The following is a 57,671-nucleotide window of genomic DNA, read 5'->3' as shown; positions in this document are numbered from 1 at the left end:
CCAAGCCTTTGCGGATACCGTGTAAAATTCATCAAACAAATTAGGTTTACTCATCTGTTTGTGGTTTTAAGCTGTCTTCATATTCAATAATATAAATATCTTCATTTTCCCGCTTTAAATAATAGGTTTCTCTTGCAAACTTTTCGATACCTTCTTCTGTATTTAATTTTTTATACGCTTTACGATCTTTAGTGATTTCGTTTATATAATACTCTTTTTGCTCGTTAAGATCGTCGATGTCGTTATTCAATTCATTATGAATTAAAAAAGAATTACTATCAAAAAATAACATCCAAATAGCAAAGCCAATCCCCGGAATTACAAAGGCATTTTTAAAAGGTTTGACATATTTGTGATTGAAAAAATTCAATTTCATAATAGTTTTTCATTAATAATTGTACGCACAATATCAATTGCAACGGTGTTGAATTTATTGTTAGGAATGATGATGTCTGCATATTCCTTCATCGGTTCAATAAATTGCTGATGCATAGGTTTTAAAGTGGTTAAGTAGCGGTTTAAAACTTCGTCTAAATCACGACCACGTTCAGCAATATCACGTTTTAATCGTCTAATTAATCGTTCATCACTATCTGCATGAACAAATATTTTAATATCGAATAAATCACGAATATCAGGATGTGTAAAAATCAAAATACCTTCAACAATCATAACTTTTCTAGGATGCGTTAAAATGGTATCGCTAGTTCTATTGTGTTTTACAAAAGAATACACCGGTTGCTGGATAGGCTCCCCAGATTTAAGTTGTTTTAAGTGCTTGACAAGTAAATCAAAATCAATGGACTTTGGATGATCGAAATTAATTAATTTACGCTCGTCGTAAGATAGGTGGGAGGTGTCGTTATAATAGGAATCTTGAGATATTATACCAACTTCTGCCTCTGGAAGTTCATTTAAAATTTGATTAACAACTGTTGTTTTCCCACAACCTGTACCACCAGTAAGTCCTATAATTAGCATTGATTTTTTTGTTTTATGAATTGACAAATTTAAGGTTAATTCTTCGGAATAATTTTAACTATTCCAACATTTTCTACCCCTACGTAAATATATCCATCTGGGCCTTGCACAATAGAGCGCACACGCCCGATATCTTGTAATAATTTTTCTTCTTTAATAACTTTATTCCCTTTTAGGATACAACGGTCTACGTATTGAAATTTTAAAGAACCAACCAATATATTTCCTTTCCATCCTGCGTAAATATCGCTTGTGACATAACACATGCCGGAGGGCGCAATTGAAGGCGTCCAATGATGAATAGGTGATTCCATTCCTTCCATTTCGGTATAGTCTGAAATAGATGTTCCCCAGTAATTTATACCATAAGTTACAAGTGGCCACCCATAATTTTTTCCAGCTGAAATGATATTTATTTCATCGCCTCCTTTTGGACCATGCTCGTGTGCCCAAATTTTATTTGTTTCTGGATTCATAATCATACCCTGCGGATTTCTATGTCCGTAAGAATATATTGCCTTTTTAGCATTGGGACTGTTTACAAACGGATTGTCTGTTGGTATAGTACCGTCATCATTTAATCGGTAGATTTTACCGCCATCTCTTGTAATATCTTGCGGATTTTCATCTCTTTCTCCACGTTCACCAATACTAAAAAACAGGTAGTTGTTTTCATCGAAAAGGATACGTGAACCAAAATGATTTCCACCATTTGTATTTGGAGTGGCTTTATATAAAAGTTCTTTATTGGTTAACACGTTATTACTTATTTTGGCACGCATTAGAGCCGTGTTTGCTCCCGAACCTTCGCCTTCGGAAGAAGCGTAAGTAAAATAAATCCATCCGTTATTTATATAATCAGGATGTAATGCAACATCCAACAAACCACCCTGACCTAGTTGTTCTATTATAGGTAATCCTGAAACTGTGGTTTTCTTACCACCCTTAAAATGGATTAAATTTCCGGATTTTTCTGTAATTATTATAGACTGATCAGGTAGAAATACAAAACCCCAAGGGATATTAATATCGGAAACTACAGTTTCGTATGAATATTCAGCTTCATTAGATTTTTCTTCTTGAGCACAAGCAAAAAAATGTAGTAATAAAAGTGTTGACAATAAGTGCTTTATGTAGTGCATAATGTGTATTTTAAAATGATAGTTACAATTTACTGAAAAAAGCACTTGTTTTTAAAGAAAAGTTATATATTTGCACCTCAATAATAACCTCGGGGTGTAGCGTAGCCCGGTTATCGCGCCACGTTTGGGACGTGGAGGCCGCAGGTTCGAATCCTGCCACCCCGACGAAAAAAAAGCTTTGCAATTACTGCAAAGCTTTTTTCGTTTTATTTATATCCAATTCTTCTAGATTATGTGAAAGTGGTGTGCAGTTTTGTGAACTGTAATATTATAATTTTGTAAAAATTTTAGAGCACTTAATTTAGGGTCAAGCAGAACGGTCTCGGCTATGAGCATTTGCGTGGTTAAGTACTTAACTCTGCATGTACACACCGAGTTGGAAATTCCGCAGGAATTTCCAAAGTAGGCGAAAACAAGCAATTACTTATAGCCATTGTTGTGTGCAGTTTTTTATTCCGCTATTCTATTCTTTAAGTCTATTCTTTCGTGCAATATTCTTGTTATTTCAACATAATGCTCGCTTAAAGTTCTGTAGAATATTATATGTCGATTTGATTTCATTCCCAAAAGTAGTTTTGAAATTCCCTCGTAGTTTTTTCCTAAATCTGGATTATCAGCAATTTCTTGACAGCTATAAATCAGTTCGTCATAATATTTATCCGCTTGGTTTTCCGACCAGACTTCAAAGGTGTAATCCCAAATCTTTGATAAATCCTCAACAGCTTTGTTTGTCAACTTATATTCAGCCATTCGAGAGCTTTTTTACCTTTAGGGATTCAAGATGTTTTTTTTGGTCAAAGTCGTGAGCTATTCCGCTGTCAATCCCTTCTTCAATTGCTTTTTTCAATGCAATGACTTTACTCTCTTCTTCTTCTAAAAGTCTTAATCCTGCACGAATAACTTCGCTAACATTTTTAAATCTTCCTTCACTTATGCTACTTTGCACGAATTGGTCAAAATAATTTCCGAGTGATATTGATGTGTTTTTGTTCATTTGAGTACTTATTTATTTAAATATACCAAAATTTGGTATAAATGCAAAATTTTTCTCTAATTGCACACAACTTGGGGATAAACTCTATATTTAATAAAAAACAGATTAGATTTTGGATATAGAATTAGTTCAGTATTTGTTACCGGAAAGCCTATTAGAATATTTTGATCTTGTATCTGATAATAGTAAATCATCAGATATGCAATTCTATCTAGAAGAGAAAAATATACTTCCTCAAGAATATCAGTCAGAACTAGCCCAATCAAAAGAATTCTTGACAGAAATCACTATTGAAGATTTTCCGCTTCGAGGAAAACCTGTACTTCTGCATATAAAGTGAAGATGTTGGAAACTCCTTTATACTGTTAAGATCATAAAAAGAGATTGGAATTTAATAGCTAAAGGCACTCGAACAACTAGCTAGTTTGCCTTTTTTTTTTAAAGTATCTCTTGATTCTCACGCTGTAAGTGCAAAACGGTTTGGTGACTACTACAAAAACCATTTTAGAGACTTCAAGGATTGGTCACAAAAGGAACATGCTCAAGACTGGTTGCTTTTTGGTAAGAATTTAGAGCACAATTTAGAGGTGTAAGTGATTTGAAATTCTTCATGTATAGACTAACTAAATTATATGCCTAAAATTTAAAGCTCCCCAAGAATATTACTTGATACGTAACAGGTTTATATCTTAATTTCCCAAAGTTTGCTCTTTGTTATGATTTGAGCAACAAAATGTATGATATGAGAAATTTAAATTAAGGCAGCTAAATTATATTTGTTTTTTATAATGATGCTACTGAATTACAAGCATTGTTGTTTTTTAACAATATGGAATCAAAACATTTTCTACTCATAGCTAATAGGATTATCAAATAAATAGTAAGATTTAAAAAAGTGAATATGAAATTAAAAGTTACCCTTATTAATATTATAATATTAAGTATTATGTGTTCTTGTAATACCAAGGATAAAAAAAATGAAATAACAACAGTCATTGAAGAAAAACAGCAACCTAATATTATTTTTATTTTTGCTGATGATTGGGGCTATGGAGATTTAGGAAGTCATGGCAGTACTTTTTGTAAAACGCCAAACCTAGATAAAATGGCAGCAGAAGGTATCGATTTCCAAAATGTTTCAGTAGTTAATCCTGTATGCTCACCTAGTAGAGTAGGTGTAATGACAGGACAATACCCTGCTAGACACTCGGTTCATGGGCATTTTGCTAGTGTACAGTCACATATAAAACGTAATATGCCTGATTGGTTAAACCCCAAAGCGCCTATGTTGCCTAGGATGTTACAAGATGCAGGCTATGTCACGGCTCATTATGGTAAGTGGCATTTATCTAATGATCATGTAAAAGATGGTCCATCGCCTTTGGATTATGGTTATGATGATTATGGCGCATTTAATTTGCCGGGAGAACTTCATCAGATGGATGTAGACTCTACGATATATAAAACAATCGATTTTATAAAACATAATAAAGAAAAGCCATTTTTTATTAATGCTTGGATTCATGCAACACATACGCCTCATTATCCAAAAGAGAAATATATGGAGCAATTTTCGCATCTAGATGAGCAGCAACAAGTTTATGCTGCAGTGGTGGCAGAATATGATGACCGAATTGGTGAGCTGTTTTCAACGCTAAAAGAATTAGGTATAGATAAAAATACTTTAGTTATTTTCTCTTCAGATAATGGTCCAGAAATAACAGGTAAAGGAAAAACCATTGATGATGCCTCTACAGGACCTGGTTTAGGCACCTATTATTCAGTGGGTGAAACAGCAGGGTTAAAAGGACAAAAACGTTCTTTGTTTGCTGGGGGTATTAGAATTCCATTTATAGTGAGATGGCCTGGAACAGTTCCAGAAGGCATTATAGATAAGACTACAGAGTTAACTACAGTAGATTTATTGCCCACTTTTTTGGAAGTAGCAGGAGTAAGTATTATAGCAGACTATGAATCTGATGGCGAAAGTATTGTGTCGGCATTAGAGGGCGAGTCATATCATCGAGTTAAGCCCATTTATTGGGATTGGAGATTTCCTAGTAATCAAACAGATTTTTGGCCAAGCGCTGGAATACAAGAAGCAAATTGGAAACTTTTAACCAACGAGAAACTTAATAGAACCGAGCTTTACAATATTAGTAATGATTGGGCGGAACAGAATGATGTTTCTGCTGAAAATCCAGAACGGGTTGTTGCTATGATGGAAAAACTACACACTTTTGAAGTCACATTGCCAACAAGCGCTCCGGATAATTGTTTTTCTGAAAAAAGAGCGACTCTTAAATAATCAATTAGGATTTTTAAGTAATAATTGAATGCTAAAGAGTGTAAGAAATACGATGGAAAATTATTCTTTTTTTCTACTTAAAAACTTAATGAAACCACCTTTTTTAATAGACGAAGACTTTGGGGCTACTTCTGGAATAACCGAAATGGTGTTCCAGCTACATGTACATTATGATAAAGGTGGTTTTATTAAGATATTCTTATCGTACTTCCTCCAACACGGGCTTCTGATAAAATAGAGGGCATAAAAAGGTAAAGAAGGGTAGATATTTCTATCGTAAGGAGAAACTGCTAACTCGTATTTTTAGGGATTAAATCGGTTCTAGAAAATAATTTCAATCTAGGTATTTGTTATGGGTGCTGGAAAATAGTCACTAATAAAGAACCTCTTAGAACTGAATTATAAGATATGGAGTGATTGGGATATAACGGTTGATGTATTATCAGAGTATAGAGAAATGGTATGTTAATTATTAAAAAAAGTAAATACAAGGAAAGAAACATGACCTCTTAATCCAGATGATACATGTGTTTCTTTAGAAATAACAATCATAAAAAACAAATGAATAATGAAGAGTTTATTCGTCAATTTATTACTGTTAGTTTTATTGGTGTCATGCAAAAACAAAGAACAGGTAAATAGTGAAAATGTTAATAAGTCAAGTCAGCCCAATATTATTTATATCCTTGCCGATGATTTGGGATATGGTGATGTAAATTGTTTTAATCCCGAGGGTAAAATAGCCACACCCAATCTGGACAATATGGCTGCCAATGGAGTTATGTTTACCGATGCACATACTTCATCTGCCGTATGTACGCCAACTCGGTATAGTATTTTAACAGGCAGATATAATTGGAGGACCCCTTTAAAGAGTTTTGTCTTGGGGGGGTATTCAAAATCTTTAATTAAACCTGAACGCACCACTATTGCTGACATGTTAAGAGAACAGGGATATACCACTGCGTATATTGGAAAGTGGCATTTAGGTTGGGATTGGGCAATTCTACAAGAAGATGCTAAATTAAATAGAGATAACTTAAACTCGAAACCCAAAGTTGATTTTAGCGCTCCTGTAAATAATGGACCTACAACGCATGGTTTTGATTATTCTTTTGGTTTTAGTGGGTCATTGGATATGGCACCTTATGTATATGTAGAAAATGATAAGGCAACCATGGTACCCACAAAAATGACAGTATCAGTAGATGATAAAGGGTTTTGGAGAAATGGACTTACATCGGATGATTTCGACCATACTAACGTACTACAGGATTTAACCGATAAAGCTGTTGGTTTTATCAATGAAAAAGCGAATTCAAAGCAACCTTTCTTTCTGTATTTTCCATTGCCAGCTCCACACACACCTGTTTTGCCTACAACTAAATTTTTAGGAAAAAGCAATACGAATATGTATGGTGATTTTGTTATGCAGGTCGATGATGTGGTACGTCAAATTAGAGAGGTGCTTGAAAAACAGGGTATTTCGGATAACACTTTACTAGTTTTTACCAGTGATAATGGATGTTCCCCAAGAGCTAATTTTGAAGAACTTGCCAAAGTAAACCATAATCCTAGTTACTTATTTCGTGGGACCAAAGCGGATATTTATGAAGGTGGACACCGTGTACCCTTTATTGTAGAGTGGCCAAATCAAGCACTAAAAAATGCCAGTTCCGACCGAACGATTTGTACTACTGATTTTTTTGCTACCTGCGCTGAACTGACAGGCTATAAAATTAAAGATACAGAAGCAGAAGACAGTTTTAGTATGCTGCCACTTATCACAGGAAAAATAGATGAGGACATTCGGGAATATACCATACATCATTCTGTGGATGGTTCTTTTGCTATTCGAAATGGGGATTGGAAATTAAATATGTGTCCTGGTTCAGGCGGATGGAGCTATCCAACTACTCAGGATATTATAAATGAGAAACTGGATTTACCTGCAATGCAGTTGTATAATTTAACAGAAGATATTGGAGAAAGCAAAAATTTGATAGCTGATTATCCTGATAAAGTTGCGGAGTTAAAAATGGCTCTAAAAAAAATCATCCTTGATGGCCGAAGTACTTCTGGAGCAAATCAAAAAAATGACGCTATGGAAAACTGGAAGCAGATAGAGTCAATCATAAATTAAAACCAATTCATAAACTTTTAGAATTTAAAAGGGCAAAATTAATTTGATATGAAACAAAATTTAATCGCAATTATTTTAGCATTCGTTGCTACTAGTATGAATGCTCAAACGACTACTGAGTCAAACTGGTTATCAGGTTCATGGGGCGTTCGTCTCATTGTTGAAGGAGGCGTCGAATTAGATAAAACGAGCGAAAGTAGGGATTGGGTAAAAGGAGCCCAAGAAATTGTAGACAACCTTCCAACAGTGAGTTATGTGTTTACCAATTTTAATCATCGAGCTCATGGTTACTGGTTTACTCTAAGGGATAACCCTTATGTAGACATCGCTAAGGATATTCATCCTGAGTTTGTACCTTCTATTGAAAACGAACAAATTATCCTTGATGTTATTGATGTCTTAAAAAAAGGAGGTAAGAAAGTTGTTCTATACATAGCTACAGACGGGCCATCGGCTAGGTCGGGTACAGCAGATAATGCAGAATACAAAGCGGCTTGGGAAAAGTACTATAATACAGAATTTAATGGAGATGAAGGTTTGGCTTATCGTACATTATGTAAAGGTTTTGTCGAAAGATTTAAAGGTCTCGTAGACGGGTATTGGTTAGATCATATACATGGAATTGCTGGAGAATTAACTGATTTTGTTGATATGATAAGAGATGTAGATCCTAATGTTTTGATAGCTTCTAATGGTATTGTGAATAATGAAATTACTAGTGCTAAGAATTTTTTTGAAGATACAAACGGAAATTTTTTATTAGTGGAATCTGATGGAATAGATGACCGGGACAATAGACACTATAAAATAAAGTCCTATAATACAGATGATCCCTATACTGATTTTACTTCCGGTCACCCTACACCTTTAGCTTGGGGAGCACCACCTAATTCATGGGTTTATGAAGAATTTACATTTCCAGAAATAGTAAATGCAATGGCAAGCTATAATCCTGAGAAACACAATATAAAGCATGCTTGGATGCCCATGCGGATGAAATGGACGAGCCCAAGTGCTGATTTGATGTTTGATAAAGAGCAAGCATATCGTTTTGTAAGGACTTTAACAGATTCAGGTTGCGCAATTACATGGGGCAATACAAACACAAATGGATTTATTACAAAAGATGAAATGGATATTATGAAGGACATAGATAGAAGGTTACAAATGAAACCGATGCCTGATTATATCCCCTATAAAAGACCAGTTGGAGCAAAATTGGTAGGGGAGTAAAATAATGAAATTCTATATTTCCAGAGGAAAATAGAGCTACTGCTGATGCGCTAGCTGCATTTAATAGGGTGAGGCTAGAGCAAATATGCCCCCTGTTGATGTCACCGTTTTACAGGATAATTTTAGGATAGTTATTAGAAAGAAACGAGTATTGAACTTAGCGGGAAGAAAATAGATGGATGGATTAAAAAAAAACGGGGAATATTGGAAGAAAGGTTTAACGACTCATCCGTATTGAGTGGTAGTTTATTCGATATCTCTAGGCATGAATATTACCCTATTCCTGCTATAGAAATATTGGTTAATCCAATTTTGGAGCAATATGCTGATTATTAAAGTTGCTATGATAAGAAGGCGGTAATGAAAACCATCAAACAAACAAACATAGTACCTTTGCTTTATGTAAACATTTAAGAAAATTATAATTCAAAATAACAAGAGCCATACCACGAAATTTGTCGTGAAGCCTTTGGAGATGAACGTTATCAAGAGGAAATAGCGGCAAATTTACCTGAAAAGGTGGAAAACCTGACTAAAAATACAAATAAGAATAAACAGAAATTTGAATCAAACTTAGCTGTTTAAATATAAATTATACGTATGAAAAAATCAATTATCTCTGGAATATCTAGTTTACTGATGATTCTAACAGTTTGTGGAGCATCGGAAGTGTCAGCACAGGCTTTACCCAATTCCCAGCAAAGAGTTATTCACCCTAACTGGGCTCCCAAAACTTGGCAACTTAGGTCAAATGATATTACAACCATAATGGGGTATCGGGCTGAGCTTGACGGAAATCTTACCCATGCAGAACGTTCCACACCCAAGCTAGTAAAAGATGCCGCAGTTTACGGTTTTATTAACGATAATGATATAATGACATGGGAAGTGGAATCTCCATCTGAAGGCCAATACGCTATAGCCCTTCTTTATTGTGGAAGTAGTGAAGTCCTTTCGGAATGTACTGTAGAAATTACATCAGGGACCACTACAATTAAGGAAGAAACCCACCCACCCACATGGGACTGGAAACCCTTTTTTCAAAGACATCATCTGAAGAAAAACTTAGTCTTAAAGGCTGGCATAAATAAAATTACGCTGCGTTTGGTCGATGTACCCGAGTTACAGATTTCAGCAGCTAAAAAAGCCCTTAAGGGTGAAAAGAGAAATCCTAATTTTGATAATAGTTTTGGACTTTGGTCTATTGAGCTCGTACGTACGGAGGCACTCCCGGAAATTGAAGCCCGAGTTAAATCTACGAAGGCAGATATCAGTTGGATGAAAGAGGGTAAATATGGGTTATTTGTGCATTTTTCATCGTTGGGATATGCTTTTAACGGCAATACACGATTAGGAAGCCAGTATCATGAAATGGTGGATGCGTTTGATGTGGATGCGTTTGTTAAAGCTGTTGTAGAAACAGGGGCGTCCTGGGTGATCTTTACGTGCGGACATGGGGACCAGCACTGGCCGGGTCCCAACAATACAATTGACCAATTAAAGCCCGGATTTACATGTGAACGTGATTTGATTAGGGAGCTGATTGATGGCCTTAAGAAACATGACATTCGCTTTATGCTATACTACAATCCAAACAGTGGCATGGATGACTTATATGGCAATGTTTATGGTGATGGCGATACCCCTGATCCATCAGGATATTTTAAGTTTTTAGAATCTCTTTTTCGTGAGGTGAGCCTCAGGTATGGCGAAGATTTGGCTTCAACAGCTGGCTATGTCGATGATAGTGGTTTTTTTCTATACCAGTATGATGCACCATGGGAGGCTTTATCCAAAGCTGTTAAGGCGGGAAATCCAAATGCACCTGTTGGTTGGAGTCAGAATATTTTACCAAGATTGAGCCCTTTTTGTGATTTTACGGTTACGGATGGGAATTATAGTGAAACTACGATTTACCCCGACTCTTTTTTCGAAAAAAATGGCCAGTACGAAGGGCTTAATCCTGTTATCTGGATTTATATGGATGGTTGGATAAACAACAGACCCTATAATGGAACCTTCAAGAAAGATCCTCATTATTCTGCCGAGGAGTACATTGAGATCTTTAAGAAATTTGATAAAGCGAACATACCTATCACCATAAATCTTACAAGCACTTCGGATATAACCGCGGAACATCCCTTTTTTAATCCCGTTTGTATGGATATCATGAAGCAGGTGCGTAAAGCAATAAAAGGATATTAATTTCAGATTCGGGGAATGGGAGAAAATCCATCGTCTTTAGGCTTGTATCTTTAGCCACGTTAAGGCGAACCTAAATCTGTCGATCCACCAGCCGGTAATAGTATAGTTTAAAGCTAATTAATAACTGAGTACTATAATTTAGTTGTTAATTAATGTGGTTATTAATTGTGATTACCACAGCTCACTCGGGAGATGAAAAGAGAAATTAAGGAACTAATTGAAAATAATATTAAATGCTTTGCGAGTGGAAAGATTGTGACGTTTAATGTCCACGTAGATTATGTTCATTGCGGGTTCTTATTCCTCCCGAGGTTTCTATATCAAAGTTCAGGGGTGCTCTCAGAGCACAAGGTAACCATTAAGTTTTCAAGAGTTATATGTAATTAAAGCAAATACCATATTGGAGAAATCTAAAGCCACCTTCTAAGAAGATGTGATTTTTGCTTTCCTGAGCGACATTATGTATATCCGAATTGATAAACGATTCGAAGCATGATACATGTTTTACTAGGAAGTAACAGGTTAAAAAAAATAGCTTCCCAGTAACAATACATAAGAGTAACTTGTTCTGGTCCTTTAAAAAAATAATAATTTTTTAAGTTGCTACAATTGCATCAAATTCAATGTCTTTTACAAGTTCGATTAAGTCAAATAAAAACAGCTTCAATATTAGTTGGTCATAGAAGTACAGTGTCAAGGGAGTTAAGGCGAAACCTACCTAAACGAGGTATAAACGCAAACACTTATATTGCAGAACAGGCTTAATTAAAAACAACAAGAAACATCAATTAAAACGTAAATGAGTGTTGTTAACAGATAATCTTTAAAAAAGAATAGAAAAAATCTCTGTTGAAACATGAAATGGGTGAAGCAAAAATAACATGGAAATAATAATTGGTGTAAAATAAATTTAAGAGTATAAAAAAAACGTGCTGAAAAAAATAATTTATACGTATGATTAAATATTCAGAAACAATAAAGAAGTATCATATTTTAATACTACTAACTACGGTTTTGTCTGTTCCTTTTAGCTATAGTCAACAAAATCAAAACACAAAAAAGCCAATGTTTTTATCATACTTATTGATGATGAAGGCTATGGTGATGTAGGGAGCTATGGAGCAACAGGTTTCCAAACTCCTAACCTAGACCATATGGCAAGCAAAGGCATGAGGTTTACAAACTTTTATGCTGCTCAACCAGTTTGTACCGCTTCTCGTGCTATTGATACCAAATACTTATCTACAACTAATCAAAACGGCATAAAAACAGAAGGGCTATTAGGTCAATACTTCAAAAATAAGTAGTTAGAAGGTCAGCCCGCTTTAGATTTAGAAATTCCCTAAGAAAACACTTCTTTTAAAGTGGCATATGCAGTCATTTTTTTCCATGTTTCTGCCCCACATGTCAATGAAATTAAACCGATAAGAAGGAGTCAACTAAGTCCTGTAATTGGTTTATATGGCTTCCAGGGTCTTCTACAATACCTGAAATATTTATTATTTTACTATCGCTATTCATAAGGCTAACTTATTTATTGTTAATGAAACATAGAGTCTTTATTTAAATTAAATATTTAAAAATCAGTGATTTGTATTTGTTATTTTAGTAAAAAAGGGAGTGTTTACCCTGATGAAAAGAGCAACAAAATGATTGATATGAGTAATTGAAATTAGGGTTACTAAATTATATTTGCTTTTTTAGTATGATTTTGAATTACAGATGTTGTTATTTTTTTTATCAATATGGAATCAAAACATTTTCTACTCAGAAATAATAGGATTATAAAATAAAGAATAAGATTTAAAAAAGTGAATATGAAATTAAAAGTTACCCTTGTTAATATTATAATATTAAGTATTATGTGTTCTTGTAATACCAAGGATAAAAAAATTGAAATAACAACAGTCATTGAAGAAAAACAGCAGCCTAATATTATTTTTATTTTTGCTGATGATTGGGGCTATGGCGATTTAGGAAGTCATGGCAGTACTTTTTGTAAAACGCCAAACCTAGATAAAATGGCTTCTGAGGGTATCGATTTCCAAAATGTTTCAGTAGTTAATCCTGTATGTTCACCAAGTAGAGTAGGTGTAATGACAGGTCAATTTCCAGCAAGACACTCAGTTCATGGGCATTTTGCTAGTGTACAGTCACATATAAAACGTAATATGCCCGATTGGTTAAATCCCAAAGCGCCTATGTTGCCTAGGATGTTACAAGATGCAGGCTATGTCACGGCTCATTATGGTAAGTGGCATTTATCTAATGATCATGTAAAAGATGGTCCATCGCCTTTGGATTATGGTTATGATGATTATGGTGCATTTAATTTACCAGGAGAACGCCATCAGATGGATGCAGATTCTACCATATACAAAACAATCGATTTTATAAAACAAAATAAAGAAAAGCCATTTTTTGTTAATGCTTGGATTCATGCAACACATACGCCTCATTATCCAAAAGAGAAATATATGGAGCAATTTTCGCATCTAGATGAGCAGCAACAAGTTTATGCTGCAGTGGTGGCAGAATATGATGACCGAATTGGTGAGCTGTTTTCAACGCTAAAAGAATTAGGTATAGATAAAAATACTTTAGTTATTTTCTCTTCAGATAATGGTCCAGAAATAACAGGTAAAGGAAAAACCATTGATGATGCCTCTACAGGACCTGGTTTAGGCACCTATTATTCAGTGGGTGAAACAGCAGGGTTAAAAGGGCAAAAACGCTCTTTGTTTGCTGGGGGTATAAGAATTCCATTTATAGTGAGATGGCCTGGAACAGTTCCAGAAGGCATTATAGATAAGACTACAGAGTTAACTACAGTAGATTTATTGCCCACTTTTTTGGAAGTAGCAGGAGTAAGTATTATAGCAGACTATGAATCTGATGGCGAAAGTATTGTGTCGGCACTAGAGGGAAAGTCATATCATCGAGTTAAGCCTATTTATTGGGATTGGAGATTTCCTAGTAATCAAACAGATTTTTGGCCAAGCGCTGGAATACAAGAAGCAAATTGGAAACTTTTAACCAACGAGAAACTTAATAGAACCGAGCTTTACAATATTAGTAATGATTGGGCGGAACAGAACGATGTTTCTGCTGAAAACCCAGAGCGGGTTGTTGCTATGATGGAAAAACTACACACTTTTGAAGCCACATTGCCAACAAGCGCTCCGGATAATTGTTTTTCTGAAAAAAGAGCGACTCTTAAATAATCAATTCAGATTTTTAAGTAATAATTGAATGTTAAACTTTGTAATAAGATGAAAAATGTCACGCCACTATTACTAATACTATTGACCGTTCAGCAGTTGAGTAACGCTCAAAACCCGATTCTTAGGGATACCGATACCAATTTTACTTATACGGCGTTTCCAGCAGCAAAGGTCTACAACGATAAGGTTTATGTGTACTGCTCGCGCAATCAGTCAGATGCAACGACTTACGGAAGCATGGAGGATTATGTGGTATTGGAAACAGAAGATATGATACATTGGATTAACCATGGCGTTGTATTAAAACCAAGAGAATACGCTTGGGCAGACGGACAAATGAATGCTGCCGATGTGGCTTACAAAGATGGTTGGTATTATTTCTATTTTCCTTATGATAAAACCCATATTGGTGTGGCTAAAAGTCGTAACCCTGAAGGTCCTTGGGAAGAAGCCGTTACAGACAAAATAACTAGCATATTCGATCCTAGTGTAATGGTGGATGACGATGGTCAGGCGTATATTTATGGTAACGATCATAAAGTAGATATTGGAGAACCTGGAACCTATATAATGGGAGCAAAACTCAAGGATAATATGACTGAGTTAGATGGAGACTGGGTTAGATTGAGTAATAAAGAAGTAAAAGAAGGAACTCAAGTTTTTAAACGAAATGGCACCTATTATTTTCATGCAAGCGTAGGCCCAAATACAGAGTATTGGATGTCAGATAACCCATTACCAGAATATGCATCATTTAAAGGGGTGCTAGCAGAAAATTCACCAGACTCACCAAATCATGCCTCTGTAATAGAATTTAAAGGAGAATGGTATTTTTTCTATCACCGTGGAGATGTAAACAACGGTACTTTTTTCCGTCAATCAGTATGTTTTGAAAAAATGACCTTTAACCCAGATGGGACAATTAAACCAATTATTTATACGGTTGACCCTAATTACAAAGCAAAAGTTGTAAGTACGAAAGGTGAATAAAAATATTGGTTTTACTATGATAAAATTAAATAGAATCTATACTAATTAATAAAACTACTAATAAAATGACTAATACTAAAATCGCATTCCTGTTTTCAGCATTGCTGATATTATTTTCATCTTGTAAGAATACTGAGAAAAAACAAGAAGAAATAGTACAAGATTTAAATATAGAATTCGTAGCTAATCCAGTAAAAATTGAAAAACAAGATGTCGTTACGCTCGAAATAGGTGCAGATGCTCCAGATTTCAACTTACCGGATTTGAAAGGCGAATTTAAGAGTTTGAAAGACTATGAAGACGCTGAAATAATTGTGATGATTTTTACAAGCAATCACTGCCCAACCTCTCAGGCTTATGAGACTAGAATAATAGAATTTACTAAAGCATACAAAGATAAAGGCGTTACTGTTATTGCCATTAATTCTGCCAGCTCATTGGGTCTAATGTATGCAGAACATTCGTGGTCTGATGTTGGTGATTCTTATGAAGACATGAAAATAAGGGCTAAGCATAGAGCATATAATTTCCCATACCTGTATGATGGCGATTTGCAAGAAGCTTCTTTAGCGTACGGTGCCATGGCTACTCCGCATATTTTTATATTGGATAAAGAAAGAAAGCTACGATATGAAGGAAGGATAGATGCCGATCAAACACAAGGTATTGGACAATCTGAAGATATGATTCAAGCTGTTGAAGAATTATTGGCAGGAAAAGTCGTAAGTAATCCGAGCACCAAATCAATCGGTTGTTCTACTAAATGGTCGTGGAAAGCAGAGAATTCTAAAGAAATTGATGAGGAATGGGCACAACGTGAAGTTGTTTTAAATGAGATTAATAATGAAGGTGTCAAAGAATTATTAGCAAATAACACTGAAAAATTACAGTTGATTAATGTTTGGGCAACATGGTGTGGACCTTGTGTTAGAGAGTTTCCGGATTTGGTGAAATTACAAAGAATGTATGGTAAGAAAGATTTTCAATTGGTTTCAGTTTCTACCGATAAAATGGAGATAAAAGATAAGGTTTCTAAGTTCTTAAAAGAAGAGCAAGCTTCTGTACAAAATTACATTTATTCAGAAGATGATTTATATGAACTTATAGAATTGATAGATCCCGATTGGAGTGGTGCATTACCATATACCTTGTTAGTTGAACCGGGAGGTAAAAAAGTTTATACACATCAGGGAGAAGTGGATATGCTTGAGTTAAGAAGGGCTATTGTAGACCATGATTTGATTCGTAGATATAGATAATTTGTTTTCTAACGGAACATCAAGATACCCCGATGGCTCTGCCTCGGGGTAGTTTATTTAGAAAACAAACAATAAAAAATCAAGTATTCATGAAGAATTTATTCATCAGTTTATTAATGATAGCCTTTACGGTGTCATGCAAAAAGAGCCAGGAAAAGAAACAAAATGTTGAAGATTCCAAACGTCCTAATATTATCTTCATTTTCGCAGATGATTGGGGATATGGTGACTTGGGTATTCATGGGAGTACGTTTGTTGAAACGCCTAATCTTGATAAAATGGCAAGTGAAGGTATTGATTTTGAGAATTTTACAGTAAACAATCCCGTATGTTCTCCTAGTAGGGTGGCGGTTATGACAGGACATTACCCAGCCAGATATTCTATTCATAGACATTTTGCTAGGGCAGACCACCAAATTGAAAATGATATGCCGGATTGGTTAGACCCTAATGCACCTATGCTACCTAGATTATTAAAAAAAGCAGGGTATAAAACAGGTCATTTTGGTAAATGGCATTTAGCAGATAATAGAGCTAGTGATGCTCCTCTGCTTACAAGCTATGGTATTGATGAATATGCAGCTTTTAATGCACCAGGAAAAGAAAATATTAGTTATGAACAAAGTGTTCCGCGTGCATTAGATTTTATCAAAAAAAATAAGGACACTACTTTTTTTATGAATGTGTGGATACATGAAACACATACACCATTTTATCCGATCGAAGAGTATATGGAAAAATATAAGGATTTAGATGAGCGTAAACAGGTTTATGCCTCTATTATAGCAGAAGGGGATGCTGGTGTCGGATCCATTCTAAATTTATTAAAGGATTTAAATATTGATGACAATACGCTGGTTATATTTTCTTCTGATAATGGTCCGGAATATGCGCATAGCGATTCTGATAAATCCCTAAAGGGTGGATATGGAGAATATTATTCAGTAGGAGAGACTGGAGGCTTAAAAGGAGAAAAAAGGTCATTGTATGCTGGCGGGATTCGTGTGCCTTTTATTGTTCGATGGCCAGGTGTAGCTACCAAGGGTAAACGGGATTCAACTTCTGTAGTAACTGCTGTAGATTTATTGCCCACTTTTCTGGAGATTGCTGGATTAGAATTACCCAATGGTTATAAACCTGATGGAGAAAGTGCATTAGCGGCAATTAAAGGAGAAGATTTTAAAAGAACGAAACCTATTTATTGGGAATGGGAAGGTCCAAAATTACGCGAATCTATTTGGCCGAAGCATGGCATTCAAGATGGTAGATGGAAATTAATTACCAATACAGATTTGGCGAAGACTGAATTGTACGATTTGGAAAGTGATTGGGCTGAAAATATTGATGTATCATCAGAGTACCCAGACATAGTAGAGCAATTGTTAGAGAAAGTATATGCATGGGAAAAAACATTGCCCCTTGAGCCAAATGAGAATAGCATCTCAGTAGATAGGAGGAATCTTAGGCAGGTAGAGTAAAAACTAATTTTTAGAATTCAGTAAATAATATATTATGAAAAATTTAATCCTTCTAACCCTTTTATTCTTTACAAAAATAATTTTTGCAACCGATTATTATGTCGATGCTAGTACTGTCGATTCAGGGAATGGTACCAAGAGTTCCCCTTTTAAAACGATTCAGGAAGCAGCAGATATCATGAAGCCTGGTGATGTGTGTTTTATAAAAGGAGGGATCTATTCTGAAACAATAGTACCTGCAAATTCTGGAACAAAGTCAAACCCTATTGTTTTTAGACCTCTAAGTAAAAATGATAAAGTTATCATTACTGGGCTTGACGAAGTGTCTTCAACGCTATGGAAAAAAGATTCTAAAAATCTTTTCAAAGCCAAAATAGAAATGAATCTTGGTCATGAGAATCAGGTTTTTATGAATGAAAAAGCCATGATAGAAGCACGTTGGCCTAATACAGGAGAGGATTTGCTAAAACCAACATTAGATTTAATGGATGCTAATACAACACCCGAAAAAATTGTCGATTCCCGATTGCCAGATTTCGATTACACTGGCGCTCATGTTTGGATACATGCTGGTGCCCACTGGAGTAATTGGACAACGAAAGTTATGGCTTACGGGAAGGGGTTCTTGGAAATTGAAAATTTAGCTCCAGGTAAAGGAACTACCAGTTGGCATATTACAAAGGAGGGTGAGGAGTTCTTTGTTTTCGGGTGTAAGGATGCATTGGATACAGATAATGAATGGTTTTACGATACAAAAGAACAATCCCTTTATATTTATAGATCCAATGGCACTACTCCTAGTAACAATATTTATATTAAGAAACGTATGAATGCTTTTGACCTTAAAGACAAAGCGTTCATTCAGGTTAAAAACATGGAAATTCGTGGTGCAACAATTGATATGAATGCTGAATCTTCTCATATTGAAATGGACGGTCTGAGAGTTTACAATGCCTATCATTCATCTCAAGCCAATGTATATTTTGGGAATCAAAGCGATAAAGGTATTCCAATGTTGGGGAAAAACTGTATTCTTAGGAATAGCGAGGTTGCTTATACTTCGGGTTGCGGTGTAGGACTCTATGGTGAGTACAATCAGATTATCAACTGCTACATTCACGACACAGATTATATTGGTACAAATGCGAGTAGTGTTTCGTTACAGGGAAAGGGTAATATTATAAGTCATTGTACATTGAGGCGCAGTGGACGTACTGTCATCCATTATGGAGGGATGTACAAAGCGCTTATACAGTATTGCGATATGAGCGAATCGGGGTTATTATCAAGCGATTTAGGATTGACCTACGGGAATGTGATTGAAGGAGGGAATTCTGAGGTACGATACAATTGGTTACATGATAATCTCGATGAACATTTAGCCATGGGTCTTTATTATGACCATGGTACGCAGAATATTATTTCACACCACAATGTTGTTTGGGGTGTAGGATTTGGAGCTCTTCATATCAATCATTATGCATATTATCATCTAATTTACAACAATACTTTTTCAGCAGAACAGCATGGGTTTGAATCTGCTTGGGGAAATAAATATGCTCCAGATATGCATGGCTGTAGGTTCTTTAATAATATTTTTTCAGCTTCTGCGAGTATAACTGCAGATAATTATGAATGGGGTAACAGTCTAGTTAATTATAAGGATATAGTTGATAACAAATACCTCCCAGAAAATTCACCTGCCATTGACAATGGTATTGTTTTAACAGGTATAAATGAGGATTTTAAAGGTGAAGCGCCAGACATGGGTGCTTATGAGTTTAACGGTCCCAAATGGAAGGTTGGTCATGACTTTGATAACCCACCCATAGTTGATACAACACGCTCAAAACCCTTGCACAGAAACCGTCTTGAAAACACGGCATTTGAATATGACGATCATCTTTCTCCTTGGTTTTTGGTTAAAGGTGAAGCTACTCCAGAATTGGGAAATAAAAGACAAATAACCCCTGATACTGCAAACCTACGTATGGGAGTAAGTAGTATGCAACTCGGGCCAGATGCAGAAATTGCACAAGTTGTTACGGGGCTTACGCCAAACACATGGTATGAATTTGCCGGATTTCTAAAAACAGAAAATAATGAGCGAGCAGAATTAGGTGTGCGTGATTACGGTGATATCGAGACCGTCAGTCCATCTTTTGGTAAACACCGTGGTATCGAACAAAATTGGGCTCGTTCTATCTTGCATTTCAAAACGGGTCCATCCAGTACAAGTGCAACCGTATTTATTAGAAGAACAACAAATGGAGAAGGTCGTGTGTTTACCGATGATACTGGACTTGTATTTCTTAGATATGATTAAAATTATTAGCAGTAAAGAAGTTCAAGATCATAAAGCGCCTATTTGGTTTAAAAACAACAGATGAAATATAGACTAAAAAGCAGTATTTACTTTCTATTAGCATTTATGATATTGGGATGTACAAACCTTAAAAAAAAGATTGTAAAAAAAGAAACCCAAAGTCCAGATTCGTATGTTTTAGTAGAAGATTGGCCAAAAATACCAAATAACCTCATTTTAGGAAGTCCAACTGGACTCGGGATTGATTCTGAAAATAATATTTTGGTTTTTCATAGAGCAAGCAGAGTTCGGAAAGACATAATGCCAGAAGATAATATTAAAGAAAATACTATTCTTACGCTTCATAAAAAAACCGGCAAAGTCTTAAAAAATTGGGGTGCAGATTTATTTATTATGCCACATGGTTTGGAGGTTGATAAAGAAAATAATGTTTGGGTTACAGATGTAGCCCTGCATCAAGTTTTTAAATTTAGTGCAAATGGAAATTTACTTTTAACTTTAGGTGAAGCCAAAGTTCCAGGAAATGATTCTAAACACTTTAATCTTCCAACAGACATAGCTGTTTCAGACGATGGTTCATTTTATGTAAGTGATGGCTATGCAAACAGCAGAGTTGTTAAATTTTCAAAAGATGGAACATATTTATTAGAATGGGGAAAATTTGGCAATAAACAAGGAGAATTTAATGTTCCACATGGAATTGATTTAGACAAAAACGGAAATGTGTATGTTGCAGACCGTGATAATAATAGAATTCAAAAGTTTGATAGTCAAGGTAAGTTTATTGCCGTTTGGCAGAATAAAATAGCAGAAGAATTATATTCTGTTACTATTGATAATCAAAATAACCATTTGTTTGGAATAGATTATTTGACTTTAAACGATACAATTGTTAAAGGTTCTGATATTTTTCGATTTGATTTAAACATGAACCCTCAAGTGCAATTTGGTAGAACAGGATTTTATGAGGGGCCGATTTCAAGATATCACGATATTCAAATTGACGATGAAGGGAGTATTTACGTTGGGGATATTTTAGGCAACAAAGTTCAAAAATTTCGATTGGAGAAAAGTGAATAAGATAAAAACGAAGGCATAACATCATACTTGATTTATACTTTTTAAATATGCAAAAAATCATATCTCAAATAGTGTATTTGTTTTGTTGTATAGATTAAAATTAATAAAAAATGATGACGAAAAGTTAAAAATAATAAAAGATGGTATTGATAGAAAACATTTAATAACGTGAATTATACTCTATAAAAATAAGTTAGCTATGAAAGTATATATTTATCAGCACTTACAAAGAACAATGTTTTTATTGGCAGCTTTTCTACTGCAATTACCTGGATATGCTCAATATAAAAATGTGCTTAACTATCCTGGTGGTAGAATAGCCATCTCGCACGATGGAAATAATTATGACGAAGATGATTATGTTGCAGCAGCCATGAATTTGGCTTTGCTAGAAGGAACAGGTTTAAAATCAAAATTAGTTCATTTTGATTATTCTAGTCATCTTAAAAACAAGAACGGGCAATATATGGAGATGCTCGAGAGTGTTACGGAAGGCGCAAGATATTTTAATATAGATTCCACTAAAATATTTGATGTACAAACACAATTAGATGAGGCTATTGCAAATTTTAAAATGGAGGCTGAAAAATCAACTAAAACAGATCCGCTTTGGTTTTGTATTGGTGGACCTATGGAAGTGCCATGGCGCTATATTAATGCTGTAACTCCAAAAAAACGAAAATTTATTACGTGTATATCACATTCCTCTTGGTTTAATGAAGACCATGTTTCTCCTCCTGAAATGACACACACCTGGAAAGATATTGGAGCTTTGGGAGTCGACACCATTCGTATAAAAAATCAGAACAAAACGGAATGGAACACTAAAAAAGAAAACGTATTCTGGATGCGAGATTCTAAGAATCCTAAACTTCAATGGCTGTATAATAGAAATGCAAAAGAGACATATGATTCTTCTGATTCAGGTATGTTATGGTGGGTGATTACAGGCGCGGAAAAAAGCGGTAAAGAAAATGCGGGATGGGAAGATTATAAGCCTGTTTTGGAATCCATATCTTATCAAGACAAAAATGAAATTTCAGATACTAGTGATGAAGGATTCAAAACAATTTTCAATGGTAAAAATTTGGATGGTTGGTACCTGAAAATCCGGAGTGGAGATGAAGCGCTAGCTAAAAAAGTGTTCGCCATTGAAGACGGTATGATTCATGTGTTTGGAGATTCGTTTCCAAAAGAATACAACTTAAATACAGGAGCGAATGATACGCATGGGCAAATCTATTATGAAAATTCATGCAGTAAATATATTCTTAGGTTTGAATATAAGTGGGGAACTAATATTGCTAATAACTTCAATAAGTGGCAATATGATGCTGGTGTATATTATCATGTTATAAACGATAAAATTTGGCCTGTAGGTATTGAGTATCAAATCCGTTACGATCATACCACATCTCGAAATCATACAGGCGATTTAATAAGACCTCAAGGGGCCAATTATGATTGGTTTTACAATGAAGAAAATGGCACCTATTTACATCCAAAAGATGGTGGTTCACTGTATGCCAAAGCACATTGGCTACACTTTGCATCGCCAACTGAAAATTTCAACGCACTAAATAATGAATGGAATCAATGCGAAATTATTGTGATGGGAGACCAATATGCTATTCATAAATTAAATGGAGAAATTGTTAATATGGCTTTCAATTTAGAGCCTGGAGCTGGAATTTTCGGATTTCAGGCAGAAACTGCTGAAATATTTTATAGAAATATTCAAATTAAAGAGTTTGACGAAATTATACCTGCCGATGTTTTTCTGGGAAAAAAGTGAAGCATTAAATATTAAATATAGAAGACAATGAGATTTAGATTTAACCATCCGATTAATTTTTTAATACTAATTATTTTCTTTTTTGTATCGTGTAAAAATGAGATGCCAAATATTCAAATAATTGGTTTTTCAAATGAGAAAAACACACCAGCTTTTCATGGAATGCATAAAATTCAAAAGGCATTAGATTCCATGAACGTGCATATTGAAAAAGACACCACATTAAGTGTTTCGAAAAGCGATTATTACATTTTTGCAGGTTTATCTAGTGAAGATAATCAAGCAACAAAAATGCTTAAAAAAATGGGGGTAGACTTGCCAAAAGAAAAAGAAGCATTACTTATAAAAAAGACAACATATAACGATAAACCAGCGCTTATTTTTTGTGGAGGAGATGAGGTTGGATTAATGTATGCCGCTCTAGATGTTGCACAGCGAATATCTTGGAGTAAGAACCCACAAAACCTTTTTGAATACGTGAATGATGTTTCGGAAGCGCCAGATGTTAAGGAACGTGCCGTATCTGCGGGTACATTTCATAGAGGTTATTTTGAAAAAAAACTTCATGATATAAAGTATTGGGAAACCTATTTTGATATGATGGCTGAGAATAGATTGAATCAATTCTTGTTGATTTTTGGCTATAAGAATAACCAGATGAAAGAGCCTAATTTTATGGCACCTGCTTATCCTAATTTTTTTAATGTTGAAGGGTATCCTTTTGTTAAAATAAAAAACGTCACAGAGGAGCAACAAAAACAAAATACGGCATCATTAAAAAGAATAATTGCCTTAGCACATTCAAGAGGTATTGAGTTTGGTGTAGGGCTTTGGGATCAGATTGAACGCGATGCCCGATATAAAGCAATGGTTAAAGCAGATGGTGATATTCCTGCTGATTTACCAGACAATATTATTTGGGGATTGACCGAGGAAAACTTGATACCATACACCAAAAAAGCCATGCAGAAATTTTTTAAAAATTTCCCGGAAATTGATTTGGTTCAATTTAGGATGCATTGGGAAGCTGGAATTTCGGGAGATATAGCCTTGGAATTTTGGAAGGAAATATTCAATATGCTTAAAAAAGAGCACCCTAATATGAAAATTGAAGCGCGGGCAAAAGACGTTCCAGATGAAACGTTATATGATGGAGTAGATACGGGTGCCGATTTTCGTGTGGCAACCAAACACTGGATGGAACAAATGGGCATGCCTTTTCATCCTACACATATCAATACAGATAATCAATTTGATAGACGTCATGGGTATGCAGATATGCTACGTTACCCGAAAAAATACGGATTTAAATGGCGCGTGTGGTCTGGCGGTACCACAAGGTTATTCCTTTGGGGAGACCCAGATTGGGTAAAAACATTTAGTAAAGGGTCTCATTTATATGATGCCGTTGGTTTTGAATTTAATGAACCTTTGTATTTTAAAATGAACGGAAGCAAGCACGATGCAGAAGTTACCGATTTATTGAATCTAGACAACCGCTATTATAACTATGAATTGGAACGGTATTGGCATTATTATCAGGTTATGGGAAGAGTTGCCTATAATCCAAATACGCCGAGTGATATTTGGGAAATGGAGTTTAGCAAACGTTTTGGCAATGAAGCTGGACTGTCTATAATGAACGGTTTACATAAAGCCAGTAAAATACTTCCAAGAATTGTAACGGCAAGTTATCTTTATGAGCCATTTTTTGCAAGTCCACAGGGTTGGGCTGAAATGCAGCGAATGGAAGATTTAAAACATTTTGCCTTAAACTCCGAGCCATCAGATATTCAGCAATTTGCCTCTCCAAAAGAAGAAGCAGAATTTATAATAAACAATGAACCTTCTTTTAGAGTTTTACCAAGTGAAACAAGCGAGTGGTTTTCAAACATTTCTAAAGACATTTTAACTGATGTTGAAAATGCTGAAAAAACCATAGGCACACATCAGAATAAGGAATTTATTTCAACTATTACAGATTTAAAAATGCTCGCATATTTAGCTCAATATCATTCGCAACGCTTGTTGGCAGCAGTTAGCTATAATCTTTACCATAAAACAGGAGATTTGGTGTCTTTTGATCAAGCACTTTCTTTTGAGTCTAAAGCTGTTGAAGCCTATGGAAACCTAGTTGAATCCGCTGGGAATATTTACAATCAGCAATTGGATTTTGGTTCAAATAAAGCCCTTTTTCCTGGGCATTGGAGTAAAGAACATAAACGTCTTGAAAATGAATTGGAAAGTTTAAAGCAAACAAGAACAAAAATCAATGATTCCATTTTTGAGAGAGATTTAATGGCACACATTCCAGTTTCTAAAATAGCTACAAATAGTCCTTTAACGATTAATACCACATTAAAATTAAAAGACGGGGTAAGTGATGTTCAAATAATGTACGCAGTAAATGAGGAGGATTACAAGGCTATTACAATGGAACAGGTAGAAAACAGTATGTACACAGGAGTTATTCCATTCGCTGAAAATAATTCTCAAATCACCTATTATTTTAAAATTACTGACAAGTCAAACAACACCATAAGTTATCCAAAAACGGGCAGTAAAGATTCTTTTAAAGTTTTAATTACTGATGATAATGAGCCTCCTACAGTTGAATTGCAACGCATAAAAAGTGCGCCAACACATAAGGCTCTAAAAGTTGAAGCTTCAGTTTTAGATGCATCGGGAGTAAAAAATGTAAGGCTTAGATATCGACGGGTGAATCAATTTGAAGATTACCAGTCATTAGAAATGACAAAAATAGGTACGTCAGATAGATATGAAGCGACCATACCAAGTGATTTTTTTGATGGAAAATATGACGTTATGTATTTTGTAGAAGTTATGGATACCAAAGGAAACGGTAAAATATATCCCGATTTGGAAAAGGAGGCACCTTATGTTATTGTTAAACTGGATAGATAAATAAAATAGTTGCAAATAAATCAATCATATTTAAGACGTATCCTAGTATCGAGTATTTGTTTACTTTTTTCAGGGGTGATATTTGGTAATACCATAACCATATTTTCAGATTCAGATGTTCCTGCTATACAATTTGGCGTTAATGATCTTAAGCAATCTATTGAAAATAAAGGTAGTTCATGTATCTTAATGCCAATTTCAAAATTTCAAACTAGGCAGACACAAATACGATTTATAATAGGGCTTGCTCAAGATCATTTACTTCTGAAACGATTAAGAGAAGCAGGGGGTAGAAGTCCAGAATCATTGGTTGATGAAGGATATGCTATTCGAATGACCCATAAAAACAACCTATTAACCGTTTGGGCAATTGGTGCCGATGCCTCAGGCGCGATGTATGCAGGACTAGATTTAGCTGAAACCATTTTATATGATGGTTTAGATGGTATTAAGGAAACCGATAACAAGCCATATATTAAAAAGCGAGGCTTGAAAATTAATGTGCCACTCGATGCGCGCACACCAGCGTATGCCGATTGTGGCGATGCAGCACAACAAAATATGTTGGTCATGTGGGATGTTGACTTTTGGAAGATGCACCTAGATGCCATGGCAAGGGATAGATATAACGCCATTACTATGTGGAGTGGGCATCCTTTTCCATCTATGGTAAAAGTGCCAGATTACCCAGATATTGCCCTAGAAGATGTAAAAATTAGCGATATCGATTGGCTTGAATGGTTTCCGAAAAACGCAGGGCATGGAGGCGGTAAAGGGGTAACCGATGATATATTGGCAAACCTAAAGACCATAAAAAAAATGACCATGAATGATAAGATTGCTTTTTGGCAAGAAATCATGCAGTATGCTCATAACCGTGGCATTGAATTTCACATCATTACTTGGAATATATTTGTTTGGGGAGCTGATGGTAAATACGGCATTACTCATGATGTTAAAAATGAAGTGACCATTGATTATATGCGTAAAAGTGTCCGTGCTCTTTTCGAAACGTATCCATTACTTGCGGGCATTGGTACTACTGCCGGAGAGCGCATGCCTAGTTTAACGCCCGATGAGAAAGAAAAATGGCTTTGGAAAACCTACGGACTTGGCGTTATGGATGCTAAAAAGGCGTTTCCAAATCGAAAAATCCGATTTATTCATCGCTATTGGATGTCTGATATTCCTGAAATCACTAAACATTTTGAAGGGTTTGATGAGGATATTACCTTTGACTTTAGTTACAAATATGTAAAGGCACGATTATACGCTAGCACAAATCCTGGATTTGTTGACCCCATTCTTAAAGAAGCTCCAATAGGTACAAAGTGGTGGTGGAATTTGCGAAATGATGATATTTTCTATTTCCGTTGGGGCGATGCCGATTATGTGCGTGAATTTATAAATAATATGCCTCCTGAGAATCAAACGGAAGGTTTTCACATGGGTTCAGATGGTTATGTTTGGGGACGTGAATTTGTTAGTATAGAACCTGAATCTCCGCGTCAAATGGAGATTGATAAACACTGGTACAGGTTTATGCTATGGGGACGATTGGGGTATAATCCAAACCTAACCAATGCGTTTTTTGAAAAAGCTATGCAGCAAGAATTTCCTGAAAAACCAACCGAATTACTTCAGGAAGTTTGGGCAACGGCTTCCAAAATCATTCCAGCTGTAAATCGAGAACATTGGCACGATTGGGATTTTCAGTGGGCCGTTGAGGCTTGCCAAGGACGTAATGGTTATCATGCTATTACAAATGATTGTTGGAAACCTGGAAGTACTGAAGTAGCAGATGAAATTCAGAATTATTCCAATTTTGTATTAAATAATATAGTTAAGTTACAGAAAATTGAAGGCGACAAAACATGGCACTGCACTTTGGGAGACATTGAAGCCATGGCACATCTTGGAAACTACTATGCCGAAAAATTTTGTGCTGCTGATGAAAAAGATAAAAACAAAGAGAAAGCTATGGCACATTTAGAAAAAGCAGCAGCACATTGGAAAAAATATGCTGAAGTTGCTAAAAAACAATACAAATCGCAGTTACTAAGTAAAGGTGGATGGGCCGATTGGGATAATGGTTATGAAAATGCGCTTAAGGATATCACTCTTTTACAAGAAAAATGGGAAAAACATTAAATTATGAATGACACTATAAAAATAGTATTAAAGCAAACTAAAATGGAAATAAATATAAAAACATTCTTGTCTCTAATTTTTCTGACTTTTAGTATAATAGGTTGGGGACAAAACCCTATTCTTAAAGATACGGATCCGAGTTTTTTATATGCCGCAGACCCTGCAGCTGAGGTGTTTAATGGAAAAGTATATGTGTATTGTTCACGAGATCAACCAGATGCTGTAAGTTTTTCTACTATGCAAGATTATATGGTATTGGAATCAGACGATATGGTGAATTGGACGAATCATGGTGTTGTATTAGAACCTCGTAAATATTTTTGGGCAGATGGACAAATGAATGCGCCTGATGTGGCTTATAAAGATGGGTGGTATTATTTTTATTTCCCTTATAATAAAACACATATTGGAGTCGCTAAAAGCCGCACACCTATAGGTCCTTGGGAAGAGGCAGTAAGTGATAAAATTACAACCATATTCGATCCTACGGTTATTGTTGATGATGACGGTCAAGCATATATTTATGGTAACGACCATAAGGTAAATATTGGCGAAACTGGAACGCATATTATGGGTGCCAAACTTAAAGACAATATGATTGAGTTAGATGGAGATTGGCAACGTTTATCTCAAGAAGAAGTTTCTGAAGCGGTACACGTATTTAAACGTAATGGAACGTATTATTTCCACGCAAGGGTTGGTCCTATAACAGAATATTGGATGTCTAATAGTCCTTTACCAAAATACGCTACTTTTAAAGGGGAATTGGCACCTGATGCACCAAATGCACCTAATCATGCTTCAGTTATCGAATTTAATAATCAATGGTATTATTTCTATCATCGAGCAGATGTAAATGAAGGTTCTTTTTTTCGTCGTTCTGCGTGTTATGAAAAAATGTATTTTAATGAAGATGGAACTATTCAACCCATTATTTATACATTGGATTAGCTCGTATATTTTGATAACTGTTATTGTGAAAAAATGTCTTTTAAAAACGATAGATTTTAATTAATTTAGCTAAATGATATACTACTGGCTTGAGAGTTTTAGCTTTGTTAGATTACTTAATAAAATAGGTTTTGTAATACTATTAACAAATTTTTTGAACCTATCTTATGCTCAAAATTTTGAACAATTTTCGAATAATCAAGGGTTAAATCATAATACTATAAACGTTATTGAACAAGACCATTATGGGTTTTTATGGTATGGAACTCCAAATGGAATAGTACGCTATGACGGCTATGAGTTTAAAACCTATACTTCACAATCTAAAATTAATGGTAGTTTAAATGGCAATTATATTTATTCCCTTTGTAACGATGACAAGGGGGTGATGTGGATAGGAACAAACTTAGGTCTTAATGTATATATACCTTGGTTGGAAAAGTTTTATATAGTTCCATTGTCAAATAAAATTTCAATTAGTCATATTGATGTTGATTCTACAGGGCGTGTTTGGTTTTCTGGTGAAAATCAATTGTATGTCTGTGAGTTAGTTGATATAGAAAAAGGGACTTTTAAAGTGTCAGATAATATTTTAGAATCATATTCTCGACTGTCATCTATTAATTCATTTATTTTTAAAGATGATAGCACACTTATTTTAGGAACCTCACTGGGTCTTAAGCAGCTATCTTTAAAGGCGAAAGAATCTTATATTTTATCTGATTTCGACGTTCTAAACGATAAAGAAATTAACTCATTAACTATAATTAAAAATATACTCTGGATTGGTACCACTGAGGGATTGTATAAAGCAACTTTAGAAGACAGATTACACATTATAGATGCTTTTAATGATTCAAAAAAACAACCTTTTCCAGTAGTTGTAAATACTATTTTAGAAGACCATTCTGGAATGGTTTGGGTGGGGACCCAAGATAATGGTCTTTATAAATATGATCAAAAAGAAGACACTTTTGAGCATTTTGCGCATAATAAAAAAAACAAGTGGGGTATAAGTAGTAAACATATTAATACCATATACGAAGATGATTTTAATATTTTATGGATTGGTACGGCTCAAGGAGGTCTTAATAAATTGGATCTTACCCAAAAATCATTTATAACTTATGAGCATGACCCATATGATTTTAATTCGATTTCAGATAATTTATTAACTTCCATTTTAGAGGATAATAAGGGGCGGCTTTGGTTGTCTGGTTATCATTCTACTTTATTTAGAAGTACAAATTCAGTAAATGATAAGACTGTTAGCAAATTAGAATTTGAAGATTTACATGCAAAAGTACCGATGTCTGATGGAGATATTATTAGATGTATTTATGAAGACGAAAAAGGCTTTATATGGTTAGGTTTAGATAATGCTGTAGTAGTTTATAATCCATTAACAAAAGCGTTTAAAACAGCAGTTTTCAAAAATAAAGGAAATCCATATTCTGTAAATTCAATATGGGAAATTATTCAAATTGATAAAACGCATATGCTCTTAGGCGGTCATGAGATTTTATTGGTAGAAAATCCTTGGCAAGACCTTAAAGAAAATAATAATTCACTGTTAAATATAAAATTAATTTATGATTTAAAAGATGAATATCTACAAGTGGTTCTAAAAGATGATAAAAATTCGTTTTGGTTTGGAACAACTAAAGGGCTTTTACACGGTGTTTTTAAACAAGACAAAATTATTATAGATCATGAATACAATACGCAAAGTAAAGATATTAGGTTAAGTTATAATGATATTTTTACGCTTCATAAAGAAAAAAATCACTTATGGATAGGAACTTTTGGAGGTGGTTTGAATAAAATGACATTAAATAGTGAAGGTTTGCCAATTAAAATTGAATATTTTAGAAAGGACGATATTTTACCAGGCGATGTTATTTATGGAATTTTGCAAGAAGGCAATTCACACCTATGGCTCAGTACAGATATGGGTTTGGTTAAGTTTAATATCGAAGATAACAAAACAAATGATTATGACATAAGAGATGGTCTGCACCAAAATAACTTTAGGCAAAATAGCTTTTTTAAAGGAAACTCGGGCTATTTTTATTTTGGAGGATTAAATGGATTAACGGTTTTTAAACCAGAAATTATTACGCTAAATACTCAGGTGCCAGAAATTTTAATTACTTCGTTATTGATTGATAATAAGTTAGTTGAAATTGGTGAAGAAATAAACCATAAGGTAGTACTTGATAAATCGATATCTGAAACCGAAAGTATCACAATAAGTCAAAGTCAGAGAATTATATCTTTTAATTTGGCAGTAAAACACACGTCTGTACCATCAAAAAATAAATTAGCTTTTAAATTAGAAGGGTTTAATAATAATTGGATTGAAGAGCCTACAGGGAAGACAACGGTAACATATACCAACCTTTCAGCAGGAGATTATGTGTTTAGAGTAAAAGCGGCTAATGGTGATGGCGTTTGGAGTAATACAGATAAACAATTATCTATTAAAATTTTACCCCCATGGTATAATACCTGGTGGAGTTATTTGTTGTTTTTTATTTTAACCGTATCAATTTGTTTAGGAATCATAATTTATTTCGTGCAACACGAAAAATTAAAACAAGGTCTTAAATATGAGAAAATGGATAAAGAAAGAATAGAAACTATAAACCAAGGTAAGTTCCGTTATTTTACAAATTTATCCCATGAATTTAGAACGCCTTTAACTTTAATTTCAGGACCTTTAGAGCGTATTATAGCTAGCAATTCAGATTTAAATAACACTAAATATTTATCTATAATTCAAAAGAATACGAAACGACTTTTAAGTCTGGCAGATCAATTAATTACATTTAGGCAAGCAGAACAAGGGCATGTTAATCTAAAATTAGTCAAATGTACTTTAGGAGATTTTATATATCCTACAACCGAAGCTTTTGAGAATTATGCATTAGAAAAGAATATAAATTTCTTTTATAAAATAACCGAGCCTAACGAAGAAATTATTTTAGATATTGAAAAATTTGAACGTATTATTTTTAATTTACTTTCAAACTCATTTAAAAATACTCCTGCACAAGGTAATATTAGTATTGAGGCTGGAATAACAATGGTTTCTGGAGAGAAAATAATCAATATAGATGTAATAGATACAGGAAAAGGAATCCCTCCAGAAAATTTGGATAATATTTTTGAGCGATTTTATCAATTAGGAACTAAACTAGGAGATGTTAGTGGTGGTGGTATTGGGTTATCTTTTTGTAAATCGCTAGTTAATTTACTTGGTGGAGAAATTTCAGTAAAAAGTAATCCTAAGATTGAAACACGATTTTCTGTAAAAATACCATCCAGACCAATAGATGATTATTTGTTAGACAACATAAATTTAACCGAGAAATCATACATAAAAGATTGGGTGCCGTTGGTAAATAATGTTAATGAATTAGAAGGCATATCCCCTGATACTAAAGCTAAAAAAGAGTACACAATACTAGTTGTAGAGAATGAGGAAGACGTTCAGAATTTTTTAATGACAGAACTTTCAGTAAAATATAACGTTATTATCGCCAATAATGGTATTGAAGCATTAGATAAAATTAAATTAAAAGAACCAGATTTAATAGTAAGTGATGTCATGATGCCAGAAATGGATGGCTATGAACTTTGCGAAAAAATAAAATCTGATCCTGCTACATGCCATATCCCTGTTTTATTATTAACGGCTTTAGGAGATAATGACAATGTTATAAAAGGACTTGAATTTGGATCGGATGCCTATATAAGCAAACCTTTTTCTTTAAAGCATTTGGAATTGCGTATTAATAAATTAATTCAAAATAACGTTCAAATAAAAAGATACTTTTCTAAGAATAGCTTACTTCCAATAGATAATAAAGATTTAGAGTTTTCTAAAAAAGACAAAACATTTTTAGAAAATATAGTAAAAGTTATAGAGAAAAACTTATCTAATTCTAATTTTGGTGTTGAAGAGCTTTCTACAGAATTGGGTTCAAGTACATCACATTTTTATAAGCGTTTTAAACAACTTACTGGGCAATCACCTAATGTGTATATAAGAAATTACAGGTTACAACGTGCCGCTGAACTTTTAAAAAGTAACGAAGGTTTTAATGTGACAGAAGTAATGTATCAAATTGGAATTGAATCCAATTCATATTTCTCAGCATCATTTAAAAAACTGCATGGCGTATCTCCATCAGAATTTTTGAAAAGAAAATAGAAAAATTATTGATCTTAAGCACATTTGGTGAGTTATAATATAATAGTTCTATTTATAATTTTTATTGGTCAGGAGGCTTGCTTTATCGGTTTTTTGAAGACTGTGTATAGAAATTACTTACTTACTAACCTGAGTTCGATAAATAATTAGATAGTATTTTAACAGTAAAGAGGATAGGTTTTTAGTAAATTAAAGCGTTGAATTTTAGTTTATTAATTCAAAAATCTATCTATGATAATTTACATTAAAGTTACTGAAGTTTTCTGTTTGGCTGATGAGTTTTCAAAGGAATATGACCTAGTTGTAGAAAAACATCTTCTAGGGAACCCTGCAAAATAACCTTCAATAATGTCTAAAAGTGAAGTGGTTACTATCACTCTCTTATTTCAATTAAGTGGGTTTAGAACTTTTAAGCATTTTTATATTCATTATGTCTAAAAGCATATGCAGTAAGAGTTTCCTAATACGGTGTCATACAATAAATTTGTAGAGCTAAAGCAGCAAAATTTAATGATGATGATGATCTTGTTTCTAAAGACTTGCTGCTTAGAAGAATCTACAGGTATTTCTTTTGTAAATTCTACCCCTGTTAGAATTTATAAACCAAAGCGAATAAAAAGCAATAAACTATTCAAAGGCATTGCTATCACTGGAAAATCTACCACGGGATGGTTTCATGGATTTAAACGTCATATTGTAATAAATGATAAAGGAGAGATCTTGAATTTCACTATTACTCAAGCAAATATAGATGACAGAATGCCTTTAAAAAATATAAATTTATTAGATAAAATTTACGGTAAATTATATGCAGACAAAGGGTATGTTGGTAAAGATTTAATGCAACTTCTCTTTGATGATGGATTACATTTAATTACCCACATTAAGAATAACATGAAGTATGCTTTGATGACTATGAGTGATAAAATTTTACTCAGAAAACGCTCTATAATTGAAACTGTAAATGATGAACTAAAAAACATCTGTCAAATAGAACTCTCCCGACATAGAAGCTTTACCAATTTCCTGTCTAATATCGTGGCAGGCCTTATTGCATATAGCTTTCTGCCTAAGAAACCTTCTATCAAATATAAAACTGTAAAGACAAATCAAATTACTCTGTATTAATCGAACTCAGGTTGCTATTAATTTCTGTATCATGTTGTATTTAGTTTAAACAGCATATAATTTCCAAATCAAGCTAAGCCATTATTTTTTCGACTACCTAACTAAAAAAAAACTATTATTCGTGCATCAGATTCCTTTTGATGCAACAGTTTTTCAATGAGCAAGTTCGCTACTTCATTTGTGCTGTATTAAATGTAGTTATTGCGTCTGTTTTAATTGATTTAAGCAAGTAATAAGTCATTTTAAGCAAGCTAAAACATAACGTTTCTAATGATATTTGGAAGGCATTAGTCAAACAAAAAATAAGCAAAAACAAGTATTAATAATTTTTTTAGTGTTTAGATCAGAGCTTTTAAATTAATTGACTTTTTTAAATGTCATATAAATTATGAGAAAATGGATGATTCTGTCTATATCTATAATGATTCTTGGGTGTGTCGAAGTACAGAAAAAAAGAAATTACAAAGAAGTTACCTAATATGGTTTACATACTTATCGAGGATTTGGGTAATGGTGATACTTCTTCCTTAAATCCGTAATCAGGGATTAAAACACCAAGTATTACGATATTAATGAAACTATTAACCTTTATATGGATTACCCAGAAGTAGTTAATGATTTGACAAATTTGTTGGAAAAGGCCAAAAAGAATAAAAAAACAAAAAGTAAAAATAGTATGAATAAAAAAATTCCCTTTATTAAGTTAAATCCATATATAGTATTGCTATCTATACTCATTTTGGGTTCATGTAAACACAAAACGGAAGTGAAGTCCAAAATCGATGATTCTGAAAAGAAACCAAACATCATTTTTTTATTAGCTGATGATCAAACGAGAAACACCATTAATAGCCTTGGTAATTCCCAAGTTATTACACCAAACCTAGATAAATTGGCTGCCAATGGAACCTTTTTTAATAATGCCTATCTCATGGGAGCCATGAATGGTGCTGTGTGTTCCCCTAGCAGGGCTATGATCATGACGGGTAGAGCACTATTCAATATAGATCCTACAGGAAACACGATTGATTCAACACATACAACTTTACCTAAAACGCTGGGTAATGCGGGCTATCACACCTTTCATATAGGTAAGTGGCATAATGGCGTAAGTGCTTTTACCCGTAGTTTTGATGATGGCTCAAAAATATTTTTTGGAGGTATGCACAGGCAATACCAAGTTCCTACTTTTGAATTTGACGAAGGAAAAGATTATTCAGAGGAACGCTTGAATATTCCTTCTGATAAACATTCATCTGAACTTTATGCAGATGCGGGAGTAGCATTTTTAGATACATATGAATCTGAAAAACCATTTTTCATGCATATCGCATTTCAGGCACCTCATGATCCAAGGGAAATGCCTAAAGAGTATTTAGATATGTATAATCCCGATTCCATTTATTTACCAAAAAATTTCAAAAAAGTTCATCCTTTTGATAATGGAGAGTTAGATATACGTGATGAGTGGCTTGCAGGTTACCCACGAACAGAAGAAGAGATAAAAGCAAACATCGCTGCCTATTATGCCATGATTACCCATTTGGATGCTCAAATAGGTAGGGTTTTAGATAAGTTGGAAGAAAAAGGGCTAGCGGAAAATACTATTATAGTCTTTGCAGGTGATAACGGATTGGCTGTTGGTCAACACGGGCTCATGGGTAAACAAAACCTTTATGAACATAGTATTAATGTACCTCTTCTATTTAAAGGTCCTGGAATTCCTAAAGGAAAGGTCATAAATAGTTTTGCCTATCTTTTTGATATTTACCCCACTTTGTGTGATCTGACAGAGACTAATATTCCTCAGACAGTAGAAGGGAAAAGTTTAAAACCAGCACTTATGGGTACTACAGAACAGGTTCGTGAAGGCATGTTTTTTGCGTATAAGAATTTTCAAAGAGCGGTACGAAATGATAAGTACAAATTGATTAAATATAATGTGAACGATGAGGTCGTGACCCAACTATTCGATTTGGAAAATGACCCTTTTGAAACAAAAAACTTAGCAGATCAATCACAATTTAAAGATCAATTAGAACTAATGACTGATCTCATGAATACTCAAATGAAATTAAATAATGATGAGGCTAGTTTAGAGGAAAAGAGTTGGGGAGTTCCTGTTTTACTTGCTTGGAAAGATAAAACAGATAAAACTGAAGTAGAGCATTTAAGAGATTTGGCTAAAAAAGAAAGACAAATGAGAGGCTTTGGCATTGACAAATTAAAATAATAACCAAAAAAAGGTTATGAAGAAATTTTTAAAGGCCAATGGTTATTTATATCCTGATAGAGTGTAAAGAAAATAAAAATAAACTGTTACCAGTTGTAGCTACTGAAACGAAAAACCTATCAGAAGTAAAACCTGAAAAATTAAACGAATTTACAGCACTTTGGAAATCTTGGAAAAAGTATCAAGAGAAAAGTGCTAATGGTGCTGATTACTAATCAGTAAGCGATGTAAATAAATAAAATTAATAACCAACATAAATAAAAACTCTATGGCAGTATTAACAAGAATAGAAATCATTAAACAATTAAAAGCAAAAATAGCAAAAGGAGAGCCAATAATTGGCGCAGGAGCAGGCACAGGACTCTCAGCAAAGTGTGAAGAAGCAGGCGGGTCAGATTTAATCGTTATCTATAATTCAGGACGTTTTAGAATGGCAGGGAGAGGCTCTTTAGCTGGATTATTGTCATATGGTAATGCCAATGATATTGTAAAGGAAATGGCTCATGAGGTGATACCCATAGTGAAAAATACGCCGGTATTAGCTGGTGTTTGCGGAACAGACCCTTTCATGTTAAGAGATTCATTTTTAAAAGAGCTTAAGAATTTAGGTTTTGCGGGCATTCAAAATTTTCCAACCGTAGGGTTGATAGACGGTGTTTTTAGAGCCAATCTTGAAGAAACAGGCATGGGCTATGATTTGGAAGTAGATTGTATTAGAGCAGCTCATGAATTAGATATGCTTACAACACCTTATGTGTTTGATAAAGATAACGCTATACAAATGACAGAAGCTGGGGCAGACATCATTGTCGCACACATGGGGTTAACGACAAGTGGAGCTATTGGTGCGCAAACTTCAAAATCGCTTGATGAATGTGTACCGTTGGTTCAAGAGATTGTTGATACCTGTAAAAATATCAATCCAGAAGTAATAGTACTATGTCATGGAGGTCCAATTGCCATGCCAAATGATGCACAATATATATTGGAAAGAGTCAAAGGAATAGATGGATTCTATGGAGCCAGTTCTATGGAAAGACTTCCTACAGAAATTGCCATTACTGCACAAATTAAAAAGTTCAAAGCGATGACCTTAAAAAAATAAGAGCATCTATTGAATCTCATGACTAGTAATTTAAGTCAGATTTAAGATAATTAATAGGAAGCATGATGTCAAAAAAAATCGTTGTTGTTGGTGCTTTTGATACCAAAGGGGAGGAGTACAAGTTTATAATAGACCAGATAAAAGAAAAGAATTATCAGGTGATAGCTATCAATACTGGTGTCATGGGATCAACAGATCTTTTTGCTGTTGATATTCAAGCAGAGGTGGTTGCTAAAGCAGGAGGAACCGAAATTGAAACCCTCCGAAAGGTAAAAGATAGAGGACATGCTATTTCAGTCATGTCAAATGGTTTGGCAACAGTCATCGTAAATCTTTATGCAAAAGAAAAAATAGATGGTATTATAGGCATGGGCGGTACTGCAGGTACAAATGTGGTTACCTCGGGTATGAAACCTTTACCTTATGGCATTCCTAAAATTTGTGTATCAACAGTTGCCTCGGGAGACGTGTCTCCTTATGTAGGCATAAGTGATATTATCATGATTCCTTCTTTAGTTGATATATCAGGTTTAAATCCTCTTAGTGAGTCTGTTTTTACTAATGCAGTTGGAGCATTGATTGGAATGTTAGAGGTTAAAAAAAGCAAACAATCAGAACCAAAACCCACTATCGCGGCATCCATGTTTGGAAATACCACACCTTGCATTGATGCCTGTCGCGAAGCACTTAACCTAAAAGGATATGAAGTTTTGGTATTTCATTCAACCGGTGCTGGGGGTAAAACCATGGAGAAATTAATAGATCAAGGCGTTGTACAGGGCGCATTAGACATAACGACTACAGAATGGGCAGATACTTTATGCGGCGGCGTATTTGATGCAAGTTCTGAAAGACTAGATGCTCCAGGAAAAGCAGGCATCCCACATCTTATAGCTCCAGGTTGTATTGATATGGTTAATTTTGGAAACCCCGATACGATACCTTCTAAATATAAAGATCGCCTTTTTTACAAATGGAATCCTCAGGTAACTTTGATGCGTACTACAGTAGATGAAAATCGAAAACTAGGAGAAATATTTGCAGAAAAGGCAAATGCTTCAAAAGGAAAAGTGGCATTCATTATCCCATTACAAGGTTATTCCATACTTGATTCTATAGATGATAAAAATGAACAGCAACTCTTTTGGGATCCAGCTGCTGATAAAGCCTTTATCGAAGGTCTAAAAAGTAAGCTAAAACCTGAAATCAATATTATAGAAGTTGATGCCAATATAAACGATCCTATTTTTTCAAATAAAGCGGTAGAAGTCTTTTTAGACATGTTATAAAGAATAACTAAGCTAACTATTGTAAGCTAATTACTAAAGAACTATATAATTATGAAAGAAGAAGCAAAAGGAATATCACGTTTAAATAAAGGACTCATTGGAGTAAGTATTAGCGTAGGTGTTTTAGCAGGATCATGGATTTTACTTGAAGTTATTTACGGAGGGCTCGGAATTAAAGTACCCCTAGATTTAAAAGGCATTGGTGTCGCAGGTTTTCTGGGTTGGGCAACTTTCTATGCGGCTGGAGGTAAAAATATTGGATTTAAAAGTGGTTTAGTTACTAATTTGACTGGAGTTTGTTGGGGTATCCTAATCGTATTGATATGGACATTTTTAGGAACTTATTCTAATTACCTAGGCGCTTTAGTTGGCGCAGGAATAGGAGCTGCAGGCATGTGTTTTCAGGCGCATATCAAACAATTGGGCTTCATACCAGGAGCCTTCATAGGTTGCTCTACTTTTTTTGCACTTGGCGCAACGATTAGCTTAACGGTGATTTTACCCACAGTCTTCGGATTAATTATAGGACTTTCTTTAGGATGGATCTCAGAAGCATGGGGAGGCAAAATAGCAACACAACTTGGAGGAAAATAATAAGATTATAAAACAATTAAAAAAATAAAGGAGCACGCTGAAAATCCTTTTAAAGAGTAGGCGAATTTTTTAAAACTAAACAAAATGAAAAAAACGGTATTAATTATGATGTTTATGAGTTTGTGTTTATATACAACTGCTCAAACCAAACCTACTGTACAATGGATCTCCATACCTGCGGGTACTTTTATCATGGGTAGTCCGCCCTGTGAAATTGGTAGAAATATGGATGAAACACAACACCAGGTAGCCGTTAATGCTTTTAAAATGAGTAAGTACGAGGTAACCTATAAGCAATACGATGCTTATTGCGAAGCTACGGGTAGAGAAAAAGTAGGTGATAAAGATTGGGGAAGAGGCAACCGCCCTGTAATATTTGTAAGCTGGCAAGATGCTTCAGATTTTGCAAAATGGATGGGCTGCCGCCTGCCTACCGAAGCCGAATGGGAATATGCTTGCCGTGCAACGACACTTACACCATTTTATACAGGCGACGACTTAACAACATGGCAAGCCAATTACAATGGTGAATATCCATACGGCAATAATCCAAAGGGTGAATACAGAGGAAAAACCATGCCAGTTGGTCTTTTTGCACCCAATGCTTTTGGTCTGTACGATATGCACGGTAATGTATGGGAGTATTGCAGCGATTGGTATGCCCCTTATTCAAATGAGGCGCAAACTAATCCTGAAGGCCCAAAAACGGGAGAGAAACATTCGATACGAGGTGGTAGTTTTGGCCACTACAATACTGCAGCTCGTAGCAGGAGTGCTTACCGTACAGCGGTTACTCCAGAAGAACGTCATGATACTGTGGGCATTCGATTGGTTTTAGATAATTAAAAATAGAGTTTACACTTTTTATTTTAAACATAACATAATGAAGAGAAATTTGATATTAGGTATAATTATTTTATTAGGGTTCAATACCTATTCCCAAATCCTAGATCCCGTAAAATGGTCAACATCGGTTGAAAAAGTATCAGATAAAGAATACAACCTTATTGCAACAGCGACCATTGATTCAGGGTGGCATTTATATTCTCAAAATGTTCCCGAAGGTGGACCAATAGCAACCACTTTTTCATTTCATGATTCAGGAAACTATGAGTTAGTTGGAGAAACTAAAGAAGCAGTAGGTCATGTTATCGATGATCCTGTTTTTAAAATGCGTATTAAATTTTTCGAAAATAAAACAGAATTTAGTCAACGTATAAAAGTATTAAAAACCATAGAAATTATTGAAGGTGAAGTTGAATTTATGGTGTGTGACGATGAAAAATGTTTACCACCAAATTATAAAGACCTTAAATTTAAAATATCAAATATTTCAACTGGAAGTGTTGAAGCAGTAAACGAAGTAAAAACATCTGCAATTGACGAAAATAATAAAAAGGAGATCCGTTTTGAAAAATCTCAAAAAACGGAAAAGTCTAAAAGTTTATGGGGTATTTTTATTATTGCTTTCTTATCAGGTTTTGCAGCATTATTAACACCGTGTGTGTTTCCAATGATCCCAATGACGGTAAGCTTTTTTACCAAACAAAGTAAAAGTAAAGCAGCAGGTATAAGAAATGCCATTATTTATGGTATTTCTATTATCATCATCTATGTTTTACTAGGGACATTAGTAAGCTTTATTTTTGGAGCAGATGCCCTTAATGCATTATCTACAAACGTTTGGTTTAATATTGCATTCTTCATATTACTTTTAGTATTTGCAGCATCTTTTTTGGGTGCTTTTGAAATTATGCTGCCTAATTCATGGGCAAATAAAGTAGATAAACAAGCTGATAGGGGCGGTTTAATTGGTATTTTCTTTATGGCATTGGCACTAGCTATTGTCTCTTTTTCCTGTACCGGCCCAATCGTAGGAACCTTATTAGTTGAAGCCGCAGCAGGGGGTAGCCAAATCGGGCCAATTATAGGTATGTTAGGTTTTTCTTTAGCAATAGCATTGCCTTTTGCGCTGTTTGCTGCATTCCCAGGATGGCTTAATTCGTTACCAAAATCTGGAGGATGGTTAAATACAGTAAAAGTAGTTCTAGGGTTTTTAGAATTAGCATTGGCTTTTAAGTTTTTATCAAATGCCGATTTAGTTTTACAACTACATTGGTTAGAAAGAGAAGTGTTTATAGCTGTTTGGATTGCTGTTTTTGGCGCACTGGCTTTCTATCTTTTTGGAAAAATACAATTACCTCATGATTCGCCAATAACACATATTTCTGTGGGACGTTTAAGTTTAGGGCTAATCGTATTATCCTTCACTATTTATATGATTCCTGGACTTTGGGGAGCGCCTTTAAATTTAATAAGTGCATTCCCACCTCCACAGCATTATAGTGAATCTCCTTATGGTGTTGGATATACAAAGTTAGGGTCGGGGGGCACACAGAGTGGAGGCCATAGTGAAATACCTGATGGTGCACATGTAATGCCACCACATAATATACTAGCCTTTAATGACTATGATACTGGTTTGGCTTATGCAAAAAAAGTAGGGAAACCAGTTATGATTGATTTTACAGGACATGCTTGCGTAAATTGTAGAAAGATGGAGCAAAATGTTTGGGTAAAACCAAATGTGCTTAATATACTTAAAAATGATGTTATCTTAATATCTCTTTATGTAGATGATAAACGCAAATTAGCTGCAGATGAAGTTGTAGAATCTAAATTACAACCAGGTAAAAAACTCAAGTATATTGGTCAAAAATGGAGTGAATTTCAAACTATTAAATACAAAACAAATTCACAACCTTTTTATGTACTGATGGATCATGATGAAGAAAACTTAATCGAGCCTGTAGCTTATACACCAGATGCAGAAGCATATTATACTTGGCTAAAAGAAGGCATTGTTAATTTTGAGAAATAACTTTAAACGTATGATAAAACATATGCTTTTAAATGATTTTGAAAGCCCTTATTAATCCAATAATGGAGTTGAGAATTCTCTAGAAAAATAGCCTCTATAACTTATGGAATGTTAAACACAGGTAGTCAAATGTTATGAGTGGAAAAATATAAACGCTATATTAGAAAACGAAAAGGAAAAAAAATGTTTTATCATCTACAGGTACATGAATTATTACCATGAATTCGTTTTAGTAAAGTGAAATCAAAGTAACATTAATTAAAGAATAATTGTTTGTGTTTTTAACGCCAGAAAAGCTACAGGTAAAATCATCGATACAATTTTTAGGGCGCATATATGAAGTGTGTTTAAAAGTACTTAGCGATTATTTTAAAGTAAGAAGCTTACTAATGGCTAAAAGAACCTTAGAATTATAACCCGCCGAAACACATGAGCATGTGCCGTTTTATTGTGGTCGTATAAAATGGTTAATAAATTAGAAAATTTTCTGTTTGAACAAAGGGAGTCTAATGCTTTTTTTAGAATAATTGATTAGTTTTAGAACCGCAATAAAATCAACATTTTTATTTATGAAATTTTTGAATAAAATAAATATAATAACATTATTCTTGTTAAGCGTAATAAACTTGACATATGCTCAAAACTTTGAAAGAATTTCAAATAAAGAAGGATTTAACCAAAATACTATTAATGTTATTGGACAAGATTTGTATGGTTTTCTTTGGTACGGCACACCCAATGGTTTAATACGCTATGATGGTTACGAATTTAAAACGTATACAACACAATCAAAAGGTGACGGAAATATTGCAAGTAACTTTATTACTTCGTTTTATAATGATGAAAATGGGGTTTTATGGATAGGAACTAGTCTTGGTCTTAATGTATACATTCCATGGTTAGAAAGATTTTATTCCGTGCCTTTACCTAGGAAGTTTTCGATTAATCATATTGCAGCAGCGCCTAATGGAAGTATTTGGTTTTCAGGAGGCAATGAATTGCATACCTGTGAGCTTGAAGATGTAGATAATGGCATTTTTAAAGTTTCAGAAAATATCTTGGGGTCTAAGATTAAAAATCTTGAAATTCTCAATTTTAGTTTTAAAGACGAAAATACGCTTATTGTTGCAGCAGTGAATGGTTTGAAAAAAATAGCAATTGTTAAGAATTCTCTAAAGCGTACTCCAAAAATAGAATCCATAATGGATTTTGAAAGTTTTAAAGGAAAGTCGATTACAGCTATTTTGAATTTAAATGATCTATTTTGGATAGGTACTAAAAAGGGGGTGTTTAAAGTCACAATTGATGGTGATACTGCTCATATACTTAATGATTTTAGTACATCAAACAATTTAAAGTCATTAAGTTCAAAGTTATCTGTTAATACTATTTTTCAAGATCACTCAGGAATTATTTGGGTAGGTACAACAAACGAAGGGTTGTATAAATATGATCAAGAGCAAGATTTATTAGAACATTTTGATAATGACCCTAAAAATAAGCTAGGCTTAAGTAGTAACTTTATTAAAGCTCTATATCAAGATGACTTTAATGTTCTTTGGATAGGAACCGCCCAGGGTGGCATAAACAAACTAGACCTGTCTCAAAAACCTTTTATAAATTATACTAATAATCCTTTTGATCCAGATTCTATATTAGATAATTTAATAACCACAATTTTTGAAGATAAAAAGGGTAGGCTTTGGGTGTCAGGTTATAATGAATCTTTAATAAGGAGTATAAATGTCGTAAATGAAGAAACAATTAGTAAGCTAAAATTTGAGGATTTAAAAAATAAGATACCTCTTGATGTACAGGGAACTATTAGATGTATTTACGAAGATAAACATGGTTTTTTGTGGTTTGGAGGAGATGATACTCTAATGGTTTATAACCCAAAGACTAACCAATTTAAGAAATTAGTATTAAGAAATGAAGGGACACCTATAAAAATACAGTCCATTAGAGATATTATTCAAATTGATGAAAATAATATCCTACTAGCAGGCAACCTTATTGCCGTTTTATCAAACCCATGGAAAAAAATTGAAGATGAAAACTCTGCCGATATAGATGCTTCTTCATTTATAAACATGGGTTATCAAAGAGTTCATAATGTATTAGTTGATGGGGCTAGCAGTTTGTGGTTCGCTACTTCTAAAGGACTCGCTCATGGAAGCTTTAATGTGAACCAAATTGTAATTAATAAAACGTATACTAATGATGAAGCCGAAGATATAAGATTAAGTAATATTGAGGTGTTTTCACTATATAAAGAGCATAATAATATATGGATAGGAACCTTTGGTGGGGGATTGAATAAAATGACATTAGATAGCCATGGTAACCCCTTATCAATAGAGTATTTTAGAAAAAATGATGTGCTTCCAGATGATGCCATTTATGGTATTTTACAAGATGGTGAGGATCACCTTTGGCTTAGTACAGATATGGGGTTGGCTAAGTTTAACACTTCCAATAATGGGGTAAACGTTTATGATGTTAGGGACGGCTTGCCTCAAAATAATTTTAGACAGAATGCTTATTTTAAAGGACGTTCAGGGTATTTTTATTTTGGAGGATTAAATGGATTAACCGTTTTTGATCCTCAAAAAATTAAAGAAAACACTCAGGCTCCAGAGATTTTGATATCAGCCTTATTTATAGACAATCAATTGGTTAATATAGGGGAGGAAATTGATGGCAATGTATTACTTGAAAAATCAATCTCAGAAACTGATAATTTAGCGATCAGTAAAAAGGAAAGAATCATATCTTTTAATTTAGCAGTTAAACATACCTCTGTACCTTCAAAAAACAAGTTGGCATATAAGTTAGAAGGGTTTAATGAAGATTGGATTGAACTAGATGAAGGAAAGGCAACAGTTACCTATACCAATCTTTCGGCAGGTAAATATATCTTTAGAGTAAAAGCAGCCAATGGAGATGCTATTTGGAGTGTTTCCGATAGAACCTTAAATATTGAAATTTTGCCCCGATGGTACAATACTTGGTGGAGTTATTTATTCTTTTTTATACTAGCTATTGCTTTAGGCATTGGCATTGTTATCTATTTTGTCCAGCTTGAACGGTTAAAACAGGGACTTATATATGAGAAAAAAGATAAAGAACGTCTGGAAACTATTAATCAAGGGAAGTTTCGCTATTTCACTAATTTATCTCATGAATTCAGAACTCCTTTAACATTAATTGCAGGGCCTTTAGAGCGTATTATAGCTAATAATACCGATTCAAGAAACACAAAATACTTATCTATTGTTCAAAAAAACACCAAAAGACTTCTGAGCTTAGCAGATCAACTAATTACCTTCAGGCAAGCAGAACAAGGCCATGTTAAACTAAATTTAACTCGCTTAACTTTAGGCGACTTTATATACCCAACTACTGAGGCTTTTGAAAACTATGCTTTAGAAAGAAATGTCAATTTTTTTTATAAAGTTAACGACCCTAATGAAAATATAGTTATTGATATAGAAAAGTTCGAGCGTATCTTATTCAATTTACTTTCTAATTCATTTAAGAACACACCTCCGCAAGGTACAATAAGTATAGAAGCAGGTATAGTGAGGTCTAGTGATAAAAATTGGATTAAAATTCATGTTATCGATAATGGTAAAGGAATACCACCTGAAAGTTTAGATAATATTTTTGAGCGCTTTTATCAACTAGGAAATGAAGAAGGTGATGTAAGTGGAGGTGGTATTGGTCTCTCATTTTGTAAATCACTTGTCGGTTTGTTTGAGGGAGAAATTTATGCTACAAGTACTCCAGGAGTAGAGACACGGTTTACCGTTAAGATACCTTCAATTTATGAGGAGATGTGTGAAATAGATAATGTTCAAGGAGCAGAGAAATCTTTTATTCAGGATTGGATACCTTTATCAAACACTATAAATGAAGATGATGATAACACTTTGAAACAGGGAAATCAAAAAGAATTCTCTATTTTAGTTGTTGAGAATGAAGTGGATGTTCAGAGTTTCTTATATCAAGAATTATCACCAAATTATAATGTAACTATAGCTAACAATGGTATTGAAGCTCTCGATAAAATTAAAATAAAGGAACCTGATTTAATTGTAAGCGATGTGATGATGCCTGAAATGGATGGCTATCAGCTTTGTGAGAAAATAAAATCTACTCCAGAGATGTGTCATATACCTGTTTTATTATTAACAGCACTAGGTGCCGATGAAGATATTATTAAAGGTCTTGAGTTTGGAGCAGAAGAGTATTTGAGTAAACCATTTTCTATAAAGCATTTAGAGTTACGAATTGTTAGACTAATTCAAAATAGTAAAAAAATAAGACAATATTTTTCTAAAAATAGTGCCTTACCAAAGGCTGATATAAAACTTGAATTATCAAAAAAAGATGAAGTTTTTTTAGAAAATATTGTTCAAGCCATAGAAAAGAATTTATCCGATTCTACTTTTGGTGTAGAAGAGTTGTCTGCCGAAATAGGTTTAAGCACCTCACACTTTTATAGACGTTTAAAACAACTTACGGGACAAGTGCCAAATGTGTATTTGAGAAATTTTAGATTGCAACGCGCTGCGGAACTTTTACAAAATAATGAAGGTTTTAATGTGGCAGAGGTCATGTATCAAATTGGTATAGAATCAAACTCTTATTTCTCTACATCGTTTAAAAAATTACATGGATCTAGTCCATCAGAGTTTTTGAAAAAAAATATGCCTTAAATAAGAAAAAGATTTGAGAAATTATATGCATCACAGTCCAATTATCCGTTGAGGTATTTTTGTTAATAAATAATCTGAGTTCGACATAATATTTGTTTTCAGTTTAGATGCATTTTTATTCAATTCGAAGCGGATTTTTGAAAGACTAGTTGGTTAGTTTGAGAAAATCCTGCAAGAATTGGATAAAATTTATCAAATCTTATAGAAATCTAAAGGAAACGTAATCTTTTGGAATAAAACTCTTAAAATATCTCGAAATTCTTTTAAATTTTATGCTTCAAATCTCACGTTTCCTTTGGATTCTGTAAATTAAATCTTAGGTCTAACTCAGGTTAATAATATGTATTGATGGTTTTGAGCAAGACAAAAGCAGATTAGAGCATGTAGTTATTTCCTTAAAATAAGTTATTTGCATAGTTGTAATAGTAATAACAAGAAAACATCTATGAAAAAAAATACCCTTAATTGCGTAATAATACTAATAGCTTCTTTGTTCTCAATAAATACATTTTCTCAATCTTTAAATGAAAAGTTCTGTAATGTGTTTCCTACTTCTGGTGTTTTCCAACAAGAAGGGACTCCTATGAGTTTTACAAATACATATTCACCATCAGGATCTTCATGGTCTCTTACTCAGGACGAATCTGTTGTTTTTCAAAACCTAATGACTTATAACCACCCAACAGATGCTGATAAGTCTTATGAATTAAGAATAGGAAAAGGTGGGCAAATTTATTCATTTATTACATCAGCAGGAGAAACTATTCCACCACAGTGGAGAAACCCTGCAACATATTCTAATCCAAATATAGCACCTTGGGTAGACGAGGTTTGGCAAATAGTTGGCGTAGATATTACCCAAGATGACAGACAGAATAATCAGAAATACTTTATTCATCAAGCAGGAGTGTATTTGTTAGATTCAGAAATCCCAGATCAAAAACCTTTTTATTCGCCTCAAATCGCTGAGTATTATGATTCTGACAATCAAGAATATACTACTGTGAACTGGGGGCAACACGCACATACAAATGATAATTTAACAGCGGGTTTTACGTCATCTATATTGTATTATACCAAGTATAAAAATTTAGGAAATGGATTAATTCAAGTCGATAATTTATTATACAATTTTGGTACAGATGTCATTCATCATATGAATGTTCCGTGGGGAGGAATAAGAACAAGTACATATGGTTATTGGTATGTTTCAGATGCAGAAAATAATTTCACATTGCCGGATCAAGTTTATAATCACGACGATTATTTTGCTGGTACAGAAACTACCAGTGGTGCCATGGTTTTTACTAATGCCGAAAATGGAAATGGTTCTAGTTTAGGTATTATGGTTAATAATGATGATGGAACTACAAGAATAAAAAACGTTGGAGGTACAGCTAACAGAAATTATACATTACATACCGCTATTAGAAACGAGATAAACTTAAAATTTGGAGATGCCATTCGTATTAGAAATTATTTTATAGTAGATGGTTCTGTTACAGATATTCAAAGTCAAATATCGAATTTAAATCTACAAGAAAACACATTTTTTGGATTTGATAATAAAACAAAAAAGGAGGTAGATGAAACGAATTATTATTTTGATACTAATGGAGTTGCTATTACAGCTGAAGAAACAACAGCAAATAATGGTTTAAATTTAACGTTACAACCCCATGTAAATAGTTACCCATTATTTCTAATTAAAGGATTGAACGATGCTAACAATACAGAATATAGAATAACTTCTGATTTATATACGTTTTCTAAAAAGCCCTACGATGGTATAACCGAAAATATTGATTTAATTGGTTTTAGTGATACTAAAATGCGCATAACAAATTTTGAAACAGCTACAGTGTCGTGTGCTGGGGATAGTTATACATTTCCTGATGGTTCGTCTCAAAACATTTATGCAGATACTGTTTATTTTAGTGAAATTTCTGTTGATGCCGATGGATTTAGCATCATGACACAAACTACTGTAAATGTAAATTCTACGCTAGAGTTGGTGCCATCTTCTCAGATAGACAATGAAACAGCTACATCTAATACCGAAATAAGTGTATCATCTGGACAAGACGTTATTTTACAAGCACAAGTAAATAATAATGGAGACATAAGTAACGGAACAGGAACTTGGAGCTGGACAGGGCCAGATAATGTTACTAATTCTGGGAGCATGATTACATTATCAGCTATTTCAATATCTGATATAGGTACATATACATTTTTCTATACTCAAGGTTGTGATACTGTAAATCAAATATTTAATGTTATAGTAGATAATTATTCGCCAGCAGAGCCCCCAGTATTAGACTTAAATAATGTTTGGTATCATAATTATTATACGAATGAATTTAATGCCTTAGAAACCAGTCCTGTTGCTTCTAATGGCATTTTAGAAAAATCTTCTAGTACCCCTACGGTTGTAGGTAATCCAAGCACTATAGTATCTAAGTTTACAAGAGGAAACAGTATACAATCATTTATAAAATTTGATTTAACAGGAAATTTATCTAATTCCGAAAACGCCATATTTAAAATAAGAGTCTATACGGCTACGAACGCTGTTGCCGCAAATAATAATTTAAGAATAATTTTAAAGCAAGACAACGATACGTCAACACAATTGTCACAAATAGTCACAGTAACAGAGTTTGATAAATGGGTAGATTATACTTTTGATATGTCTAACATAACATTTAAGGCTGATAGTTATAATGAATTATATCTCTTCTTTGTTTCACCAGATACTAGTGCAAGTGCAAATGGAAGTGTCTATTATTTTGATGCTTTTCAAGGACCTGAATCACAAAGTTTAAGTATAGATTCGAACTCAATCTCAAAATTTAATATTTATCCAAATCCTACAGATGGTTTATTAAAATTTAATTTAAAAGCTGAAAATGTTAACGTTTATAATGTGTTTGGTCAAGTAGTTAATTCCTATAAAAATGTTAACGAGATTAATGTTTTTAACTACTCTAATGGGCTTTATTTTTTAGATGTGACTCTAGAAAACGGACAAAAGAAAGCAATACGTTTTGTGAAAAAATAATTAATAACAAAATGAAAATAATTAAAATATTAATATTATCAGTAATTACATTTTCTTGTAAAGGAGGTGAGTCTAAGAGTTTGTTGTCTAGCGAGGTATTAGATACAGTTAGGCCTAAACCTAATGTCGTATTAATTCTTACAGATGATTTAGGGTGGCAAGATGTTAAATGCTACGATATTGATGAACCGTCTCCTTACGAAACCCCAAATATTGATGCGTTTTCAAAAAAAGGGGTCATGTTTTGGCAAGCCTATTCGCCTGCACCAACTTGTGCTCCTAGTAGATGTGCAATTATGAGTGGTAATCATCCTGCACGAGCACAAAAAACGCATGTTGTAGGTGGCCATCCACCAGTACCTTATACAAAAGAGAAGTTTAGAATGATGGATCCGTGGTATAGCGGTAGAATGCCCGAAAATGAAATGACTTTAGCTCGTGCTATGCAAGACAATGGTTATACTACAGGACATGTGGGGAAATGGCATATGGCAATTAATCATAAGGCATTTCCACAGCCTGAAGACCAAGGTTTTGATTTTACACGATCAGATAGAGGCGTTACAGATGGTCAGAAACCAAATAGACTTTCAGATTTCGCAACCAATAAAGCTTCTGATCCTTACCGATTAGATGAGAATGGATTTCCATTCCATCAAAATAATGAGGATGCCCTTAATTTTTTAAAAGAGAATAAACAAAAGCCGTTTTTTATGTATTATGCCACTTGGTTGGTTCATGCGCCTATACATACCAGAAGTAAAGCGCTGTTAGAGAAATATTGTAAAAAATTAGGTATAGATTTTCCGTTAGACCCAGGTCATTGGGAATTGGAAGGTCAGCAAAACCCATATTACGCTGCCATGGTAGAAATGTTGGATTATTATGTGGGGCAAATTTTTAACTACTTAGAAACTACAGACGACCCTAGATGGCCAGGGCATAAATTAGCAGAAAACACTTATGTTATTTTTACGTCAGATAATGGTGGTATGGAGCAGCATCCAGGGGAAATTATAACCGATAATTATCCATTAGATAGAGGGAAAATTTCTGCCATGGAAGGAGGTACAAGAGTTCCATTAATAATTGCAGGGCCAGGAATTGAAAAAGGCGTTCAGTCTGATGTAGTAGTTAACGGACTTGATTTTTATCCAACAATTTTATCACTCACAGGCTCAGAAAAGCCAAAAGACAAATCATTTGATGGGTCTAATATTTCTGATCTATTGTTAAAAGATCCAACCAACCCTAATCTGGTAAAAAATAAAAACGGAGAGACTAGAACAACAATGATGTGGCATTTTCCTCATGGAAATGCGTTAGAAAGTACTATTAGAGTAGGGGATTACAAATTAATTAGAAATTATGATTACATAAATAACCCCAATACCGAACCTTTGGAACTTTACAGACTTTACAATTCTGAAGGAAATAAAATGGTGCGTTCTGATATTGAAGAATCTAAAAATTTGGTAAAACAACTTCCTGAAAAAACTCAAGAACTAAATAACAAGCTTACAGAAATGCTTACAGAAATGAAGGCTAGTTATCCATATTACAATCCTGGTTTTAGTAGAGGTTTGCCTTTTAAAGAAAATATACCTACTGTTATTTCAGACAAAAAGAAAGGTAGTGAAGTAACCGTAGTGTTTAAAGAAAACGGAGCTAAAGTAGTGAATGCAAATTTGATATATACACTAAATGGCGGAGATCGTTACGAAGAATGGTATCAAACACCAGCAGAAGTTAATGTAGGTGAAGTAAATGCTACGTTGCCAAAAGGCACAACGCATTATGTTATTAATCTTATTGATGAAAATAATTATTTAGTGAGTTATCCTAAGATGGGCGAACAAAAAAGAGGACAAAAGAAATATTTTACTGATGCCTTGAAAAATTGAAATAATTGGGATGCTACATAAAATAAAAGGTCGTCTAAAAAGTAGTTTTTAGACGATTTTCTTTTTAGAGGTATTATCTCATAAACTGTGTAAGTTTTAAAAATCTCAGGTTAAATTTTAACCTGAGATTTATTAATTTTAAATTTCCTCCTCCCGCTACCGCACGAATCCCTTCGTGTGGTATTCTTGGATTGTTCTTTAGATAGTAATAATGATCAATACCTACAGAGTTTAATGCTTTTAATTTCTATAAAAAAGATTCCCCGGCTACCGCACGAATCCCTTCGTGTAGTATTCTTAATCAACCTTCAAACATCCCCCCGCTACCGCACGAATCCCTTCGTGTGGTATTCTTGCATCGTATTCATTAATTTGATTGTTCTTTAGATAGTAATAATGATCAATACCTACAGAGTTTAATACTTTTAATTTCTATAAAAAAGATTCCCCCGCTACCCCGGCTACCACGAATCCCTTCGTGTGGTACTCTAAATCAACCTTCAAACATCCTAAAAACAACAACATCATCAATCAGTCCTTTTTGATCTGCATAATCACTGGCACTACTATAAACATAGTCCTCGGGTCTGTAAACCAATCCTTCTTCTACAGGATTATTGTGTACATAATCTATTTTTTGTTGAATAACCTTATTGCTCCATAGTTCTATTGGTTTATTATCATGTCTCCAAAATTGGTAATGCTTTACATTAGAACTTTTGTCTGCCTCTTTTTTGAAAAAATCCAATAAAAATTCTTTTCGGCTTTCTCTTGAGTTTTCTTGTATGCTTTTCACAATTGAATTACTCGTAAACCGTTTTAAATCACCAATCAGTAATTCTGGTTTTTGATTGTTTATACTTCTAAAAACCAAATGGACATGACTTGTCATAATACACCAAGCATGGATTTCTAAGCCTTTGTTTTTCTGACAATACTCTAAACTCTCTAAAAACAAATTTTTGTATTCATTTCTTGTAAATACGTCCAACCAACCCACAACAGCAAAACTAATAAAATACAAACCCTCAGGATTATGGAATTTATAATTTCTGCTCATGGCTAGATTATTGGTTTACTGTAAATATAAAAATTCATGTTCAGAATAAGTATGTTTTGAAATTTTACAAATATGCAGTTTAGCTTTAAGAAACCACACGAAGGGATTCGTGCGGTAGCGGGGAATATTTGGTTTAGCAAATTTGTCATTTACTTGCGCAACATATGGATTTCCGCTAGCCTGATTTCCTCCTCCAACAGAAATATCATCGCACCCAATCCCGTAACATTCACAATAATCGCCACTCGGGCAAGGGTCATAACATCCACTACCATCTGTATCACATTCACCACAATCGTCTGTTTCTTCATAAGGGTAATATAAATCACCGTAACTACAGGGATATGCAATACTAAAAATATCTGTGCAATCTCCTGAGTCTTCCCAACAGTTAATACAGCTTAAATCTATTTAGAAGTTACAAACTTCGAAGAGCGGGGTTTTGTTTTTTCTTACACTCAAACCGCCACTAATTACAAATTAGCGGTAGCCATACTAGGGAACAGCGGGATTTATTATGATCCTTTTCTTTTATTAAGGAAAACCAGTAGTAAAAGCCTCATAAGTGCCATCATCATAAAATACAACTCTTCGTTTACATGAGGTACCTGTATATGATCGATTTTGCCCTTCTATTATAGTATCTGTAGGTGTAATTATCATTTTTGACCATCGATCTTCACGAGTTGGTCTTTCATAAACTCTGTTCCCTAAAAACTGATCTATACATTCTCGTATAATTTGAATTTGATCTTGAATTTCTTCATCTCCCTCTTCCAATTTATTATACATATTATTTCTTATTTTTTGATAAGATTCATCATAAACCAATACTATATCTCCACCAAAATCTTCAAAATAAGGGCTTGGTATACCTGCTATCATATGATCATTTTCTATTGCTGTATACATCTTCCATTCCTCATTCCCTTGATTGTTTATTGAAATATACAGATTTACTATACCGCGATTATTGATAAAGCAATGAGTACTTAAAAAAAAGCGTATTGCCTCCTTCATTACTTTCCGTTTAACTGAATCTTTACCTATAATTTTCAACTCTTTCATGGTAATATGGGAAATTTATTAAGATTAATGGGGGTTGTTTCTTGTATGTCTTTTTGCTTGCAGTCTGTAAATAGAGTTAAAGTTAACAACAACAACAACAACATTATCAAAGTTTTTAGTACCATAAATTTGACCATAACTTAAAAGTTTTTATGCTTTTAGATTTCATATGGTTCTATTATTGATCAATAGAAACCAGTAGTAGAAGCCTTATAAGTTCCATCATCATAAAACACAACTCTTCGTTTACATGAGGTGCCTGTACTTGATCGACTTTGACCTATACGTAAAGTGTCTCCTGTAGGCCCTGCTATTGTTATTTCTGATGACCATCGATCCTCTCGGGTTGGCCTTTGATACACCCTATTGCCAATAACCTGATCGATACATGTTCTCATCCTTTGTCTTTCTTCTTCAGTTCTTTTTTTGTTTTCAGCCTCGTGATTAATACCGAATATTAGAACTATATCACCATCAAAGTCTTCAAATAATGGAGTTACATCGGACCTTCTTAAATGCCAATCTTCTATATCTGAATACATGGTCCATACCTCATTTGATTCACGATCTGCTGAAATATGAAGCCTTACTATACCTCTGTTATTTATAAAACAATGGGTACTTAAAAAAAAATTAATGGTTTCTTTCATTATTTTTCGTTTCATGGGATCTTTGCCAATAAGCTCAATTTCCTTACAAGGGGATATCGGTATTTGATTATGATTTATGGGTTTCTCTTTAATCTTTTGTTTACAGCCTATAGATACTATAATAAGTAGTAAGACTGCTATTTTTGAAAAAAAATGCTTAGTTAAATTTTTATGTAACATGATTATTAGCAATTATTAGTTGATTCAGGATTATTTTTACAATTTTTTGTTTCTGTATTAATAACCTCATTTTGGTTATATTCATTTATGCTATTACCACTTAAATAATAATAATGCTCTATACCAGAGAAATCTCCTTGTGTGAAATCTTTATCATCCTGACTAAGCTGTCCCCCCCGCTACCGCACGAATTCCTTCGTGTGGTACTCTAAATCAACCTTCAAACATCCTAAAAACAACAACATCATCAATCAGTCCTTTTTGATCTGCATAATCACTGGCACTACTATAAACATAGTCCTCGGGTCTGTAAACCAATCCTTCTTCTACAGGATTATTGTGTACATAATCTATTTTTTGTTGAATAACCTTATTGCTCCATAGTTCTATTGGTTTATTATCATGTCTCCAAAATTGGTAATGCTTTACATTGGAACTTTTGTCTGCCTCTTTTTTGAAAAAATCCAATAAAAATTCTTTTCGGCTTTCTCTTGAATTTTCTTGTATGCTTTTCACAATTGAATTACTCGTAAACCGTTTTAAATCACCAATCAGTAATTCTGGTTTTTGATTGTTTATACTTCTAAAAACCAAATGGACATGACTTGTCATAATACACCAAGCATGGATTTCTAAGCCTTTGTTTTTCTGACAATACTCTAAACTCTCTAAAAACAAATCTTTGTATTCATTTCTTGTAAATACGTCCAACCAACCCACAACAGCAAAACTAATAAAATACAAACCCTCAGGATTATGGAATTTATAATTTCTGCTCATGGCTAGATTATTGGTTTATTGTAAATATAAAAAATTCATGTTCAGAATAAGTATGTTTTAAAATTTTACAAATATGCAGTTTGGCTTTAAGAAACCACACGAAAGGATTCGTGCGGTAGCGGGGGGGATATGTGCTAATTGAAATATCATTGCAATCTCCAGTGCCTTCCTAACTGTTAATACAGCCTAAATCTAATGCGAAGTTACAAACTTCGAAGAGCGAGTAAAATATAAAGCTGGCAACAGAATGATGATGAATCATTCTGGAGTAGCTGACATACTACCTCCTAACATTAAATTTTTAAACTCTAATTTAGTATTGGAAACATTTATTAATTCTAAACAAAAGTCCTTTGTTACAATATACTTTCCAGTACTTAAACTTCCAACATTACTTTGTACAAACGTATTAGCAGAACAATGACTTAAATCATTGTAGAAATAATAGTCATCTTCGCCTATTATAACATCTTCTGAGTATGTTGTCATTTTAGTGTTTGTAAATTGAATTGGTTATTTGTGATTTTCGGCTCTATCCAATCTCCAACTTTTTGAAATAAGAATATCTTTTGCGTTTGAAGGTACGTTTGATTGTGCCGCACATCCAAAACTTAGAGCAGCAAGTGTGTATATTAAAATTAAATTTTTCATTATTTACAATCTTTTATAGTTACAACATAATTTTTTGGAAAACTTGAAGGAGAGGCTTCTTGAAAAGTGCCAGACATAGGATCCATATATATAATCCAAGAAACCACACGAAAGGATTCGTGCGGTAGCGGGGGGTATTTATTAGGAGAAAACGAAGAAGCTAATCTTTTTAAAAACCCTGAGATGTTAAAACGTTTTAAAGATATTTTATCCTTTTTTCAAGATAAACAAGTACACATACTATTTGCATTAGATGCAATGATTAAGTCTACTAAATTAGAAACACTGTAAAACAAAAACACCGAAACTTAATAGTTTCGGTGTTTAACAATCTTTATTTTTTTTATTCTAGTTCTTTATCAAGATAGCTGTACTAGGTAAAAAACTTTGACCTGAAGCTTTATTTATTATTTTCCACTCTAGATTTCCGTTTGGCAATATTTTCAACTCAGCAGAACCTTCTGTCGATGAATACGAAGTCTTATAACTAACAGTGGCAACATCATTATTTATTGTCCCAACAATAGAATAATCTCCTTCTTCAGAGCAATCTATTTTTCTTCCTGATTGAGCAATAGCACATTGACTTCCTTGAACTACATTACTATTTTGTTCTAAAATTAAATCAAAACTAGATGTATCATTATTGTTCTCCCAATTCCATGTGCCTGAAAAAACATCATTAACGACTTCATAGTTTTTGTCAGTCTTTTTAACTTCTAATGTTTGTGCAGCAAATAAAGAATATGAAACAAACACTACTAATCCTATAAATTTCAAAAAATTACTTCTCATAATATAAACTTTTAATTATTCTGGACCAATAGCGTCCAAAACGTTTAAAAAAAGAGAAAGGAAATTTTGTTCCGCAAAGTTACCTTTGTGGTGCACCACAAAAACCCTTTCTCCGATGATAAATATAACATTGTTTTCTCAAATAATTTCAAAATTAGATA

At 33.9% G+C, this 57,671-nt stretch carries 42 protein-coding genes, 1 tRNA gene and 1 pseudogene (1 of these 44 running past the window's edge); 32 read left to right on the top strand and 12 right to left on the bottom strand.

Annotated elements, in window-relative coordinates; genetic code table 11:
• The 4 genes in view from R6X41_RS12925 to R6X41_RS12910 are tightly spaced (at most 35 nt apart) and all read right to left on the bottom strand, a layout consistent with a single transcriptional unit that may run on beyond the window.
• Positions 1-54 carry the beginning of a methylmalonyl-CoA mutase subunit beta gene (locus R6X41_RS12925; protein WP_318500758.1) on the bottom strand. It extends 1,323 nt beyond the left edge of the window, so 54 of the gene's 1,377 nt are visible here — the first part of the coding sequence; the start codon lies at positions 52-54; the stop codon falls past the left edge of the window.
• A complete protein-coding gene (locus R6X41_RS12920) occupies positions 47-376 on the bottom strand; it encodes an FtsB family cell division protein (RefSeq protein ID WP_318500757.1) in 330 nt (109 codons plus the stop codon). The genes R6X41_RS12925 and R6X41_RS12920 overlap by 8 nt, the downstream gene beginning before the upstream one ends.
• Positions 373-981 carry a uridine kinase gene (udk, locus tag R6X41_RS12915; protein WP_318500756.1) on the bottom strand — a complete coding sequence of 203 codons (609 nt, stop codon included), beginning with the start codon at positions 979-981 and terminating at the stop codon, positions 373-375. Before udk ends, R6X41_RS12920 begins: the two co-directional genes overlap by 4 nt.
• Positions 982-1,016: 35 nt before the next feature.
• The gene (locus R6X41_RS12910; RefSeq protein ID WP_318500755.1) at positions 1,017-2,123 is read right to left on the bottom strand and encodes a PQQ-dependent sugar dehydrogenase; all 1,107 of its coding nucleotides are present in this window, start codon (positions 2,121-2,123) and stop codon (positions 1,017-1,019) included.
• Positions 2,124-2,213: 90 nt separating this feature from the next.
• Here R6X41_RS12910 and R6X41_RS12905 point away from each other — a divergent pair.
• A tRNA-Pro gene (locus R6X41_RS12905) sits at positions 2,214-2,288 on the top strand.
• A gap of 285 nt (positions 2,289-2,573) precedes the next feature.
• Here R6X41_RS12905 and R6X41_RS12900 read toward each other — a convergent pair.
• Both R6X41_RS12900 and R6X41_RS12895 read right to left on the bottom strand, forming a co-directional pair.
• Positions 2,574-2,873, bottom strand: a complete 300-nt coding sequence (locus R6X41_RS12900; RefSeq protein WP_318500754.1) for a type II toxin-antitoxin system RelE/ParE family toxin — start codon at positions 2,871-2,873, stop codon at positions 2,574-2,576.
• Positions 2,866-3,117: a type II toxin-antitoxin system ParD family antitoxin gene (locus R6X41_RS12895; protein ID WP_318500753.1), complete on the bottom strand. Its 252-nt coding sequence runs from the start codon at positions 3,115-3,117 to the stop codon at positions 2,866-2,868. Before R6X41_RS12895 ends, R6X41_RS12900 begins: the two co-directional genes overlap by 8 nt.
• Positions 3,118-3,229: 112 nt before the next feature.
• Between R6X41_RS12895 and R6X41_RS19840 the strand changes: the two genes are divergently transcribed.
• From R6X41_RS19840 to R6X41_RS12745, 30 genes and pseudogenes are all read left to right on the top strand, one after another.
• The gene (locus R6X41_RS19840) at positions 3,230-3,457 is read left to right on the top strand and encodes an ISAon1 family transposase N-terminal region protein (RefSeq protein ID WP_489670887.1); all 228 of its coding nucleotides are present in this window, start codon (positions 3,230-3,232) and stop codon (positions 3,455-3,457) included.
• A gap of 85 nt (positions 3,458-3,542) precedes the next feature.
• On the top strand, positions 3,543-3,710 hold the full coding sequence (locus R6X41_RS12885; protein WP_318500751.1) for a hypothetical protein: 168 nt from the start codon (positions 3,543-3,545) through the stop codon (positions 3,708-3,710).
• A gap of 308 nt (positions 3,711-4,018) precedes the next feature.
• Entirely contained in the window at positions 4,019-5,425 is a 1,407-nt protein-coding gene (locus tag R6X41_RS12880) for a sulfatase-like hydrolase/transferase (protein WP_318500750.1), read from the top strand.
• Positions 5,426-5,993: 568 nt separating this feature from the next.
• Positions 5,994-7,568 carry a sulfatase family protein gene (locus R6X41_RS12875; protein ID WP_318500749.1) on the top strand — a complete coding sequence of 525 codons (1,575 nt, stop codon included), beginning with the start codon at positions 5,994-5,996 and terminating at the stop codon, positions 7,566-7,568.
• Positions 7,569-7,616: 48 nt separating this feature from the next.
• Complete coding sequence (locus tag R6X41_RS12870; RefSeq protein ID WP_318500748.1) at positions 7,617-8,801, top strand: hypothetical protein; 1,185 nt, start codon at positions 7,617-7,619, stop codon at positions 8,799-8,801.
• 204 nt (positions 8,802-9,005) lie between these two features.
• The gene (locus R6X41_RS12865; protein WP_318500747.1) at positions 9,006-9,137 is read left to right on the top strand and encodes a hypothetical protein; all 132 of its coding nucleotides are present in this window, start codon (positions 9,006-9,008) and stop codon (positions 9,135-9,137) included.
• A gap of 264 nt (positions 9,138-9,401) precedes the next feature.
• Complete coding sequence (locus R6X41_RS12860; RefSeq protein ID WP_318500746.1) at positions 9,402-11,006, top strand: alpha-L-fucosidase; 1,605 nt, start codon at positions 9,402-9,404, stop codon at positions 11,004-11,006.
• 1,073 nt (positions 11,007-12,079) lie between these two features.
• Positions 12,080-12,313: a sulfatase-like hydrolase/transferase gene (locus R6X41_RS12855; RefSeq protein ID WP_318500794.1), complete on the top strand. Its 234-nt coding sequence runs from the start codon at positions 12,080-12,082 to the stop codon at positions 12,311-12,313.
• A gap of 510 nt (positions 12,314-12,823) precedes the next feature.
• On the top strand, positions 12,824-14,230 hold the full coding sequence (locus R6X41_RS12850; RefSeq protein WP_318500745.1) for a sulfatase-like hydrolase/transferase: 1,407 nt from the start codon (positions 12,824-12,826) through the stop codon (positions 14,228-14,230).
• A 48-nt stretch (positions 14,231-14,278) separates the two neighbouring features.
• Entirely contained in the window at positions 14,279-15,220 is a 942-nt protein-coding gene (locus R6X41_RS12845; RefSeq protein ID WP_318500744.1) for a family 43 glycosylhydrolase, read from the top strand.
• Between the two features lie 65 nt (positions 15,221-15,285).
• Positions 15,286-16,479 carry a redoxin family protein gene (locus tag R6X41_RS12840; RefSeq protein WP_318500743.1) on the top strand — a complete coding sequence of 398 codons (1,194 nt, stop codon included), beginning with the start codon at positions 15,286-15,288 and terminating at the stop codon, positions 16,477-16,479.
• 89 nt (positions 16,480-16,568) lie between these two features.
• Positions 16,569-17,957, top strand: coding sequence for a sulfatase family protein (locus R6X41_RS12835; RefSeq protein WP_318500742.1), 1,389 nt, complete (start codon positions 16,569-16,571; stop codon positions 17,955-17,957).
• Between the two features lie 34 nt (positions 17,958-17,991).
• The gene (locus R6X41_RS12830; RefSeq protein WP_318500741.1) at positions 17,992-20,283 is read left to right on the top strand and encodes a right-handed parallel beta-helix repeat-containing protein; all 2,292 of its coding nucleotides are present in this window, start codon (positions 17,992-17,994) and stop codon (positions 20,281-20,283) included.
• A gap of 60 nt (positions 20,284-20,343) precedes the next feature.
• Positions 20,344-21,363 (top strand): peptidyl-alpha-hydroxyglycine alpha-amidating lyase family protein, encoded by a 1,020-nt coding sequence (locus R6X41_RS12825; RefSeq protein WP_318500740.1) that lies wholly within the window; start codon positions 20,344-20,346, stop codon positions 21,361-21,363.
• Between the two features lie 199 nt (positions 21,364-21,562).
• Positions 21,563-23,158, top strand: a complete 1,596-nt coding sequence (locus R6X41_RS12820; protein WP_318500739.1) for a 3-keto-disaccharide hydrolase — start codon at positions 21,563-21,565, stop codon at positions 23,156-23,158.
• A gap of 27 nt (positions 23,159-23,185) precedes the next feature.
• A complete protein-coding gene (locus R6X41_RS12815) occupies positions 23,186-26,083 on the top strand; it encodes a hypothetical protein (RefSeq protein ID WP_318500738.1) in 2,898 nt (965 codons plus the stop codon).
• Between the two features lie 9 nt (positions 26,084-26,092).
• A complete protein-coding gene (locus tag R6X41_RS12810; RefSeq protein WP_318500737.1) occupies positions 26,093-28,234 on the top strand; it encodes a hypothetical protein in 2,142 nt (713 codons plus the stop codon).
• Positions 28,235-28,237: 3 nt separating this feature from the next.
• Positions 28,238-29,185 carry a family 43 glycosylhydrolase gene (locus tag R6X41_RS12805; RefSeq protein WP_318500736.1) on the top strand — a complete coding sequence of 316 codons (948 nt, stop codon included), beginning with the start codon at positions 28,238-28,240 and terminating at the stop codon, positions 29,183-29,185.
• Positions 29,186-29,339: 154 nt separating this feature from the next.
• Complete coding sequence (locus R6X41_RS12800; RefSeq protein ID WP_318500735.1) at positions 29,340-33,404, top strand: hybrid sensor histidine kinase/response regulator transcription factor; 4,065 nt, start codon at positions 29,340-29,342, stop codon at positions 33,402-33,404.
• A 231-nt stretch (positions 33,405-33,635) separates the two neighbouring features.
• A pseudogene (locus tag R6X41_RS12795) lies at positions 33,636-34,532 on the top strand (IS982 family transposase).
• Positions 34,533-35,124: 592 nt separating this feature from the next.
• On the top strand, positions 35,125-36,765 hold the full coding sequence (locus R6X41_RS12790; RefSeq protein ID WP_318500734.1) for a sulfatase family protein: 1,641 nt from the start codon (positions 35,125-35,127) through the stop codon (positions 36,763-36,765).
• Positions 36,766-36,803: 38 nt separating this feature from the next.
• A complete protein-coding gene (locus R6X41_RS12785; RefSeq protein ID WP_318500733.1) occupies positions 36,804-36,980 on the top strand; it encodes a hypothetical protein in 177 nt (58 codons plus the stop codon).
• 53 nt (positions 36,981-37,033) lie between these two features.
• Entirely contained in the window at positions 37,034-37,870 is an 837-nt protein-coding gene (locus tag R6X41_RS12780) for a phosphoenolpyruvate hydrolase family protein (protein WP_318500732.1), read from the top strand.
• Between the two features lie 62 nt (positions 37,871-37,932).
• Positions 37,933-39,159 (top strand): Tm-1-like ATP-binding domain-containing protein, encoded by a 1,227-nt coding sequence (locus R6X41_RS12775; RefSeq protein ID WP_318500731.1) that lies wholly within the window; start codon positions 37,933-37,935, stop codon positions 39,157-39,159.
• Positions 39,160-39,210: 51 nt separating this feature from the next.
• Positions 39,211-39,753: a DUF1097 domain-containing protein gene (locus tag R6X41_RS12770; RefSeq protein WP_318500730.1), complete on the top strand. Its 543-nt coding sequence runs from the start codon at positions 39,211-39,213 to the stop codon at positions 39,751-39,753.
• Between the two features lie 84 nt (positions 39,754-39,837).
• Positions 39,838-40,599: a formylglycine-generating enzyme family protein gene (locus R6X41_RS12765; RefSeq protein WP_318500729.1), complete on the top strand. Its 762-nt coding sequence runs from the start codon at positions 39,838-39,840 to the stop codon at positions 40,597-40,599.
• A 37-nt stretch (positions 40,600-40,636) separates the two neighbouring features.
• Positions 40,637-42,634 carry a protein-disulfide reductase DsbD family protein gene (locus R6X41_RS12760; protein WP_318500728.1) on the top strand — a complete coding sequence of 666 codons (1,998 nt, stop codon included), beginning with the start codon at positions 40,637-40,639 and terminating at the stop codon, positions 42,632-42,634.
• A 527-nt stretch (positions 42,635-43,161) separates the two neighbouring features.
• Complete coding sequence (locus R6X41_RS12755) at positions 43,162-47,358, top strand: hybrid sensor histidine kinase/response regulator transcription factor (RefSeq protein ID WP_318500727.1); 4,197 nt, start codon at positions 43,162-43,164, stop codon at positions 47,356-47,358.
• Positions 47,359-47,803: 445 nt separating this feature from the next.
• Positions 47,804-50,422 (top strand): T9SS type A sorting domain-containing protein, encoded by a 2,619-nt coding sequence (locus R6X41_RS12750; protein WP_318500726.1) that lies wholly within the window; start codon positions 47,804-47,806, stop codon positions 50,420-50,422.
• Between the two features lie 11 nt (positions 50,423-50,433).
• Positions 50,434-52,326 carry a sulfatase gene (locus R6X41_RS12745; RefSeq protein WP_318500725.1) on the top strand — a complete coding sequence of 631 codons (1,893 nt, stop codon included), beginning with the start codon at positions 50,434-50,436 and terminating at the stop codon, positions 52,324-52,326.
• Positions 52,327-52,819: 493 nt separating this feature from the next.
• Here R6X41_RS12745 and R6X41_RS12740 read toward each other — a convergent pair whose 3' ends face one another.
• The 5 genes from R6X41_RS12740 to R6X41_RS12720 all read right to left on the bottom strand — a co-directional run bounded on the left by R6X41_RS12740 (position 52,820) and on the right by R6X41_RS12720 (position 56,553).
• On the bottom strand, positions 52,820-53,386 hold the full coding sequence (locus R6X41_RS12740) for an REP-associated tyrosine transposase (RefSeq protein ID WP_318500724.1): 567 nt from the start codon (positions 53,384-53,386) through the stop codon (positions 52,820-52,822).
• 534 nt (positions 53,387-53,920) lie between these two features.
• Positions 53,921-54,454, bottom strand: coding sequence for a hypothetical protein (locus tag R6X41_RS12735; RefSeq protein WP_318500723.1), 534 nt, complete (start codon positions 54,452-54,454; stop codon positions 53,921-53,923).
• Between the two features lie 185 nt (positions 54,455-54,639).
• Positions 54,640-55,104: a hypothetical protein gene (locus R6X41_RS12730; RefSeq protein WP_318500722.1), complete on the bottom strand. Its 465-nt coding sequence runs from the start codon at positions 55,102-55,104 to the stop codon at positions 54,640-54,642.
• 393 nt (positions 55,105-55,497) lie between these two features.
• Complete coding sequence (locus R6X41_RS12725; protein WP_318500721.1) at positions 55,498-56,064, bottom strand: REP-associated tyrosine transposase; 567 nt, start codon at positions 56,062-56,064, stop codon at positions 55,498-55,500.
• A gap of 258 nt (positions 56,065-56,322) precedes the next feature.
• On the bottom strand, positions 56,323-56,553 hold the full coding sequence (locus R6X41_RS12720; protein ID WP_318500720.1) for a hypothetical protein: 231 nt from the start codon (positions 56,551-56,553) through the stop codon (positions 56,323-56,325).
• Between the two features lie 228 nt (positions 56,554-56,781).
• Here R6X41_RS12720 and R6X41_RS12715 point away from each other — a divergent pair, with 228 nt between their 5' ends.
• On the top strand, positions 56,782-57,006 hold the full coding sequence (locus R6X41_RS12715) for a hypothetical protein (protein ID WP_318500719.1): 225 nt from the start codon (positions 56,782-56,784) through the stop codon (positions 57,004-57,006).
• A 57-nt stretch (positions 57,007-57,063) separates the two neighbouring features.
• Here R6X41_RS12715 and R6X41_RS12710 read toward each other — a convergent pair whose 3' ends face one another.
• Entirely contained in the window at positions 57,064-57,510 is a 447-nt protein-coding gene (locus R6X41_RS12710) for a hypothetical protein (RefSeq protein ID WP_318500718.1), read from the bottom strand.
• Positions 57,511-57,671 lie beyond the last annotated feature (161 nt).

It is taken from the genome of Formosa sejongensis, assembly GCF_033447105.1.
Lineage (GTDB): Bacteria > Bacteroidota > Bacteroidia > Flavobacteriales > Flavobacteriaceae > Formosa.
This window is presented reverse-complemented; position numbering and strand designations above follow the sequence as displayed.

What these genes read in the sequence shown, in the direction of transcription:
- R6X41_RS12920 (WP_318500757.1), bottom strand. Translation starts at nt 376, where the DNA reads ATGAAATTGAATTTTTTCAATCACAAATATGTCAAACCTTTTAAAAAT.
- udk (WP_318500756.1), bottom strand. Translation starts at nt 981, where the DNA reads ATGCTAATTATAGGACTTACTGGTGGTACAGGTTGTGGGAAAACAACA.
- R6X41_RS12910 (WP_318500755.1), bottom strand. Translation starts at nt 2,123, where the DNA reads ATGCACTACATAAAGCACTTATTGTCAACACTTTTATTACTACATTTT.
- R6X41_RS12900 (WP_318500754.1), bottom strand. Translation starts at nt 2,873, where the DNA reads ATGGCTGAATATAAGTTGACAAACAAAGCTGTTGAGGATTTATCAAAG.
- R6X41_RS12895 (WP_318500753.1), bottom strand. Translation starts at nt 3,117, where the DNA reads ATGAACAAAAACACATCAATATCACTCGGAAATTATTTTGACCAATTC.
- R6X41_RS12880 (WP_318500750.1), top strand. Translation starts at nt 4,019, where the DNA reads ATGAAATTAAAAGTTACCCTTATTAATATTATAATATTAAGTATTATG.
- R6X41_RS12875 (WP_318500749.1), top strand. Translation starts at nt 5,994, where the DNA reads ATGAAGAGTTTATTCGTCAATTTATTACTGTTAGTTTTATTGGTGTCA.
- R6X41_RS12870 (WP_318500748.1), top strand. Translation starts at nt 7,617, where the DNA reads ATGAAACAAAATTTAATCGCAATTATTTTAGCATTCGTTGCTACTAGT.
- R6X41_RS12860 (WP_318500746.1), top strand. Translation starts at nt 9,402, where the DNA reads ATGAAAAAATCAATTATCTCTGGAATATCTAGTTTACTGATGATTCTA.
- R6X41_RS12850 (WP_318500745.1), top strand. Translation starts at nt 12,824, where the DNA reads ATGAAATTAAAAGTTACCCTTGTTAATATTATAATATTAAGTATTATG.
- R6X41_RS12845 (WP_318500744.1), top strand. Translation starts at nt 14,279, where the DNA reads ATGAAAAATGTCACGCCACTATTACTAATACTATTGACCGTTCAGCAG.
- R6X41_RS12840 (WP_318500743.1), top strand. Translation starts at nt 15,286, where the DNA reads ATGACTAATACTAAAATCGCATTCCTGTTTTCAGCATTGCTGATATTA.
- R6X41_RS12835 (WP_318500742.1), top strand. Translation starts at nt 16,569, where the DNA reads ATGAAGAATTTATTCATCAGTTTATTAATGATAGCCTTTACGGTGTCA.
- R6X41_RS12830 (WP_318500741.1), top strand. Translation starts at nt 17,992, where the DNA reads ATGAAAAATTTAATCCTTCTAACCCTTTTATTCTTTACAAAAATAATT.
- R6X41_RS12825 (WP_318500740.1), top strand. Translation starts at nt 20,344, where the DNA reads ATGAAATATAGACTAAAAAGCAGTATTTACTTTCTATTAGCATTTATG.
- R6X41_RS12820 (WP_318500739.1), top strand. Translation starts at nt 21,563, where the DNA reads ATGAAAGTATATATTTATCAGCACTTACAAAGAACAATGTTTTTATTG.
- R6X41_RS12815 (WP_318500738.1), top strand. Translation starts at nt 23,186, where the DNA reads ATGAGATTTAGATTTAACCATCCGATTAATTTTTTAATACTAATTATT.
- R6X41_RS12805 (WP_318500736.1), top strand. Translation starts at nt 28,238, where the DNA reads ATGAATGACACTATAAAAATAGTATTAAAGCAAACTAAAATGGAAATA.
- R6X41_RS12790 (WP_318500734.1), top strand. Translation starts at nt 35,125, where the DNA reads ATGGATTACCCAGAAGTAGTTAATGATTTGACAAATTTGTTGGAAAAG.
- R6X41_RS12785 (WP_318500733.1), top strand. Translation starts at nt 36,804, where the DNA reads ATGGTTATTTATATCCTGATAGAGTGTAAAGAAAATAAAAATAAACTG.
- R6X41_RS12780 (WP_318500732.1), top strand. Translation starts at nt 37,034, where the DNA reads ATGGCAGTATTAACAAGAATAGAAATCATTAAACAATTAAAAGCAAAA.
- R6X41_RS12775 (WP_318500731.1), top strand. Translation starts at nt 37,933, where the DNA reads ATGATGTCAAAAAAAATCGTTGTTGTTGGTGCTTTTGATACCAAAGGG.
- R6X41_RS12770 (WP_318500730.1), top strand. Translation starts at nt 39,211, where the DNA reads ATGAAAGAAGAAGCAAAAGGAATATCACGTTTAAATAAAGGACTCATT.
- R6X41_RS12765 (WP_318500729.1), top strand. Translation starts at nt 39,838, where the DNA reads ATGAAAAAAACGGTATTAATTATGATGTTTATGAGTTTGTGTTTATAT.
- R6X41_RS12760 (WP_318500728.1), top strand. Translation starts at nt 40,637, where the DNA reads ATGAAGAGAAATTTGATATTAGGTATAATTATTTTATTAGGGTTCAAT.
- R6X41_RS12750 (WP_318500726.1), top strand. Translation starts at nt 47,804, where the DNA reads ATGAAAAAAAATACCCTTAATTGCGTAATAATACTAATAGCTTCTTTG.
- R6X41_RS12745 (WP_318500725.1), top strand. Translation starts at nt 50,434, where the DNA reads ATGAAAATAATTAAAATATTAATATTATCAGTAATTACATTTTCTTGT.
- R6X41_RS12740 (WP_318500724.1), bottom strand. Translation starts at nt 53,386, where the DNA reads ATGAGCAGAAATTATAAATTCCATAATCCTGAGGGTTTGTATTTTATT.
- R6X41_RS12735 (WP_318500723.1), bottom strand. Translation starts at nt 54,454, where the DNA reads ATGAAAGAGTTGAAAATTATAGGTAAAGATTCAGTTAAACGGAAAGTA.
- R6X41_RS12730 (WP_318500722.1), bottom strand. Translation starts at nt 55,104, where the DNA reads ATGAAAGAAACCATTAATTTTTTTTTAAGTACCCATTGTTTTATAAAT.
- R6X41_RS12725 (WP_318500721.1), bottom strand. Translation starts at nt 56,064, where the DNA reads ATGAGCAGAAATTATAAATTCCATAATCCTGAGGGTTTGTATTTTATT.
- R6X41_RS12720 (WP_318500720.1), bottom strand. Translation starts at nt 56,553, where the DNA reads ATGACAACATACTCAGAAGATGTTATAATAGGCGAAGATGACTATTAT.
- R6X41_RS12710 (WP_318500718.1), bottom strand. Translation starts at nt 57,510, where the DNA reads ATGAGAAGTAATTTTTTGAAATTTATAGGATTAGTAGTGTTTGTTTCA.